Below are 46,377 nucleotides of genomic sequence, written 5' to 3' on the forward strand. Positions count from 1 at the left end.
ATACCTATGAGGACGGCGGCAGGCCGGAGGCCAGCGCCACCTCCACTGCGGGAAGCGTCGCTCTTCCGCCCGATCCGGCGCTGGAGGAAACCGTCACCGGCGAAGCCCTTGAAGAGTGGGCGAAGGCTGCGCTGCCCGAATCGCAAGGGCAGTCGTTCTACTCAAGCAGCGGCTACCTCAACCCCGGTGAATCCAAGTCCGAGCAGACGGTGCAATTGCCCGGCGGAACGTACGCGGTGACGCTGGCATGCCGCGGCACACGGCGCGTGACATTCGCCGTCACGTTGAATGACGTCGCACTTGTGGACCTGACCCTGGGCTGCGCCAATGCCCGGGTGAGCGTGGTTCAGCTGGAGAAGGATGCCATACTGTCCATCACCGTGGGGTCCAGGTCCGATGCCAACTTCGCCTATCGGGTGAGCAAGCTCTAAGGGCGCCTACGCGGCCTCGCAGCCGCCGGGGCACCGCAGTGTTTCCGGGCTCGAAGCACATTCCGCGCAGTAAAGGGTCAAAGTGCGGCAGCTGGGGTTGGAGCAGTTCTCGAACTTGTTGGTGGGAGCTGCGCAACGGACGCACTCACCGATGGTCTTGGCGTCGTCGCTGAACTCGACGTGCATGCGCTTGTCGAAGACATAGAGGGAACCCTCCCAGAGCCCCTGGTCCTTGAAGGTTTCCCCGTACCGGACAATCCCGCCGTCCAACTGGTATACCTCTTTGAAGCCCCTGTTGACCATCAGGCTGGACAGGACCTCACAGCGGATTCCACCGGTGCAGTAGGTGACCACCGGCTTGTCCTTCAGGTCGTCGTATTTTCCCGAATCGAGTTCCTTGATGAAGTCATGGGTGGTGTCCACGTCGGGAACAATCGCATCCTTGAACTTGCCGATCTGCGCCTCGAACGCATTCCGGCCATCGAAGAAGACGACGTCTTCGCCGTGGGACTTCTTGGCGTCCACCAACGCGTGGAGTTCCTCCGGCTGGAGGTGCTTGCCTCCGCCGACCACACCGTTGTCGTCGACCTTGAGTTCACCGGGCGCACCGAAGGACACAATCTCGTCGCGGACCTTGACGCTGAGGCGCGGGAAATCGGCGGCGCTTCCCTCCGACCACTTGAAATCGATCCCGTGGAAGCCCTTGTATTCACGGGTGGTCTTCACGTACTGCTTCATGTTGTTCAGCTCGCCGCCCACCGTGGCGTTGATGCCGTCCTTGGAAATGATGATCCGGCCGGTGAGCCCCAGTTTTTCGCAGAGGGCACGCTGCCACAGACGCACGGCGTCGGGGTCGGCGATCGGAGTAAAGCCATAGAAGAGCACGATTCTGTTTAAAGCCACTATTAAAGGGTACTTGGTGCAGTAAAATCGCCCGCCCGCAGCGACCGCGGAGGCACGTGCAGGAGGGCCGTCGGGCGTCCGTGCAGCGTCCGTGCCGGGTGTCCGTGCCGGGTGTCCGTGCAGGGTGTCCGTGCAGGTCAGGAAGTCACAATTGCATAAGCAACGATCCACGGGCGGACCTGACTCTGTTGCTTCATGGAGTGCTGGCATACTCTCTCTACATGAGTCCAGACGCCTTGGTTGAAGACATTGCGCACCTTTTGGAAGTCTGGGTGGCCGGCTGGTCCGGCTGCCGCGGCTACGAGTCACGCCAAGAGGGCCGCTTTCCCGCCGCGCTTCGCACCGACAAGACCGGTGACTGGGAGTACTTCGCCCACGATCCGTCGGACGAAGAGTTCACCGCACTGGCGGGCAAGACCGCAGAAGCCCCCACCCGGATCCTGACCGTCCTCACCAACGACGTCCAACGGTATAAATACCTCGCTGAACAGCACGGGCTGACCGTGACGTCCGCTTCCCAAACCATGATGATCGTGGACATGGAGACCCAGGATTCCGAGGATCCGTGGCTCCCTGACGACGACCTTGAACTCGCCACCTCGGAATCCAACGGCGTCCACCACGCGGTGGTCCATTCCGGCGAGCAGGTTGCTGCCAGCGGCCGGGTCTTCGTGGTGGACGGCACCGCCGTCTTCGACAAGATCGTTACCGAACCGGACTTCCAACGCCGTGGCTTGGGAAGCTTCATCATGAAGGCCCTCGCGGCACAAGCCTTCTCCCACCACGTTGAGAACGGGCTGCTCCTGGCATCGTTGGACGGCCAGAAGCTTTACTCGCACCTTGGATGGGACGTGGTGTGCCACGTCCTCATGATGTCCGTCAGCGGTGCCGAGGGATCGGACCTTTCCGGGGCCTAGCAGGGCCCGCCGGGTCCAAGCCCGAGAGCCGACTGGGCCGAGCCCGAGAGCCGACTGGGCCTGGCCCGACGGCGGCGCCCCGGGTGGTGCCGCCGTCGGCATGCCTGCACAGTGACAGAATGATTCGGTGGCTGCACCTCATTCATTGATCTCCCTGCTGGGCCGGACGGCGGACCCGGAGCAGCTGCGCCATGTCCATACCATTCCCGCAAGGAAGGCCGTCAACGAGCCTTGGCCGGAATGGGTCCACCCCGATGTCGTGTCCGCCTATGAAAACCTGGGGATCCAGGAACCGTACCGGCACCAGATCCAGGCCGCCGACCTCGCCCACTCCGGCCAGCACGTTGTCATCGCCACTGGAACTGCATCCGGAAAGTCGCTGGCCTACCAGTTGCCGGCCCTGGATGCGATACACCGTTCCGAGTTGCGGGTACTGTCCGATCCCGGAAAGATCCACGACGACGGTGCGGTCACCTTGTATCTGTCCCCCACCAAGGCTCTGGCGGCGGACCAGCTCGCGGCGATCCGCTCCCTGAAGCTGCCTACAGTGCGGGCGGAGACATACGATGGCGACACCGACGTTGCGTCGCGCCGTTGGATCCGGGATCACGCGAACTTCATCCTGGCCAACCCGGACATGCTGCACTTCGGAATCCTGCCCAATCACACCTGGTGGGCTAAGTTTTTCCGGCGGCTGCGCTACGTGATTGTGGACGAAGCCCACAGCTACCGTGGTGTGTTCGGCTCGCATGTAGCCAACCTGATGCGGCGGCTCCGGCGGATCTGCGCCTACTACGGTGCAGGAAACACCTTCCCCGAGCCGATTTTCATTGCTGCATCTGCCACGGCCTCTGATCCCGGGGTGTCCTTCGGACGACTCATCGGCGCGCCAGTGAGGGAAGTATCCGAGGACTGTTCTCCGCACGGCTCCACTACGGTTGCCTTTTGGGAGCCCGCACTCACGGACGTCAAGGGCGAGAATGGGGCCAAACAGCGGCGGACCGCGGTAGCCGAAACGGCCGACATCCTGGCCAACCTCGTCTCCTCGCGCGTGCGGACCATCGCGTTCATTAAGTCCCGGCGCGGTGCCGAGTCCATTGCTTCCATCACCAAGAGGCTCCTGGACGAGGTGGATCCCAGTCTGCCCGGGCGGGTTGCGGCCTACAGATCCGGGTATTTGCCCGAAGAACGGCGCGCGTTGGAACAAGCGTTGAGATCCGGTCAACTGCTGGGGGTTTCCAGTACGTCTGCTTTGGAACTGGGCATCGACATTTCGGGGCTCGATGCTGTGTTGGTGGCCGGATGGCCGGGCACCCGTGCTTCCCTGTTCCAACAAATTGGACGGGCCGGGCGGGCAGGGCAGGACGCCATTGCCGCTTTTGTGGCCAGCGACGACCCTTTGGACACGTATCTGGTGAACCATCCCGAGGCCATCTTTGACGTCTCGGTCGAGGCCACCGTCTTCGATCCCGGCAACCCCTACGTCCTTGGCCCCCACCTGTGTGCAGCGGCAGCGGAATTGCCGATCGGACCGGCCGAGCTCGACCTCTTTGGACCGACTGCCGAGGGGCTTCTGGACCGTTTGGTGGTTCAGGGGTACCTTCGCAAACGGCCCGCCGGATGGTTCTGGACCCACCCTGAGAGTGCCGCAGGCATGGTGAACCTCCGGGCCGACGGCGGCGGACCTGTCAGCATCGTTGACGCTGAAACCGGGTCCCTCCTGGGGACCATGGACTCGCCGCAAACCCATTACCAGGCACACACGGGTGCCATCTACGTCCATCAAGGCGAGAGCTACCTGGTGGAGGACCTCAACGAAGCCGACCACTGTGTGATGGTGCGCCGGGTAAACCCCGACTTCTACACCACGGCACGGGACGTAACCCAGATCGAAGTCCTTGAAACATCCCGTTCCGTCCAATGGGGCGACATCACGGTGCACTTCGGCGACGTCAAAGTGACCACCCAAGTTGTCTCCTTCCAACGCAAGGCCTTGATTTCCAACGAGATCCTCGGCGAGGAACCGTTGGAGTTGGGAGCCCGGGATCTCTTCACCAAGGCCGTCTGGTTTGTGGTGGATAACCGTTCGCTTCATGGCGCAGGGTTGGTCGAAGCGGAGTTCCCCGGGGCCCTACATGCGGCCGAACATGCTGCCATTGGGCTTCTTCCCTTGGTTGCCTCAAGTGACCGCTGGGATATCGGGGGTGTGTCCACTGCCCTCCACGCCGACACTGGTGTGCCCACGATCTTCGTGTACGACGGACACCCCGGCGGTGCCGGGTTCGCTGAGCGGGGCTTCGAAAAGGCCAAAATCTGGTTGACGGCAACCAAGGAAGCCATTCAAGCCTGCGAGTGCGAAGCCGGCTGCCCGTCCTGCGTCCAGTCCCCCAAATGCGGAAACAAGAACAATCCGTTGGACAAGGCAGCCGCCATCACGCTTCTGGGTGTGTTGTTGAAGGACGCGATCTAGGCAGTACACGGCCTACCCTCGTCACGCCCTTCGCCATCTGTGCTGGTCACCTGTGCTGGTCACTTATGCTGGCCACCTATGGCGGTGGCCCCGCCCGGGCCCGCCCCGTGGCGACTCCCCAGTCGAAGGGGTGCACCATTCCCGTAGCAACCTCCACCACCGCTCCTTCGGTCACTGTGCAGGAGGTGACCGTCGCCCCGTGATGCACTGCTACGTCGGAGGCCACGGTACAAGGGTCCCCTGATGTGAGTCCCCTGGCAGCATCTGCAGCAGCGAGCGCTGCCAGGTCAGCTGCAGACGCAGCCTGCGACGCCAGCACCGCCGCCTGCGCAAGGAGCAGCAAGCAAACAAGCAATGCCATCACCACTGCACTCAACGTCAACGCCAGGACGGTCCCTGCCCCGCGCTCGTGGTGGGAATGGCCCACAACGTGCATCACGGAACACCTGACCCGGCATGGGCCGATTCTGAACGAGCGGATGCCGATGCTGTCAGAGTCCAAGGGATGAGCGATCCCAGAGCTCCCCCAACTGGCGATGAGGCTGTCACGGTGAGCCATTCGCCGTCGTTGCTGAGGGACGAACTGGTGCCCTCCCCGGCAAGCCGCCTGACAGTCCCCTCCACAGCGCCGCCTGTCTCGCCTCGCGCCGCTGCCCTCGCTCCACCCCGGGCCGCTTCCTCCAAGCGCAGTTGGGTCATCCCTGCAGCGCCGCCTGCCAGCAGGAATGCCAGGAGCAGCACCACGGCCGGCAAAGCTACGGCGAACTCCGCAGTTACGGCACCCGTTTCCTTCAGCGCTCCCCGCTGTTCCGGGGTTGAACGCCCGCCGGCAGGAGGCACGTGCGTCATGGCAGGGACAGGGCCGTGCGGATCAGGTTGAGCAGGAAACCTCGGACTTCCTCGCTGCGAAGGATGACTACCAGCAGGCCGGCGAGACCCACAGCAGCAAGGGTGGCTATGGCGTACTCAGCCGTGGCCATGCCGACCTCCGAGCCGAGAAGGGCTCTCCGTGTCCGGAGTCGCTCAGGGCTCCTCCGCCGGCCCCGCCCCGGCCGCCGCACCTGCAAGGGCCGCTGCTTCCTGCCGGTCCGCGGCTCCTGCCTTGCCACCGCACTATGGGACGTGGCGATGTGCACATCCGCTCCAGTGCCCCGCAAGCCCAGCCCCGCCAGGCCCGAATCCCTGAACTCATCGAGCTCAAACTGTTCGATTCCCAGCGGCTTCATTCGAAGTTCCCCAGCGGCCGGGCGTCCCCACCACCCGCGAGCCGGGTTGGAGGCAGTACGAATGTCAGTGGTCGCTCGGCGAGCAGGACGGGTGCCAAGTAGTGTTTTCACGGAGGATTCCTTTCAAGTAAAGCCAGCGGGTGTGCCGACTGATTCGACTCTTCCGTGGCTTGAGGCGGCCCGTAAGACAGAGATTCCTCCAAGTGGAAAACCCCTCACGAACGGCCGCATGTGGAGGGAAAGTGAGCATGATGGTTTGCAGCTCACCCGGCGGGAAGCATGGCGATCAGGACTGGAACGATCCCCAGGCAAATGAACGCCGGCAGGGAGCAAAGGCCCAACGGGACCACGAGTTTCACGCCCAAGGCAGCAGCTCTCTTCTCCGCGGCCCGGAACTGTTCCCGTCGGTCCCTGGCCGCTTGGGCATAGAGGATCGAGGCCGACGGTGCACCGGTCAAGGCCGCGAATGCCAGGGCATCCTTGAGACGGAGCACTTCAGGGACATGCTTGGCCGGTGTCTTCCAAGCGGTCTCCCAATCGGCGCCGATGGCAAGAGCAGCAACAACGGGCCTCAGCGATTGCCGGATGGGAGGCGCGGCACACCCGGAAATGAGTTCCAGTGCCCGCCCAATTCCAGCTCCGGCATCGAGCATTGATCCCACCAGTTCCAGCATCATCGCGGTGTCGCGGAGCCCGTCAGCCGGACCGCTGGGATCGGCTGCGTCTTTGTGAGCCGGGACGCCGAAACGGCCCCGGCCGGGAGAACCCGCCGAGGTCTTGGCGTTGGGGTCCTTGACCAGCAAATGCGTCCTCGCCCGCGTTGGTCCGGCGAACCAGGCGGAGGCAGCCAACCCCATGGCGAGGATCATCAGCATTACCGAAGCACCCGGCATCATGCTGCTCCGGCCGCCGCCGCCACGAGTCGTGAGGACCAGACGCGGCCAGCCACCGTGAGGAGGAGGCCGGCCGCGAAGGTCGCAACGCCCAGAATGTTGTCCAGGAGAATTCCCAACGGGTCCACTCCCAAGGCCATCCCCAGCACCAGGCCGAAGACCGGGAGCCAGGACAACAGCTTGACGGTGGCCTTTGGCCCGGCGAGCGCCGTCTGCCGGGCGGCTTCTGCGTCTTCTTCGGCTTCCAGCTGGGCGGCAAAGCGGGTGAGGAGGTCAGCGAGCGGACAGCCGCTGGTTTCTGCCACCTCCAGGCAGGCCGCAAGTTCCATCCACACACGACGTTCGGGACTTCCGCGCCGTGGAAATGTCTTTGCAGCAGTGGCGCGAATTGCCTCGGCAGACGAATTTCCAAACGCGGACGCTGCCCGCGCCGCGGCCAAGACCACCAGTGATTCATCGGTGAGTGCAGCGGCACCCGGTTCCATGGTCGCCGGAGACGATTCGCCCTGCCTTGTGAGCCGCGCGCCATGGACTGTCCAGAGTTCTTCCCATAACCGGGATGTTCCCCGGCCACCACGAAGAAGCGCGGCGAGCTGTTGGACCAGCACCACCAACGACAACGGCTGTGGCCGCTGCCTCCGCCATGGGCGGCCGGACCACCAACCAGCGCGGGCTTGGAGAGCGGGCGTGCCGCGCACAGGAGCTGCAAGACTCTTCCGAACCCGCTGGCTGTCAACGCGGTGACCCCTGAAGTGCATCCAGGCCGCGAGCGCCGCCACGATGACGAACGGGGCGGTCATGTCCCGGGCCCCGGAAACCCACCTGATGGGGGCCAGTCGGCGCCTGCCGGCACGTCGGGGGAAAGCCGGGCCGCGAGGGATGGCCAAGCGGGCCCGGGTGTCATTCCCGTCGGATGCCAGCGGAGCGCGGAGACGACTTTCTGGCCTTCGGGACCATCCGACAGAGCACCGATGGAAGCGACTCTCCGCCCGGCCTGGGTCCGGTCCACATGAATGACGACGTCCAGGGCACTGGCGACCTGCAACCGCACAGCTTCAGCGTTCAGACCTGCGAGCGCACCGAGGGCCACCAGCCGTGCGGGCACCGCCTCTGCCGTGTTGGCGTGGATGGTCCCTCCGCCGCCTGTGTGTCCGGTGTTCAGTGCCGTCAGCAGTTCACGGACTTCAGCGCCGCGGCATTCCCCGACGATCAGTCGGTCCGGCCGCATCCGCAGAGCCTGGCGGACCAGTTCGCCAAGATCCAGTGCACCTCCGCCCTCAAGGTTTCCGTGCCGGGACTCCAGGGTGACCACGTGGGGGTGGACTGGGTTGAGCTCGGCTGCATCCTCGATCAAAACCAACCTCTCAGCCGGGTGGCTTAAACCGAGCATCGTGGAAAGCAAAGTGGTCTTTCCCGAGCCCGTGGCGCCGCTGATCAGGAAACTCAGCCTCCGGCTCATGATCGCCCGCAGGACCGCCTCGACGTGGCTGGAAAACATGCCACCTTCCCGCAACTCCGCCAGGGTGAACACATTCTCCCGCCGGATCCGGATGGACAGCAGAGTTCCTGTGGTGGATATCGGCGGGAGAACCGCATGCACCCGATAGCCCCCGGTGAGCCGCACGTCCACGCAGGGCGACCCATCATCCAATCGGCGGCCACCGGCAGAAACCAGCCTGGATGCCAGGGCCTTGATGTGTTGCTCCGTGTCGAAGTGAACCGATGACCGTTCCAACCCGTGCCCCCGGTCCAACCAAACAGAGTCCGGGCCGTTGACGAAGATGTCCGTGACGGCCGGATCCTGGGCCAAATGCTGCAGGGGTCCCAGCCCGTTCAGCTCTGCGTTGATGGACTCGGCGGCTTCCAGGGATCCTGCGGTGCCCAGTAGCCTGCCACTTGCCTGAACTGCTGCTGCGACCGTGGAGGGTGTGACTGGCCCATTGCCGGCGAGCACAGAATCCCGCACGGTCTCCAGGAGGAGGGAATCCACTTTCCGGCCCTGCCTTCGCCGCGTTCCCTCGAACGGGTTCACTGGACGGCGCCGTTCAGTTCCAGCACCGACATGGCAAAGCGGTTCACCGGCTTGCGCCGGCCGTAGTCAAGGACGCGTCCCATATCCGTACCGGCATCCACTCCCCTTACCTCAGGGAGGACGCCCAGCAGTGGCAGTCCCAGAGAGTCGGCAATCAGTCCAGCGTCCACCAAGGAGGCACTGCTGCCACGGACCACGAGCCCGGCGTCCATGGGCGGTAGTTCGCTGAGGATCCGCCCCGCTGCTACAGCCGATTTCAGGTGGGCCGTGACGAGCAGCACCATCCTGTCGCAGTCCCAGGCGAGATTCCGCACTCCCTCCCCGCTGCGCCCTATGTCCACCAGGATGAGTTCGAAGCTCCGGCGTGCGGCGTCCATGACAGCTGCCACTGCCCCTGCATCCGGACTGTGGATCGGTTCCCGTGTTCCCGGCCACGACAGGTAGGCAAAACCACCGGCAAAGGGTAAGGAATCCCGGAATTGCCCGGGGTCGAGGCTCCCCCTGGTTTCGGCAAAGTCGGGCCATTTGAGTCCGGGGATGTCCTCAGCCGTGACGGCCAGTTCAAGGCCGCCGCCCCATGGGTCGCCGTCGATGAGCATGGTGCTGACGCCATGATCGGCAGCAGCCTGGGCCAGCCAGATCGCGGTGGTCGTGGCACCGGCTCCGCCACAACCACCGATCACCCCCATCACCATGCCCCCGGGATCGGGGGAACCGGACATGCTGAGGTGTTCGGCCAGCCAGCCGGCAGCTTCAGGAAGGACGGCCACCCTTTCCGCGCCGAGGGCTGCGGCCAGCTTCCACAGCCCGTCGCCGTCTGAAGCCCTGCCCAGCAACACCGTCGGAGGCCGTCCCCGAGGCGGCAACTCACGGACGTCGCTGCCCACGAGGACAACGTCAGCACTGTCCCAACCGTGCACGGAATCGGTCACATCCACGGCCGTCGAAAGACTCCCGCCAGCAGCTGCGACAATCCGCTTGGCCTCTTCCTGGAGGTAGGGGTCCGCGGACACAAGGAGTATCCCGGCGGTGTCTTGAGGGACCCACGATCTGTCCATGTCCGTTTCCGTTGTCCTACTGGGCTGCCTGTGCCGGTGATCGCGCTTGCTCATGGAACCCACCATGGTGGACTCGGAGGACCACGATAAGGGGCTGATCACCCTATGTGGACAATCTGAGCTTCCTGGCCCTGTGGAGGAGCAGTGGCACCGGCACCGCAACCCCCACGCACAGGGCAGAATGGAGACCATGTATTTGCTGCTCGCCGCCCACCCGGAAGGCGCAGCCATACAAAGGATCTCCCCCACAGGAAAAGCCACCGCTGACCCGCGCGTCGTCACCCGCGGTGAGCTGCCCGGCGTCGTGCGTGAATTCGAAGCCCAGCGGCCGCGCTGGGTGTGGCATCGCGCCACGGACTGGTATCCGGAACTGCTGGCGCACGGCGTCGAGCTGGAGCGATGCCACGACCTGGCGCTGTGCGGGGCAATCCTGGCGCACTCGGAGTTCACGGCACACACGGACTACGCACGGCACGCGGTCAAGCTCACCCAGGATGATGACTCCGCCCCGCCACGCGCCCTCCAGCCCCCGCCGCCTCCTGCGGACCAAGGCGCACTGTTCGAGGACCTGTCGCCGTCCAACCCCAAAGCAGGGCTGGCCGAACTCAGGGAGGAATTTGCAGCCCAACAGCATGCGGTCGCCCAGGTCACCACGGACGAGCAGCGAAAGCAACGCCTCCAACTTCTGCTCGCCGCCGAATCGGCCTGCGCCATCATCGCTGTTGAGATGCAACACGCCGGTGTCCCGTGGCGGGAAGAGCTGCATCAACAGATCCTCGCCGATGTTCTGGGGCCCCGGCCGCCCATGGGACACCGGCCTCCTGCCCTTGAAGCGCTCTGCGCAGAGCTCCGGCACATCCTCAACTCCCCCACCCTGAATCCGGATTCGCCGCAGGACCTCATGCGCGCCCTGCACCGGAACGGGATCGAGGTGAAGAGCACGCGCCAATGGGAACTCCAGGAATCGAAGCACCCGGCCATCCAACCGCTGCTTGCCTACAAGAAACTGTCCCGCCTCCACACGGCCAACGGCTGGGCATGGCTGGATGCGTGGGTGCGGGATGGACGGTTCCACCCCGAATACGTCGTGGGCGGCGTGGTGTCCGGCCGCTGGGCCTCGCGGGGCGGCGGAGCCTTACAGATCCCACGCAATATCCGCGGCGCGGTCCACGCCAACCCCGGCCACAAACTCATCGTCGCCGATGCTTCGCAACTGGAACCCCGCGTCTTGGTTGCACTGGCCCAGGACACGAAAATGGCCGAAGCCGCCCGCGACAAGGACCTCTACGCCGGCATCGCCGCACAGGGTTTCGGCGGTGACCGGGCGAAGGCCAAGATCGCACTGCTGGGTGCTATCTACGGTGCCACCACCGGTGAATCGGGCAGGCTCATGCCCCAGCTGACACGCACCTATCCGCGTGCCGTTGGGTTCGTGGAGCAGGCTGCCCGTGAGGGCGAAGCCGGCAGAACGGTGACAACACGGCTCGGTCGAAGCAGTCCACCGCCGTCGGCAGGCTGGCTGCGAAGCCAGCAATCCACCACGGCCGAGGAACAGCGTCGCGCGGACAATCTGGCCCGCTCCCGGGGCCGCTTCACCCGCAACTTTGTGGTGCAGGGCTCAGCGGCTGAGTGGGCGGCATGCTGGCTCGCTGAATTACGACGGCGGTTGCGGGCCCTGCGTACCGAAGGCTCACCCTCCGGGGAACTCGTCTTCTTCCTGCACGACGAAGTGATGGTCCACGCACCCGATAACGCCGTGGAAGCCTGCATCAGGGCCATCGAGGAAGCCGCCGCCGCGGCCAAGGAACTCATGTTCGGACGCATTCCGGTCGAGTTCCCGGTGAGTGTCGCCGTCGTCGAATCCTATGACAAGGCAAAGTAGCCGCAGGGTAGCTTCAACCCCCTGGACTATCCAGTCATATCTCGCCAGATGAGCCGGAATGACAGGTACCGCCAAGTAACTTTCGTTCTCTTCCGGTTCTGGATACTTTCACTCTGTGGATGGTTTTACGGGTCCACGGTTGCGTGCAAGGAAGCATCACAAGGGGGAGCATCAATGGCTGGCAGGTTTGAAATTCTCAAGGACAGTGACGAAACGTATCGGTTCCGCCTGACCGCGGCCGACGGAACCGTCGTGGCTGTATCACCAACGTTCCAGCACCTCGAAGGTGTCATTGCCGGTATCAACGCCGTCCGGGAAAACGCCGCGACGGGACTCGTTGTGGACCGTTCGGCAACGGCCCGCAAGGCCGCCTGACACACCGCCGGCGTTACAGGAGATCGACGTCCTGCAGCTTGTCCGTGTCCCAGGGAACAGTCCAGCCCAGTTCGTCAAAGAGTCCGCTGAGGATCATTCCGGTAAAGCCCCAGACCAGCACTCCATTGACGGTGAAGCCAGGGCTTGTGTAGGTCCGGCCGAAACGGGTGATGGTGGCCGTGACGCGGTTGACGGGATCCAGCAGGTCACGCACCGGAACCCTGAATACTTGCGCGGATTCGGCGTAGTCCACTACCCGGACCGGCGACGGGGCATCCCACCAGCCCAGCACAGGGGTGACGCGGAAATTGCTGCGGATGAGTCCGAGCTCGGGGATGACCCCAAGTACCCGGACGCCGTCCGCGTCCAGACCGGTCTCCTCCACAGCCTCACGCAGCGCCGCAGCCACCACGGACTCGTCCTCCGGGTCCACCATGCCTCCCGGGAAGGCTACCTGTCCCGGATGGTCATCGAGTGTGTGTGCCCGCTCCAGCAACAGGACATCGAGGTCGGCGGGAGCAATGGGACGTCCTGATTCGGCCGGAACGTCATCCAGGACGCCGAACAGCATCAGCACGGCGGCTGGCCGGTTGGTTTCCGGGCTGACGGGAAGCCTCTCCCACAAGGCCGAGTGCTGCTGTTCGCCGGCCTCAAAGCGGGTTACCAGCGCTGACAACTCTTCGAGCGCGGTCACCCGGGCCTCCTCTGCGATTCCATTCGGATCTCTGCAGCACGGTGTGTTTCCGCCAAGAGCTTCTCCAGCAATGCTTCATTGCCCGGGGCCAGCTCATACTTCAGGAGCTTGGCTGCTTTGACCGGATCGGTCTCGCCCTCACCGTAGCTGGGACAAAGACTCGCCACCGGGCACGCCCCGCACGCTGGCTTCCTGGCATGGCATACCCGGCGGCCGTGGAACACCACCCGATGCGACAACATGGTCCAGTCCCGCGGTTCAAACAGCTCCGCGACGTCGAACTCGATCTTCACGGGGTCATCGGACGCAGTCCATCCGAAGCGTCGGGCCAGTCGTCCGAAGTGCGTGTCCACGGTGATCCCGGGGACTCCAAAAGCATTTCCGAGGACCACGTTGGCCGTCTTCCGACCGACCCCCGGCAAGGTCACCAGATCCTCCAGCCTGCCGGGGACCTCGCCGTCGAACTCATCGACCAGCCGGTTGCTGAGCGCCAGGACGTTACGCGCCTTGGCCCGGAAAAAGCCGGTGGGTTGGAGGATCGTTTCCAGTTCCATGGGATCCGCCTCAGCCAACGCCCGGGCGTCCGGATAGCGGGCAAACAGGATCTTGGTGACCTGGTTGACCAGCACGTCGGTGGTCTGCGCCGACAGGACCGTGGCCACCACCAGCTCAAACGGGTTGCGGAAATCGAGCTCCGCGTGGGCATACGGATACTTTTCCGCCAGGACCCTGTTGATCTTGCGGGCCCGGCGTTTGAGGGCGAGCAGCGAACCAGCTTCAGCGATGGCCACGGGATCCCTGCTTAGCCGCGTTCGATGTTGCTGAGCTCCCGAAGAACCCCGACCTTGCCGTCGGTGTCCTGTACCAGGAACTCGTGGCCACGGTCCTCCAACGCGAGTACCCAACCGCCGGGTTCGATGGTGAACGCAGGAACGCCCGAGTGCTCGTCGTACGCAGTCCGCGGTTGGGCGACGGCGAACCAGAACGCCTCATACTGCGGGGAATCGGAGTCGTCCGGGCGGCTGGCCGGATCCACCGTGGCACCGATCGAGTCGCTGACTTTCCGGGTGTCGCCGGAGACGATGGGGGTTGCCATGGTGGCAGCCCAAGGCTGCTGCTGCGAGGCAGGCTGCTGCGTGGCGTGCTGGCTTGCAGCAGCCTCAGCGGCTGCCGGGGATGTCTCGGTTTCGTTCTTTGCCTCAGCACCCTTCGGGGCCTCCTGCGCCGGTGAAGGCGCTGAAGAAGGGCTGCCTGCGCCGGCCGCCGGAGCGGTCACAGCTGCTGGCTTGCTGTCCGCTGAATGCACGACGGCGGACGCCTCCGTGGCCGGGGACGGTGCGGTTCCGTGCGTGGCTGGCGGAGCGAACGTGGTGGAACCCTGAGCCGCTGGCGCGGGAGCCTCGGAGGCCGTCGCCTTGTACCCGCCCGACGATCCCTGGAAGCCGGACGTCGGAACGGCCGAGGACGTCCCCGCAGCCGGCTTGGCAGCCTGTGGCTCCTTGGGTGCCTTTGGCGTGGCAGGCTTGCGGCTGGGCACGACGGCCTCGCGGGCAACGACGTGGGCCGGCGTCTCAGCACGGCCCTTGAAATCAGCGGAGAGCCACGGAAGGTGCGGGCCCAGGACGGTTGCGGCCAAGAGGCCGACAGAGCCGACCAAACCCAGCAGGACGCCGCCGTTGAAGGAATTGGCGATGGTCAGGAAGAAGAGCGGGAACGCGAAAGACGCCGTGACGGACGCGAACTGGTCAACGGACAGTGAACCTACCCGGACGATGGTTCCGGGCTGCAGCCTGCGGGCCACGAAGAGTGCCACGACCACCAGCGGCAGGATGATGCCCAGCAGGAGGAAGAACAGATTTCCAAGGTTCCAGAGGTTGTAACGCTCTCCGAACATCGGCAACAAGGAAGCGACGAACATCAACAGCGTTGAGCCAAAAACAGTCAGGTCCCGGATGGTGAACGGCCCGGCGACCGCCTCGTACTTCGTAGCGTCTTTCGTGGCCGCGCCGGGATTCCCCGCAGCGTTGCCACCTGGTGCGGTGGCCGTTCCAGCCGTGGTGTCCGGTCCCGTCGGTTGTGACTCGTGCGGGCCTGGGCTCAGCTGGTTCATCTATTTCTCCTTCGTACGGCGGTGTCCTGGGCAGTCCGGACAGGTGACCCCCGCAGATTTCCGCGGAAAACCGGCCACGCTCAAGATGCGTCCCAAGACTTCTTCAGCCTATGCCACCCCACTGACAGGGTTCTAGCTGAAAACGGCCATCCGGCTTCGCCCACAGCAAACTCCAAGGTCCCTTACAGACTGCGCCCGCTGCAGGAGCCCCCTGCAGCGGCGGGCGCGTGCCGCCGTCGTGCGTCATGTAAACGGTTCCCCACCTCCCGCCACGCCATTCGTCGCTAAATCGGCGCCGCTCGCTGGCACGTTTGTGACGACGCACACGTGGGACCTTCCAAAGCGATAGTGTTGATGGCGGACAGCACTCTGCGGACCTTTCGGGGAACGCGCCCGACGCCGATGACGGCCCGGGCGGGAACCCCGCGGCAGGTTCCGCGCAGCAAAGATCGATGAATGATGAGGTTCACCATGTCCCAGGACACCACCGGATCCACGGCCACCGCTGCAGCTTCAACGGCTCAGGATGGTCAGGCCCCCCACGTCGAGGCGCTTGAAAACCTCCTCCACGAGAACCGTAAGTTCGCGCCGTCGGCCGAGTTCGCCGCGAACGCCGTGACCAGCGCTGACTCCTATGCAGAGGCCGAAGCCGATCGCCCGGCGTTCTGGGCCAAGCAGGCCCGCGAGTTGCTGACGTGGGACAAGGACTTCACCGAGGCCCTGGATTGGTCCAACCCTCCGTTTGCCAAATGGTTCGTCGGCGGGGAGATCAACGCTGCCTACAACGCTTTGGACCGCCACGTGGAGAACGGCCTCGGCGACCGCGTTGCCATCTACTTCGAGGGCGAGCCCGGGGACACCCGCACCTACACGTACGCGCAGCTGACCGAAGAGGTCAAGAAGGCCGCGAACGCCTTCGAGTCCCTCGGCGTGGCCAAGGGCGACCGCGTGGCCGTGTACCTGCCCATGATCCCCGAGGCCGTCATCACGCTCCTTGCGTGCGCCAGGATCGGGGCCGTGCATTCGGTGGTGTTCGGCGGGTTCTCCGCGGACGCGCTCCGTTCCCGCATCGAGGACGCCGAAGCCAAGCTCGTGGTCACCGCCGACGGTACCTACCGCCGCGGCAAGCCCAGCGCCCTGAAGCCGGCAGTGGACGAAGCCCTGTCCAAAGAAGGTCATACAGTCCAGAACGTGGTGGTGGTCAAGCGCAACGGCGAGGACGTCAACTGGGTCGAAGGACGCGACCTCTGGTGGTCCGACACCGTAGATAAGGCCTCAACCGAGCACACCGCCGTAGGCCATGACTCCGAGCACCCGCTGTTCATCCTCTACACCTCCGGCACCACGGGCAAGCCGAAGGGCATCCTGCACACCACCGGCGGCTACCTCACCCAGGGCGCGTACACGCACAAAGCCGTGTTCGACCTACACCCGGAAACCGACGTGTACTGGTGCACCGCCGACGTCGGATGGGTCACCGGCCACTCCTACGTCACCTACGCTCCGCTCATCAACGGCGCCACCCAGGTCATGTACGAAGGCACCCCGGACTCCCCGCACCAGGGCCGCTGGTGGGAGATCGTGGAGAAGTACAAGGTCTCCATCCTCTACACCGCCCCGACCGCGATCCGGACGTTCATGAAGTGGGGCCGGGACATCCCGGACAAGTACGATCTCTCCTCCATCCGGGTCCTGGGCTCCGTCGGTGAATCCATCAACCCCGAGGCGTGGATGTGGTACCGGGACGTCATCGGCGCCAACGCCGGCAAGAACGGTGGGAAGAAGGACAACCCGGCCCCGATCGTGGACACCTGGTGGCAGACCGAAACCGGTGCACAGATGATCGCACCGCTGCCGGGCGTGACCGCCACGAAGCCCGGTTCGGCGCAGGTTCCGCTGCCCGGTATCGCGGTGGATGTGGTGGACGAAAACGGCCAGTCCGTGGCAAACGGCGAAGGCGGTTACTTGGTGGTCCGCGAACCGTGGCCCTCCATGCTGCGCGGCATCTGGGGCGACCCGGAACGTTTCAAGGACACCTACTGGTCCCGGTTCGAGGCCATGTACTTCGCCGGTGATGGTGCCAAGAAGGACGAGGACGGCGACGTCTGGCTACTGGGCCGCGTGGACGACGTCATGAACGTCTCCGGCCACCGCCTCTCCACCACGGAAATCGAATCCGCCCTGGTCTCGCACCCGTCCGTCGCTGAAGCCGCGGTGGTGGGTGCCGCTGACGAGACCACCGGACAGGCCGTCGTCGCGTTCGTCATCCTTCGCGGTGACGCCGTGAACAACGGCGACGAAACCGTCCTGGAACTGCGCAACCACGTGGGCAAGGAAATCGGCCCGATCGCCAAGCCCAAGCAGCTGCTGATCGTGCCGGAACTGCCCAAGACGCGCTCCGGCAAGATCGTCCGCCGCCTCCTGAAGGACATCGCAGAAGGCCGCGACACCGGCGACGCCACCACCCTTGCCGATCCCGGCATCATGACCCAGATCGCTGACTCGCTCCGCAAGTAGCGTCACCCGGCATCAGCGCACGACGGCGCCGCCCACCTCCCGGGGTGAGCGGCGCCGTCGTGCGTTAAGCGGTTGCGTGACGCAGTTGCCTGACGCCGCCGCGACGGGATAAGCGGCCACGGGGTGGGACCGCGTCCTAGACTGGAGCCAGACTCAGCCCCATGTTTGACGACGAGGTTCCCAGAAAGGCCCTGATGCTCCAGGCAGCACGCCACTCCGCCATCATCGACGCAGTACAGCGCGAGCGCGTCGTCCGGGTCTCGGACCTCGCGCAGTTGCTGGGGGTCTCCCCCATGACCGTCCGGCGGGACATCGAAGCACTTGAAGAAACGGGCCGCGTGGAGCGCATCCATGGCGGAGCCAAACTGCCCGGCGATGCCAGCACCCATGAGCCTGGCTTCGAGCTCAAGTCCACGCAGCTCACCGCGGAAAAGCACGCCATTGCTGTCGAAGCCGCCTCGATGGTCCAGGAAGGCATGGCGATCGGCCTCAGCGCCGGAACCACCACGTGGGCCCTCGCCCAGGAGCTCGTTCACGGACCCCGGATTACCGTCGTCACCAATTCAGTGCGCATCGCCGATCTCTTTCATCACGGGTCATCATCGGGTCCCGCCCGCTTCGGCTCCACAGTGATCCTGATCGGCGGCGAGCGCACACCGTCTGACGCACTGGTGGGTCCCATTGCCACGGCTTCGCTCAAGCAGCTCCACCTGGACGTCCTGTTCCTGGGCGTCCACGGCATGGATGCCCAAGCAGGCTTCACCACCCCGAACCTGCTTGAAGCTGAAACGGACCGGGCCTTCATGACGTCGGCACGGAGCACTGTTGTGCTGGCCGACCACAGCAAGTGGGGCGTGGTGGGCATCGCCTCGATCGCGCAGTTGGAAGAGGCCGACGAGCTGATTACCGATTCCCTCCTGGGCGACGACGCCCGCCGGGTGCTGGCCGAGAACGTAGCCAAGCTGCGGATTGCTGGGGCATAACCTCTCATACCCCGGGTGGAGGCGGCCCCGCAGAGTTCAGCCGCCGGACTGAGGCGGGAGGACTGGGCCCGCAGGGATGCTGGATATATGAACGCCATCCTCCACGCCCAGCAACTCACCAAGCACTATCCCGGCAGCATTGCCCTGGACCGCGTCGACTTCACCGCCAGCGCCGGCGAGTCCATCGCGATCATCGGTCCTTCCGGTTCCGGTAAGACCACGCTGCTGCACTGCCTCGCCGGGATTTTGAGGCCCGACGCCGGTTCGATCACCTTGAGCACTCCGGCGGCACCGCTGCGCCTGGAGACGCTAAGCGACGCAGCGCTGTCCCGGCTGCGACGCGAGGAATTCGGCTTCGTGTTCCAGCAAGGCATGCTCCTTCCTGAACTTACTGCGGTGGAGAACGTCGCCTTGGCGCTGATGCTCAACGGCACCGATCGGGCAACATCAGAGTCCCGGGCCGCCGAATGGCTTGGAGCTTTAGGCCTCGCGGGCATGGAGCAGCGCCGCTTGGGTGAGCTGTCCGGCGGGCAGGTCCAGCGCGTGGCAATCGCCCGCGCCCAGGTCACAGGTGCCCGGGTTGTCTTCGCGGATGAGCCCACCGGCGCCCTGGACTCTGCCACCTCCACTGAAGTCCTGGACGTGTTGCTTCGCTCCGTGGCAGCCAACGGACGGACCCTGCTGGTGGTCACGCACGATCCCAACGTGGCAGCCCGATGCCAGCGCGTGGTGGAACTCCGCGATGGGCGGATCGTGGCGGACAGTGGCGGTCTTTCCCAGCCAGGTAGCCCTTCCCAGCCGGGTAACGCTGTTTCAGCAGCACCTTCCACCAGCAACTTCAAAGGTGCCTTCAATGTCTAGTCTCTCCATGGCCCTGCGCCTCACCCCCTACCTTGCGCGGAGCAACGGCAGCAGCCTCCGCGAAACCGGTCTCCGCGACGCCGGCCTGCCGGTCCTCGCTTTCGGAACCGTCACGGCCCTTCTGCTCACTGTTGCCGGCGGTTCACAGGTTTTCTGGTCATGGTCGGACGACATCGCCGGCACTTACCAAGCGCTGGCCGTCGTCGCCATGGTCTTGCTCATCATCCCGCTCCTGACGCTCGGTGCCTCGGCCGCGCGGCTGGCCGCCCGCCGTCGTGATGACCGCTTGGCTTCCTTGCGCCTGCTGGGCGCCAACAGCGCCACCGTGGTGTGGATGACCGTCATCGAGTCGACAGTGCTCGCGGCAGTGGGAGCGCTGGCGGGCGCGGGACTGTACGCGTGCGTCGCACCGTTCCTCGGCCTGATCCAGTTCCGCGGCCAAGCCATAGGCGGCCACGCATGGCTGTCTGTGCCGTCCATCCTCGGCTGCATCCTGGCCGTCTGCGTGCTGGCCGCGGCGAGCGCCGCCCTTGGACTGCGGAAAGTCGTGGTCACCCCGTTGGGCGTCAGGACCAGGCAAACGGCCGACGGCGCGCATTGGGTTCGCGGACTCATCGCCGCTGTCGTGGTGGTGGTCGGAGTCATGGCGATGGGAATGCTCAGCAGCTTTGGTGCGTTCATCGTCATCATCGCGGTGATGGGCGGCTGCTTTGGCTTGGCCCTGCTCGCCTTGAATCTCATGGGTCCTTGGATCCTGCGGTTGCGCGCGTCCTCGCAGCTCAAGCGGGCCAAGCGACCCGAGCAGCTGCTGGCCGCCCGGACAGTTCTGGAGAGCCCCAAGGAATCGTGGCGACAAGTTGGGGGCGTCGCGATGACCAGTTTTGTAGGGGTATTCGTGGGCGTCGGCATGGCAGTGGCCGACACCATGGGCGGCAGCGCCACGGATGAGACGGCGTTGTTGGTGCGGGACATCAACACCGGCGTGATGATCACCCTGTTGGGTTCATTCCTGATGGTGGCCTGCTCAGCCGGCGTGAACCAGGCGGCAGCAGTTCTTGACCGGGCGTCCACCTTGGTGGCCCTGGACCGGGTGGGCATGCCGCGCAAACTCATGGTGGCGGCACGGGTCAAAGCCGTCATGTCCCCGCTGTTCCTGGTGGCTGGCATTTCTGCGGCTGCTGCGGCCGCGCTGGTCCTGCCGTTGACGGGCATGGTGTTGTTGACCCAGCCCGTGGTGTTCCTGACCATCGGCGGAGTGTTCGCGGCCGGGTTCCTGCTGGTCCGCCTTGCTGTCGCTGCCGGTACGGCACAGATCGGCCAGGTGCTGTCCCGCCCGGAGCGCTACGCGAGCATGGACTCCTAGCACCCTCCCAACCAACCCCCCCCCTCACCGATGGCCCCCCAACCAACCCCCTCTCACCGATGGCCCCCTCCCAACCAACCCCCTCTCACCGATGGCCCCCTCCCAACCAACCCCCTCTCAGTGGTCCGTGAAAGGTGAGCGGGCGTTCGGTCAAACAGGCCAAAAGGTGAGCGGGCGTTCGGCCAAACAGGCCCATCGGTGAGCGGGCGTCCGGCCAAACAGGCCAATCGGTGATGGAGGGTTCTAGCTGCAGCCGCAGGACTGCCGGATGATCAACTCCGTGGGGAGGATGTGGTGCTGTGGTTCCTCTGCGCGGTCCTTGCCCACCAAGGCCCGGACGGCGGCTTCGGCCATCAGCTGTACCGGCTGGGCCACCGTGGTCAGCGCGGGCCAACTGTATTCGGAGTCCAGGGACCCGTCGAAGGACACCAACGCCACGTCCTCGGGCACCCGGACTCCGGCCTCGTGAAGGGCCCGGAGAATGCCGATGGCCTGCATGTCGTTGCTGGCAAAGATCGCAGTGGGACGGGTGGCCATGGACAGGAACCGTTTGCCCACTTCGTAGCCGCCAGGCCGGGTGAAGGGGCTATGTAGCATGGGGCCGTCCGGCAGGCCAGCTTCACGCAGCGCGGCAAGCCAGCCCACTTCGCGTCCGTCCAGTTGGTTGCCGGTGTTGGTACCGATGGCCAAGCCGATGTTCTTGTGACCATGCCCTATCAGGTGTTCGACCGCGGCACGGCCACCAGCCTCCAGGTCCACGCCAACGCTGGCAAAACCGGGAGGGGATCCGGCGTTGTTTAACAGGACTGACGGGATTTCCGAGGCTTCCAACTCCGTGACGTCGGGGTCGAAGACGCAACTTGCCAGGAATACGCCGTCCACCTGTCGCGCGGCCAATGTACGGATATTCTTCCGCTCACGGGTCGGGCTGCCGTCCGAGTTGGTGAGCACCATCCCGTAGCCGAGCTCGGATGCCGCGTCTTCCACGGCATGGGCCAGATGCGTGAAGAACGGGTTGGTATTGTCCGGCACCACGACGCCAATGGTTTCGCTGGACCCCAGTTTCAGCGCTCGCGCCGCGGCATTGGGCCGGTACCCCAGGATACGGATAGCATCGCGGACCTTGGCTTCGGTGGCCGGGGCAACGTTTTTGGGCCCGCCGTTCACCACATAACTCACGACGGCGGTACTCACCCCGGCGTAACGGGCCACGTCTTTGCGTGTGACCGGGCCGCGCGGGGTTTGTACCGCTGAAGTTGTCATGGGGTAAATGCTAACTACTGGTCGGGAGCATCACCGAAGTCGCGAATGGGAAGCCGTTCCCCACCACGAAGGGCAGACTCGTGGGCGATGATCCCGGGGAGGGTGAAACGGGCCGCCACCCAGGCATTGACGGGTGGAAGTGTCCGGTTGTTCACGGCCGTCACAAAGTCGTCCACCAGGAACTGGTGGCTTCCCTCATGCCCGTTGGGTGCGCCCAGGAACTCTTCAGGCAGGCGGGACTGATCGTGAACCGGTGCCAGGCCGGAGATGAAGGCGTCGCGCAGTTCCGGTGCAACGTCTGCCAAGGACGGATCATCGGCGGACATGGTCGGTTTGGTTTCCACCTGATGGGAGACGTCCTGCACTGAAGACTTGTCCTGCCACACGGTGGTAGTGGCGAGTTGTTCGAAGCTTGCGTCCGTACCGAAGAAGCGGAAGCGTGATTCCCTGATGTGCGAGGGGTAGCCGACGCGGCGCATTTCATTGGTGCGCATCGCACCGCCGTCGTTCATTTCGAACAATGCCGTGGCATTGGAGAAGTCATTGGCGAACATGCTGACGTCCTTATCGAAGACGCCATCGCCGCGCTGGTCCTTCACGCCGATGCAGCTGACGCTGACAGCGTGGCCGGGAACAGCGCCCAGGACCCCGCCGATGGCGTGCGTCGGGTAGAGCATGGGCGGATAGCTGGCGGTTTCCTTCCAGCGCTCTCCTCCGCTGTATTGGTAGGCCTCGTAGAAGCCGAGATCCATGTCGTGGACGTAGTCGCCTTCGGTGTAGAAGATGCGGCCGAACTTGCCGGCTTTATGCTGCTGGCGGGCGAACACCGTGGCGGGGTTGTAATAGCTGGTCTCCCCCATCGCATAGACAAGCTTGGTCTCACGCACGGCCTCGATGATCCGGGCGATTTCTTCCTCGGAAACGGCCATCGGAACCGCTGAATAGACGTGCTTTCCGGCGCGCAGCGCACGCTCAACCAGCGGGCCGTGGGTCCACCGCTGCGTGAAGATGGCGACAGCATCGACGTCGGACTCCAACAGCTCCTCGAAGCTGCCCATCACGCCGTCCAGTCCCCAACGTTCCTGGGCCGCAGTGGCGCGCTCCGGGAGCTCATCCACGGCGTAGACCGCGCTGACACCCGGGTGCAGCTTGAACAAGTGGGCGAACTGGCTGCCGAACTGTCCGACACCCACAACACCGATCGAAAACGTCATTGTTTGCCTTCCGTGGGGCTCCCAAAGCAGCCCGCCGCTCTGTCCTTATGGATTTCCTGAAGAGTCTCGCACTCGTATCTACTCGAGTCAACAGTTGAAACATATTCGAACACTTACGGCCAACACAGCAAGCAAGCTCTTGCGCATGCATCATCTACTCGTATAGACATCTGGCATGGAATGCGACGTCCGTTCCCTCACCGGAGGAGCGGGAAAAGCTCAAGCGCTTCATCGGCATGCACAAAGAACACCGCGGCTTAGCCCACAGCAGACGAATGGTGCGCGCAGACCTGCGGAGGAGTCGCTGGTGCTGCACGGGCTTTGTCACGGATACTGACGGGCACGACGCCGGGACACCAGTTGGCGCCACGGCGGCCCTTTTCGCTCTGGTTAAGACCCGAACGAAGTTCACTGGGCAGCCCGCAAACCATTCCTCACTCCGGCGGACTCCCCTCTCACACGGCGGGTTTAGACAGCCTCAGCCAAGTAATCAATGGCCAGCTTGTAGCCGAGCACACCGGCGCCCACGATGATCGCACTGCACACGCCCGACAGGTACGAGTGGTGACGGAACTCTTCGCGCTGGTGGACGTTGGTGATGTGGACCTCGACGGCGGGAAGCTGCACAGCGGCGAGGGCGTCACGAAGTGCCACGGACGTGTGCGTGTAGGCTCCCGCGTTGATGACAATTCCCACTGCCGTTCCCCGGGCTGCATGGATGGCGTCGAGGAGATCGCCCTCATGGTTCGACTGAACGCAGTCAACAGTGAAGCCGTGGGCTGCCGCCGCCGACATGGCGAGTTGCTCGACGTCGGCCAGTGTTGACGTTCCGTACTTTTCCGGCTCACGGGTGCCCAGGAGGTTGAGGTTGGGTCCATTGATCACAAGGATGGTGCCGCGACCGGCTTCGGTGGCGGGAGTAGCTTCAGTCATGGCTCCCAATCTATAGCGACGCACGAACGCACGGGAATCGTGCCCAAGAGGTGAGAGAGTATCGGCCCAAAACACTCACGATGTGAGAGAGGATCGGGAAAAACGCGTCGTTTGGTGAGAGAGGATCCACTACTTACGTGTGCACTGTCCTGGCGAGACCGGGCTGCTGAGTCCTGGAGCTTGCGCAGCGACAGGTTCCAGGTCTTCCATGGTGAGGGCGAAGCCAAGGGCGGCATCAGTGGTGGTCTTGGCGAAAATCAACCCGGCCACCTCGCCTTGCATGGTCAGCAGCGGACCGCCTGAGTTGCCCGGCTGGACGTCGCCGGCCAGCTTGTAGACGAGCTCAGGCGATGGATTGTCTCCATAAATGTCGGGGACCAGGATGGTTGAGATCCCCTGCACGGTAGCCGGCTTCGATTGGAACGGACCGCCATGCGGGTACCCTGCGAAGGCCGCCGGGCTGCCCTGGGGCAAGTCGGCACTCATTGGCAGCGGACTGGACTGCAGTCCGTCCACCGCGAGGACTGCGATGTCACGCTGGGGGTCGAAGTAGACCACGCGGCCCGGCAGCGCACCGCCGTCGGGAACTTCAACAACAGGCTGCGACACGCCCGCCACAACGTGCGCGTTGGTCACGACTCGCCCGGGCGAGACGACGAATCCGGAACCGGTCTGGTTCTGGCCACATTCGAAGGCAGTGCCTGCGATTTTGAGGACCGACTCGGCGGCCTGGTTCAGCGCGGGGGTGTCCGTTGATGCGTTGGGAACGGGCACCGGAGTTACAGGGCCGATGCCCTCAATGAGCTTGGGAATGCCGTCGCCGATCACCGTGGACCGCAACTGGGCCATAGTGCTCTTGACCGGCGTCGGAGTCATCGTGTCGATGTAGCGGATAACGCGGGACCCGGCCAACTGCTGCGAAACGAAAGGCACACCCAGCGAACTGATGCTGAACGCCAGCATGGACATCACCAGCGCAGCAACCACCACGCTCACCACGCCACCGATCAACCGGTCTACGGCGTGCAGGGGCTTGATCCGCACGGCGTGACGGATTCTCCGCCCGATCATGGTTCCCAGCCCATGTCCCAAAGCGATAAGTACGACGGCGGCACCCACCGTGGCGGTCAGCCTCCAGCCGCTGTCGGTCACCCAACCGCTCACGAGCGGTACGGCCACGAACGCCGCAATGGCACCGACTACAAATCCCGCAATTCCACCCAGCGTGACCATGAAGCCGTTGCGAAGGCCATAGATCAGGTAGGACAGCAGCATCAGGATCAATGCCAAATCCAATATCGTCAAGCCAAACACCAATGCTCCTCATAGCCGGGTAGCGCCAATTGTAGTTGTGGACCCTGACAACCAACCGTTAGTCACATCACCCGGGCAACCCATAGAAACACGGTTCAGGGCCGCCTTTTGGGGCGTTCGGGGCCTGAAATCCGCGTAGTTTCAGCGTTTCACGTGCCAAGTACGTCACAGAAGCCTAAAAATTCTGAAACAATGGCCTGAGCGCCACGACCGAAACTTATATTCAGGAGATTTCATGGACATCGAGGTATTGCGCCGCGCACCCCTCTTCGCCACCCTTGACGACGACGCATTCCGCTTGCTGACGGACGAACTCACAGAGGTGGACCTTTCACGTGGAGCTTCAGTGTTCCGCGAAGGTGACCAGGGTGACCAGCTCTACTTCATCGTTTCCGGCAAGGTGAAGCTTGGCCGCACCTCCCCCGATGGTCGCGAGTCCCTGCTGGCAATCCTCGGCCCGGGTGAGCTCTTCGGCGAAATGGCATTGTTCGACCCCAGTCCGCGAACCGCGACGGCCACTGCCGTTTCGGAAACCCGCCTGGCCGGCCTCAAGAACGAGAGCCTCAACGCACTGCTCCGCACGCGCCCCGAGGTTTCCGCGCAGCTGCTGCAGGCCCTGGCCCGCCGCCTCCGCCGCACCAACGACTCCCTGTCGGACCTCGTCTTCTCGGACGTTCCCGGCCGCGTAGCCAAGGCCCTTTTGGACCTGGCTGACCGCTTCGGCCGCCCGGCCACCGACGGCGTCCTGGTTGCCCACGAGCTCACGCAGGAAGAACTGGCCCAGCTGGTGGGCGCTTCCCGCGAAACCGTCAACAAGGCGCTGGCCGAGTTCGTCCAGCGCGGTTGGCTCCGCCTGGAAGCCCGCGCCGTGGTGATCCTGGACATGCAGCGACTCCGCCAGCGCAGCCGCTAAGAAGCTACGAAAAGCCGCCCCGGTTCTGACCGGGGCGGCTTTTTTGTTTGCGGTGAGATGGGATCCGCCCCAACCCCGCGAAAGGTGAGAGAGGATCCGCCCCAACCCCGCGAAAGGTGAGAGGGCGTCGGGGTCAGCGTTCGCGCTGGGGCTCTCCGGCGATGGTCCGTGCGGCTTCAACCTCGAGCATCAGGATTCCGCCCTCGTCGACGAGCTTCGCCTGATACACGTGCGCCTTGCGCTTGTAGCTCAGGTAAGCGATGCATCCATTGGCAGCGGCCATTTTCTCGAGCATGATTTCGGAGCCTGGAACCAGGAGCTGGCCGAGTGTGAGGCCAACGGTGTTCGGCTGGCCTACTTCGTCACCGAGCGCCGGAGTTTCCCGGAGGGCGATCGCCTCGGCCGCGGTAACCCAGCGACCCCAAACTCCCTTGCTTTCCAGGATGCTGGGCTGCTGGTTCACGGGGACCGTAGCCGCGAAGTAACGCGTGTTGAAGCGGGTGTGGGCGAAGTCCGGACTGAGCCAGTTCACCAAGGGCTTGAGCAAGTCCGTCCGGAGGGAGAGCCCGCGCTTGGAGAGCATCTCCGTGAAGGACTTTTCCTGGGCCGCCACGGCTTCACGGGCCCGCATCCAATCGACAGTTGAGTTGGCCTCAACTGTGGAGGAAGCGTCCGGTCCGGCGAGCAGGACCCCGGTTTCTTCGAAAAGTTCGCGGATGGCACCCACCACGTGACGGCGGGCGAGTCCGACGTCGTCCGTTCCCATATGCTCAGCCCAGTACTGGGGCGAGGGGCCCAACCAACCAACGGGGTCGTCGTCGGACGGGTCCAAGGATCCACCCGGGAACGCGACAACGCCCAACGGCGAGGAACCGGGCCTGTAGCCAAGCCAGGTTTCCAAACCGGTGGGCGAGTCGCGCAAGAGCACAACGGACGATGCGTAGCGGGCGGCCCTGGGGGTCCGCTCGCCAAGCTCAAGCCAGTTTCGTGCTGCCCCTTCGAGTTCGGGAGGCAGTACAAACAGGCGGCGGGCAAGCTGCGGCAATTGGGTGAACCGGTTCCTTAGCTGAATTCAGCAATGAGCTCGACTTCAACAGGAGAGTCGAGCGGAAGGACAGAAACGCCGACGGCGGAGCGTGCGTGCTTGCCCGCGTCGCCAAGGACCTGGCCGAGGAGTTCGGACGCGCCGTTGATGACGCCGGGCTGGCCGGTGAACGTCGGTTCGGAAGAGACGAAGCCGACGACCTTCACGATGCGGGTGATGCGGTCGAGGTCGCCGATGACGCTCTTGACCGCTGCCAGGGCGTTGATGGCGCAGACGGCGGCGTAGCGCTTGGCGTCTTCGGGATCAACGGTGGGTTCGTCCGACGTGCCCAACTCGCCGAGGGAGACCTTGCCCGTAGCTTCGAGTTTGCCGTTAATAAAGGGCAGCTGTCCGGACGTGTAAACGTAGTTGCCGGAGACGATGGCCGGGACGTAGTCCGCGACCGGCGCTGCGACCTCGGGGAGGGTCAAACCGAGCTCGGCCAGGCGCTGCTCGACAGCCGACGTGGGTGCGCCGGATTCCGCGGGAGACGTGGTTTCTGCGGGGGTGGTCATGGTTACTGCTTCTCCCTCTTCAGGTATGCAACAAGGCCTTTGCCATCGGGGCCACCGACGACCTGGACAAGCTCCCAGCCGTCTTCGCCCCACTGGTCCAGGATCTGCTTCGTGGCGTGAATAATGAGCGGAATCGTGGCGTACTCCCATTTGGTCATGACAGAAAGCCTAGCCCTTGCCGGTAAAGTGGAAAACATGGTGACTCGCAAGAACCCACTATTCGACACTGCCACCACCCTCGGAAAGATTCTAGGCTTCCTTGGTGTGAGCGCGATTTGTGGCGTCCTCGTGGCGGGCCTTTTGGTCCCCGCGGCCGCCGTTTCGGGCAGTGCCGCCAGTGGTTCAATCCAGTTCTTTGACACTCTGCCGGCGGAACTCCAGGTGGATCCGCCCAGCCAGAACACCACGATCCTGGCGAAGGACGGTACGCCGATCGCCTCGATCTATGCGGAGAACCGGACCAAGGTTCCGCTGGACTCGATGAGCCCGTTCATCAAGGACGCTGTCATCGCGATCGAGGACAGCCGTTTCTATGAGCACGGCGGCATCGACACCACCGGCATCATGCGAGCCATCGTCAGCACCGCCCGCGGCAACAAGCAGGGTGCGTCCACCATCACGCAGCAGTACGTGAACAACGTCATCAACGAGTCTCTGGTGGCGTCCGACCGTGAAGAAGACGTCAAGCTCAACGGCGGCGACAAGGGCGTGGGCGACAAGCTCCGTGAAATGAAGCTCGCCATTGCCCTGGAGAAGAAGTTCTCCAAGGAACAGATCCTTGAGGGCTACCTCAACATCGTGTTCTTCAACCGTGACGCCTACGGAATCGAAGCTGCCTCCAAGTTCTTCTTCAGCACCACCGCCAAGGACCTGACACTTCCGCAGGCTGCCCTCCTGGCCGGCCTCGTGAACAGCCCCTCGGCCTTCGACCCCATCGCGAACCCGGACAACGCGAAAAAGCGCCGCGACCTTGTACTGGCAGCCATGGTGAACCAGCACAAGATCACGCAGGCCGAGTACGACGAGGCCGTGGCAACACCGGTCACCACCAAGGTCACTCCGGCCCGCCAGGGTTGCGCCTATGCCACCATGGCTCCGTACTTCTGTGACTACGTCCTGCACCTTCTGTTCAACAACCCGGCCTACGGCGACACCACGGACGAGCGCATCAAGCGCGTCCAGCGTGGCGGCCTCACTATCCAGACCACCCTCGATCCGACGGCCCAGACCGTTGCCCAGCAGCAGGTTGATGCCACGGCGGGCGCCAACCCGGATAAGTGGGGCGCGTCCATCACGTCCGTCCAGCCGGGCACGGGCCAGATCGTGAGCATGGCCCAGAACACCGTGTGGCTCCCTCAAGAGGGCAAGTTCGATCAGACCCAGAACTTCAACGTTGACGTCCTGGATGCCGACGGCAATGACCTCAACGGCATTGGTGGCTTCCAGCCGGGTTCAACCATGAAACCCTTTACGTTCGCCCAGTGGCTGAACGAGGGCAAGTCGATGAATACGACGATTAACGCGAGCGTGCGCCGCTACCCACAGAACTTCCCGTGGAGGAACACGTGTCCCGAACCTACGGTTGGCTGGTACGACGCCACCAACGGCACCTTCGACCTGCAGAACTCTGACGAGGGTTATTACCGGAACATGACCGTCTTGTACGGCCTCATGAACTCCATCAACACCGCGACGTTTGCCTCGGCTTCCCAAGTGGATCTCTGCGGCATTCAGGGAATCGTTGACGCTACGGGCATCCACGGCGGACTTCCCTCCCGCGACGACACGGGTAAGATCACTGACCCCAACCCCAAGGTCACCATGACCACGTTGGCCAATCTCATCGGCTCGACGCAGACTGCACCACTGACGATGGCTGCCGCTTTCGCCACCTTCGCCGCCGATGGGAAGTACTGCGAACCGATCGCCATCACCTCAGTGAAGGACCAGTCGGGCGCTGAACTGCCTGCCCAGTCTTCCAACTGCAAGGACGCTGTGAAACCGGAAGTTGCCCGTGGCGTCGCCTACGCCATGCAGGAAGTGCTGAACGCAGGCTCGGGTTCGCTGATCCGCCCGGCGCTTTCCACGAGGAACAACTTCCCGGTGGCTGCCAAGACCGGTACCAACGACACCAACGGTTCCACCTGGGTTGTCGGTTACACCACCGGTCTGGCTACGGCTTCCTGGTTCGGTGACCCGTTGGGCGATCAGAAGCGTCCCGGCCGCAACCTGACCATCAACGGCAAGTTCTACCCGTCCATTGACGGTTACATGATCGCCGGTCCGCAGTTCACCAACTACATGTTGTCGGTGGCCCCTGCTTATGGCACCAACCCGTTCCAGCAGCCGCCGTCCAACTTGCTCGGTACCGCGGCCCCGCAGCGGAACAACGCGCCGGCGCCTTCCAATCCGAACCCCGCTCCGCCGTCCAACAACGGAAACAGCGGCAACGGGAACAATGGCAATAACGGCAACGGCAACAACGATAAGGACTAAGCGTGTCCTTCCGTGATTCACTGGCAAACCGCGTCCGCACCGTCGGGCGCGGTTTCGCCGTCACTACAGCCATCGGCGCAACAGCAGGCGCGGCCGCAGCCGCCTACGGTTGGTGGGAGAAGGACCAGTTCGAGGTCCGCCAGGAAACCCTACCGGTCCTCCCCGTGGGTTCAGCGCCTTTCCGGGTCCTGCACCTGAGTGACATCCACTTTGTCCCGGGCCAGGACAAGAAAGCCCTGTGGCTCGAGTCCCTGGCTGAACTGAAGCCCGACCTCGTGGTCAATACGGGCGACAACCTGAGCCACGCGAAGGCCATCGATCCCCTGATCCAGGCCCTTAGTCCGCTGTTGGAGTTCCCCGGCGTTTTCGTTCCGGGCTCCAACGACTACTACGCCCCGCGGATCAAGAATCCGGCCGGCTACTTTCGCGGACCGTCGAGGCACAAAAAAGACCCCATTAAGCTCGATTGGCCAAAGCTTCGCTCTGCGTTCGGAATGGGTGGTTGGATCGACCTGACCAACCGTGCCCAGTCGGTGGTCCTGAATGGACTCCGCTTCGATTTCTCCGGAGTCGACGACCCGCACCTCAAAAGGGAACGCTACGCCGGCTGGCCCCGCGGCACCGTAAACCAGGATGCGCGGCCGCACCTGAAGGTCGGCGTCATCCACGCTCCGTACCAGCGCGTGCTTGACCACTTCACCGAGGCCGGAGCAGACCTGATCCTCGCCGGCCACACGCACGGCGGCCAGATCTGCATCCCCGGATACGGCGCCCTCGTCTCCAATTGCGATCTCCCGACCTGGCGCGCCAAGGGCCTGCACGATTGGGAAAGCAAGGAATTCACGACGCCGGTGAACGTCTCGGGCGGCATCGGCACCTCGCGCTTCGCACCGGTCCGCATCGCCTGCCGCCCGGAAGCTGTACTGCTCACCCTCACGGCACGCAGCTGAACGTCGGGAATCATTACGATCCCGAATAACTGGGTCAAACATTTCACCGACGTTGCGTAGTCCTGTGAAACGAATCACGCCATGACATAGGGTAGTTGCTACGGGAAACTACCTCCGCACCATCTGAAGATCCAGCTGTTGAGAAGCGGGCATGTCCAAGCAAACGTCATTTTTCACCTCCGTCGGCCGCCTGTACCCTCATGTGCGGCCCATCCTCCCCCGCCTGTTCATGGGCCTGATTTGTGCCCTGCTGGCAAGCATCGTGGCGCTGACGATTCCGCAGGTACTGCGGGTTCTCGTCAACAACTCCCTGCAGCCCGGTGGTTCCACGGACGCAGTCTGGATTGCCGCCGTCGTGATTCTTGCGCTGGGTATTGCTGAAGCCGGACTGGTGGCGTTGCGCCGTCAGTTTGTCATCAACCCCGCCACCACCGTTGAGACGCGGATGCGCGTGACCCTGTACGGCCACCTCCAAGAGCTCACCGTCGCCTTCCACGACCGTTGGGGTTCGGGCCAACTGCTTTCCCGAGCCATGACGGACCTGAGTTTCCTGCGTCGCTGGATGGCGTTCGGCGCCATCATGCTGGTGGTCACGACGCTGACGGTGATCATCGGCGTCGGCGTGATGTTCTCCATGAGCTGGCAGTTGGCGCTGATCTTCCTGGGCGCGGCCGTCCCGATCATGATCAACTCTTTCCGCTTCCGCCGCCGTTTCAGCCTGGTCACCCGCCTCAGCCAGGACCAGGCCGGCGACCTCGCCACCACCGTGGAGGAATCCGTCCACGGCATTCGCGTGCTGAAGGCTTTCGGCCGGAGCCGCGAAGCACTGGAGAATTTCAACGGCCAGGCCGAGGAACTCCGTCAGACCGAGATCGCGAAAGCCAAGCAGCAGGCCGGCTTCACACTGGTGGTCACGCTGCTGCCGGAACTTGCGTTGGGCGTCGGGCTGGTGGTGGGCATCATGCTCGCGGCCAGTGGCCAGCTGAGCATTGGCTCATTGGTCGCCTTCTTTGCCACAGCCGCGGTAGTGGCCACTCCCGTGGAATTCTCGGGCATGCTGCTGGCCATGGCTCTGACCGCCAAGACCGCACTGGACCGCCACTTCGAAGTCATGGACACCGAGAACACCATCACCTCGCCGGATCACGCGACGGTACCGGAGACAGTGAAGGGCGCCTTGCGCTTTGAGCACGCTGGTTTCGGGTTCGACGACGGCGGCTCGCTGCTGCACGACCTCACCCTGGATATCCGCCCCGGCGAGACCATGGCCCTGGTGGGCATCACCGGCAGCGGCAAGAGCGCCATGCTCCAACTGGTCCCCCGCCTGTACGACGTGACTTCGGGCGCTGTGACGATCGACGGCGTCGACGTGCGCGACTATGACGTCGACGAGCTTCGCCGGATCGTGGCCGTCGCCTTCGAGGACACCACCTTGTTCTCGAGTTCCGTGCGCGACAACGTCCTCCTGGGAGCTCCCGATCCCAGCGACGCCGCCTTAGATGAAGCCCTGGACGTAGCGCAGGCCCAGTTTGCATATTCACTGCCGGATGGCGTGGACACGTTGATCGGTGAAGAGGGGTTGAGCTTGTCCGGCGGCCAGCGCCAGCGCATTGCCCTGGCCCGGGCCATCGCGGCCAAGCCGAAGGTCCTGGTCCTTGACGATCCCCTATCCGCCCTGGACGTGAACACCGAAGAGCGTGTGGAAGCCCGCTTGCGGGAAGTCCTGCACGACACCACCACGTTGATCGTCGCGCACCGCCCTTCCACCGTGGCCTTGGCGGACCGGGTGGCGTTGCTCGAAAACGGAACCATCACCGCCGTCGGGACCCATACGGACCTGTTGGCCGGGAACGATCATTACCGCTACGTCATTGCCAGCCTGGATGCCGGCCCGAAGGACCTGGACACCGAATTGGACGAGCTCGAAGAAGCTGAGGAGGCCCGCCGGTGAGTGCCACAACCTTTGGAACCGCCAACGAGGACAACACGCTCCTCACCAAAGCAGACAGCAAAGCCGTACGACGCCGGTCGCTCACCTTGCTTGCCTCCCTCATCCGCCCGGTGCGGCTGCGTTTCTGGTTGACGATCGTGATGGTGGTGGTCTCGCAGCTCACCCGCGTTGCCGGGCCGGCGCTGATCGCCTTCGGCATCGACAATGCCTTGCCTGCCCTGCAGGCGGGTGACAACGGGCCGTTGGTACTGGCGGGTGCCCTGTACCTGGCGGCTGCGATCGCTACCGCCGGAATGACGGCACTGTATGTGACCTCAACTGCCCGGCTGAGCCAGGCCATGCTCCTGGACCTCCGGCTGCGCGTCTTCCGGCATACCCAGCGGCTGAGCCTTGAGTTCCACGAGAAGTACACCTCGGGTCGCATCATTGCCCGGCAGACCTCTGACTTGGAAGCGCTTCGCGAACTCCTCGATTCCGGTGTCAGCTCCCTGGCGTCCGGACTGCTGTTCATGGTGTTCACCGCTTTTACGATCTTTGCGCTCGACTGGCGCAGTGGACTGATCGTCCTCGCGGCCGGTGTGCCCATGTTCTTCCTGGCCCGCTGGTACCAGAAGCACTCGCAGATCGCGTTCCGGGAATCCCGGGTGGTTTCTGCCAGGCTGATCGTCCATTTTGTGGAGACCATGACCGGCATCCGCGCTGTGAAGGCCTTCCGCAAGGAGCCTGAAAACGCTGAGCGGTACGGCGAGTTGGCTGAGGATTACCGCAAGAACACCGTCCGCTCCATCAACCTGAACGGCATCTTCCAGCCGGGCCTGGTGCTGATCGGCAATGTTTGCGTGGCCGTGGTCCTGCTGTTCGGTGGATTCCGGGTGCTCAGCGGTGACCTCGCGGTCGGTGTGCTGTTGGCACTTATCCTGTCCACCAAGCGTTTCTTCCAGCCCGTGGACCAGATGGCCATGTTCTACAACTCCTTCCAGAGCGCACAGGCCGCACTGGAAAAGGTGTCCGGGCTCCTCGAAGAAGTTCCCACGGTCCGCCCGCCCAAGAACCCGGTGCCGTTGAAGAGTTCCCGGGGGGAGATCGATTTCAAGGGCGTGGAGTTCGGCTACAGTGACGGCAAGGTTGTCGTGCCCACCTTGGACCTTCACATCCCGGCCGGGCAGACCATCGCCTTGGTAGGCCAAACGGGCGCCGGCAAATCCACGCTGGCCAAACTCGTGGCACGCTTCTACGACGTGACGTCCGGGGCGATCACTTTGGACGGCGTCGATCTCAGGGACCTGTCCACCACGGACCTTCGGCGCGCCGTGGTGATGGTGACACAGGAAGCCTTCCTGTTCAGCGGATCCGTGGCAGACAACATTGCCTTGGGCCGTCCCGAAGCCTCCCGCTCCGAGATCGAGGCCGCCGCTGCAGCAGTGGGAGCCCACGAGTTCATCATGAGCCTCCCTGAGGGCTACGACACAGACGTCAACAAGCGCGGTGGCCGTGTGTCCTCGGGCCAGCGCCAGCTCATCGGTTTCGCCCGTGCCTTCCTGGCAGCACCGGCCGTGCTGATCCTCGACGAGGCGACGTCCTCCCTGGACATCCCCTCGGAGCGCATGGTCCAGCAGGGGCTGGCAAACCTGCTGGAGGGCGTGGCGGGTGGCAACTCTGCCCGCACGGCGATCATCATCGCCCACCGTCTCTCCACTGTGGAGACGGCAGACAGGGTCCTGGTGGTCCACGACGGTCGCATTGTGGAAGACGGAACACCCGCAGAGTTGATCAGCGGAGGCGGCCGCTTTGCCCAACTCCACGGAGCGTGGCGGGACTCCCTGGTGTAGCTTTCGTGCCACAGCGGCCGTGACGAGGGACACCTGGTTCCCGATTTCGCATCACGGGACGTTTCGGCTATTCTTGAACAGTTGCTTTCGCAGCGGATCGGGATGTAGCGCAGCTTGGTAGCGCGCTTCGTTCGGGACGAAGAGGTCGCAGGTTCAAATCCTGTCATCCCGACCAAACAAAGAGGGTCTTCCATTCGGAAGGCCCTTTTTTGTGTTCCCCGACTTCAGCGTGGGCTCGGCTGCGGGGCGCGAACCCTCGCCGGCCTAATGGGCAAAAGAAAACCCCGGAGCATCGCTCGTCACGCTCCGGGGTTTTCTTTTACTACACTTGATTTACATTGGGTCGGGCCAGTTACCGATGGACGACGTCGTGAAGGTCGTGTCTGCCGATTTGGTAGGCGCAGCGATGCGCATAGGATCAGGCCAGTTACCAATAGCGCTTATGGTGCTGGAGTCTGCTGCCGGAGCAGCAGAGACAACCCCGGGAGCCGCAACCGCGAACGTCAGTGCGCCCGCCACGGCCACTGAAGCAATGATTTTCTTGAACATGATGTTGTACCCCAATGCGAGTCGGATTCGTTACGGAAATTGCACGGTCCCTGTTGACATACATTGTAAAATGTTTTCCACAGAGACTGTCAAGGTTTTGGTCAAAAAGACACCTGTAGGAGGAACCCGTGGGAAACGGATTCGGCGAGAAGCTACGTGCCGAACGGCTCGAACGTGGGTTGACGCAGGCTGAGCTCGGCAAAAACCTGTATTCGCCCAGCTACATTTCGCTGCTCGAGACGGGCCGCCGTGAACCAACGGCTGAGGTCATCGAAGAACTGGCACGCCGGCTGGAACTGGCGCCCAAGGCACTTGAAGCGTGGAGCCAGCCCGTTTCCGTGAGCGACGCCGAGTACGTCCTGGCCGGACTGTACGCCCGGCAAGCCTGGGACCTGCGCGACTACCAACTCGCCGCCAGCCACGCCGCCACCGCCGCGCAGATTGCCCTCGAGGCCAAGAACAACAGCGCCTGGTGGAACATGACGTACATGCAGGCCGAGTGCGTGATGAAGCAAGGCCAGTTGAAGGAATGCCAGCAAATCGTTGAGCACCTCCTCGAACACCCCATGGCCACCGAATCCGCCGGGCTGGGTGTGCGCGCCTGGCAGATGCTTGCCGCAGTGTGTCACGGGCAAGGCCAACTGGCCACCGCCGTCGAGCATGCAAAACAGGCAGTGAAACTGTCCGAACAGCTGCCCAAAGGATCCACGCTCATCATCGGAGCCCACCGCGCGCTGATCGGTGCGCTTGCGGAGAGCGGCAAATTGGATGAAGCATGGACGTACTGCCTGGCCATGATCGAGCACATGGACGAGCACTCCATGTCGCAACTTGCGGGCGAGGTGGCCTGGGTGGTGGGCAACGTCGCCTTCATGCGCCACGACTACGTGGAGGGCATCAAGCACCACGAGCGCGCCGCCAAGCTCCTCTCCCCCGCCAACGACATCGAACTGTGGGCCCGGTTCAACAAGGCCTCCGCAGCGGTCCGGCTTTCCTCGGGCATCGTGGAACCGGAAACCCTCTCCGCCATTGAACGGGCGGAACTCGCGTTGTCGATTGTGGGCGGAAACAAAACCGACCAGTTGGAAGTGGCTTTCATCCGCGCCCGCTGGCTGTACCTGACCGGCGACATTCCGGCCGCCGTCGAAAAGCTCCGCGAAATCCATGCAGACCGCAAGGTCCTGGCCCGGCACACGGCCGGCGAAGTTTCGCTGCTGCTGGGCAAGTCGCTCAAAGCAGCCGGCGAAGCAGCTGAGGCACTTCAATTCCTCGAAGAGGCCCAGCACGATTTCAGCGCTGCGGGAGCCTCTGACAGGGTCCAGCAGGCCATGGACGCCGTCCTCGAGATCCGCCTCGCCGAGCGCCGTGCCGCCAAGGAACACTCGGGAGCATAACCAGCCCAACGCAAAACTGCCCCGGGCCAGACGGTCCGGGGCAGTTTTTTGAGTCTTAGGCGAAGGTACGCCCGGTGAGCTTCTCGTAAGCCTCGACGTAGCGGGCACGGGTGCGCTCCACGACCTCGGCCGGCAGCGCCGGCGGAGGAGTGTTGGAGGACTTGTCCCAGCCCGACTCGGCCGAGGTCAGCCAGTCGCGGACATATTGCTTGTCATACGACGGCTGCGACTTCCCCGGCGCGTACGTCGACGCGTCCCAGAACCGCGAAGAATCCGGTGTGAGGACCTCGTCACCCAGGGTGATCACGCCAGTGGCGGCATCGATGCCGAACTCCACCTTGGTGTCTGCCAGGATGATGCCACGTTCGCGGGCGATCTCCTCGGCGCGGGTGTAGATCTTCAACGTCAGCTCACTGAGGCGTGCAGCGATGTCGTCGCCCACCATGGCCACGACGTCGTCGTAGGTGATGTTGACGTCGTGCTCGCCCACCTCGGCCTTGGCCGACGGAGTGAACAGCGCCTTGTCCAGGCGGGAGCCGTCCACCAACCCCTCGGGCAGCGGGATGTCGCAGACCGTTCCGGATTCCTTGTACTCCACCAGTCCGGAGCCGGTGAGGTAGCCTCGGGCGATGCACTCCACCGGGAACATCTCCAGTTTCTTGCAGATCATCGCCCGGCCCTCGACGGCAGCGGGAACGCCACCCTCCACGGTGGACGCCAGGACGTGGTGCTCAACGTCCAGCTGATCGAACCACCACAAGCTCAGCTGTGTCAGGACCCGGCCCTTGTCAGGGATTTCGCTGCTCAGAACGTGGTCGTAGGCGCTGATGCGGTCGCTGGCCACAACCAGGACGCATTCCTGGCCGATCTTTTCCGTGATGGCTTCATCGGCCGGGATGTAAAGGTCGCGGACCTTGCCGGAGTAGACGTGCGTCCAGCCCGGAAGCTCCAGGGTCTCCGTTTCGAACCCGCCGGTGGGGAGTCCTTCAGTCATGCTTAGGCCTGCACTTTCGGGATCGTTCCGGTGGCCGTGTACGGTACCCGGATTTCGCCGCGAGCGGCCTTGCCTCCGATGTCCGTGCGGAACTGTGAGCCTTCAAGCTGAACCAGCTCCACGCCGTCGTACGCTTTTTCGCGCGCTTCCACCAGATCGGAACCGAGAGCGACAACAGCAAGGACGCGGCCGCCTGCGGAGACCACCTTGCCTTCGTCATCCAGCTTGGTGCCGGCGTGGACGACGTGCACGCCGTCCAGCTCATCAACCTTCTTCAGCCCGCGGATGCGGTCACCCGTCCGGGGTGCGTCCGGGTAGTTTTCGGCAGCAACGACGACGGCGACTGCTGTGTCCTTGGACCAGCGCAGCTCCTCGGCGGTGTCCAGTTCGCCCTTGGCTGCTGCCAGCAGCAGCGCGCCGAGCGGAGTCTTGAGACGGGCCAGGACGGCCTGCGTCTCGGGATCGCCGAAGCGGACGTTGAACTCGATGACACGGGTGCCACGCGAGGTCAGGGCCAATCCGCAGTAGAGGACGCCGATGAAGGGGGTGCCGCGGCGGGCCATCTCGTCCACGGTGGGCTGGGCCACGCGGTCGATGACTTCCTGAACCAAGCCTTCGGGAGCCCACTCCAGCGGGGTGTAAGCACCCATGCCGCCGGTGTTGGGGCCTTCGTCGTTGTCGAAGATGCGCTTGAAGTCCTGCGCCGGGGACAGCGGGACGGTGGTGCGGCCGTCGCAGAGGACGAACAGGGAAACCTCGGGTCCGTCCAGGAATTCCTCGATGACGACGGATCCACCGGCATCGAAGCAGGCCTGGGCATGCGCGAGGGCTTCAGCGCGGTCCTTGGTGACCACCACGCCCTTGCCGGCAGCCAAGCCGTCGTCCTTGACGACGTGCGGGGCACCGAAAGTATCCAGTGCGTCGGCAGCTTCCTCGGCGTTGGTGGCAACGCGGGCCATGGCTGTCGGAACATTGGCTTCAGCCATGATCTGTTTGGCGAATGCCTTGGAAGCCTCGAGCTGGGCTGCTTCCTTACTGGGACCGAACACCGGAATGCCGGCTTCACGGACGGCGTCGGACACACCTGCAGCCAGCGGCGCCTCGGGTCCTACGACCACCAGGTCCACGCCCAGCTTGGTGGCGAGGGCAGACACGGCTTCCGGGTTGTTCCCGTCAATCGCGTGGGTGGGAACGAGTTTGCTGATGCCCGCGTTGCCCGGGGCCGCGTGGACCTCGGAAACGTTGGGATCTTCAAGCAGAGAGCGGACAATGGCGTGTTCGCGGCCGCCTGGGCCAATGACGAGTACCTTCACAGTCTTCAAGGGTACTTTGTGAAGGGCGCGCGGCCTAAGCTGTGTCACTCCCCGGACCCTGCCGCGCCCTAGACTTGCTTCATGCCCATGAGTTCGCATGAAACGTTCAACGTTGAGTCTGCGGTGGAACTGGCAGTGATCGAACGAAGTGGCTTTATTGAGTCCCGGCACATCGGCGCGGCCGTTGTTCTTGCCGGCGACGGTTCGGTGGTCACCCGGCTCGGTGACATCGATGCCCCCGTCCTCGCCCGCTCCACCCTTAAGCCGTTCCAGGCCCTGGCTTCGATGCAATCCGGTGTGCCGCTGCGCGGAGCACAGGTTGCTGTCGCCTGTGGCAGCCACACGGGGTCCCTGGATCACATGGACGTTGTGGAGGGGATGCTCAAAGCGGCGGGCGTGAAGGAAGAAGACCTCCAGTGCCCTACGGCCTGGCCGCAGGACGAGACAGCCCGCAACTGGCTTGTCCGCTCCGAACGCGGGCAGTCCAAACTGGCCTTCAACTGCTCCGGCAAGCACGCCGCCTTCTTGTGGGCCTGTACCGAGAACGGCTGGGACCTCCGCAGCTACCTCGAGCCGAACCACCCACTCCAGCAGCGGGTACGCTCCGTGATCGAGGAATACAGCGGCGAAACCATCTCCCACCTCGGGATCGACGGCTGTGGGGCGCCCGTTGCGGCCATCTCGCTGACCGGGCTGGCACGCGCGTACTCCCGTTTGGCCAAGTCGCCCGGTGATTCGTCTTCCAACGCCCGGGCCGCGACCATCGCCACCTCCATGCTGGACTACCCCTGGGCTGTCCAAGGCAAAGGCGAGTCCAACACGATCGTCATGGAAGAACTTGAGGTCCTGGCCAAGATCGGGGCCGAGGGTGTCCTGGTGCTCGCTACGCCCACCGGCGCGACGGTGGCCGTCAAGATGCTGGACGGGAACCTTCGCGCCACGTCCCTGGTGGGGCTCACCCTGCTGGCTGTGAGCGGCGCCGTGGACATCCCTGCCGTGTCCAACGTCCTGGAACGAGTGGTTGAGCCCATCCTCGGAGGCGGACGCACTGTGGGCAAAATCCGGCTGGGCCACGCAGTCTCAGCCCTGCTCGACTAGTACTTCTGAGGAGATCACCCATGGCCGTTGCACGACGCCGCGTCAATATCGAGGAAGGCCGCGCCGCGCTGGCAGCCTGGCAGGCCGCCGTCGAGCCTTCCGGTACCGCCGGTTCGCCGGGCGCCGCCGCTGGTACGCCGCCGTCGCGCTCTTTGATTGCGACGGCGGTCCGCTACTCCCTGGAGGAAGTCACCGCCCGCGCACCCGGCAACTCCGTGGAGGTCCGGGTGCCGCCGTTCGGCGTCACGCAGTGCGTCGAAGGTCCCCGGCACACGCGCGGAACTCCGCCGAACGTAATCGAGTGCGACGCCGAAACGTGGCTTTCGTTGGTGACCGGACGGATTTCCTGGGGCGAGGCCGTCGCCGCCGGCCGGGTGGCGGCGTCCGGTTTGCGGGCCAACCTCTCCGAGCTGCTTCCCCTGTAAGGGGTTCTTGTACAACTGATGCCCCCAAGACGACGTCTTAGGGGCATCAGCTGTACTCAAAATATCCGGTCAGTCCGGGCAGATCGGTGTTGCTGCCTGGCCCGGCTTGCTCATCTCGAATTGCGGGATGTCATCGGATGCGGGTCCGCCGCGGAACTTCGGTGAGGGGTTCTGGCCGCTGCTGATGCGCTCCAGTTCCTGCTGGGCGTAGACGTCCTCCTTGCCGAGCATGATGGCCGTGTCCTCGTTGGTGATTTCACCATTGAAGGCGCGGACCATGACGCTCCGGTCGAACTGGCCCTCCCACTTGGCGACGACGAACGTTGCCACGCAGTTGCCCAGCAGGTTCACGACGACGCGCATGGAGTCCATGAGGCGGTCGGCTCCGAGGAGGAGTGCGACGCCGGCCACCGGGAAGATCCCGAGCGCCGCCGCCGTTGCGGAGAGCGCCAGGAAGGATGAACCTGGGACGCCTGCCATGCCTTTGGAGGTCAGGAGCAGCACGCCGAGGGCCGCCAGTTGCTGGCCGAGATCCAGGTTGTGGCCAAAGGCCTGAGCCAGGAACAGCAGTGAGATCGACAGGTAGATGGCAGCGCCGTCCAGGTTGAAGGAGTATCCGGTGGGAACCACCAGGCCCGTGGTTGCACGGGAGCAGCCGGCGTTGGTCAGCTTGGTCATGATCCGAGGCATCACTGCTTCGGTGGAGGCTGTACCGAGTGCCAGCAGGAACTCTTCCCGGGTGTACTTCAGGAACTGCCACAGCGGAACCCGGGCAAAGCCCCAGGCCACCAGGAACAGCAGGCCGATGAAGACGATGGCCGCCCCGTAGCAGGACGCGATCAACAAGGCGTAGGTCCCGAGCGTACCCACCCCGTACTGGCCGATGATGAACGCCATGGCGCCGAACGCACCTATGGGAGCCAGCTTCATGATCCAGGACATGATCTTGAAGATCAGCTCAAGGATGGTCTCCATGAGGCTGATGACCGGAAGGCAACGATCGCGGCCGATAACGACGATTGCGGCGCCGAAGAAGACAGAGAAGAACAACACCTGGAGAAGGCTGTTGCTGGCGAAGGCGCCCACCACGCTGGCGGGGATGATGTCCAGGATGAAGGCGGCCGCGTCCTTGGGGACAGCGTGGCCGGTCTTGGCGTCGAGCGCCTCCTGCGAAAGCGACGCGGGATCAATGTTCAGTCCGGCACCGGGCTGGACGATGTTGCCCACGATGAGTCCGAAGACCAGGGCAAAGAGTGTGGCGCCGGTGAAGTACAGGAGTGCTTTGACCCCGACCCTTCCGACCGCCTTGACGTCGCCCACTGCCGAGATGCCTGTGACGATCACGAGGAAAATCAGCGGGGCAATGATCATTTTGATGAGTTGAATGAATCCATCACCCAGTGGCCGGAGGGCGGACCCAATGGTCGGCCAGAAATGACCGATGAGCACACCTGCGACGACGGCGATCAGGATTTGAAAAAAGAGCGACTGGTACAGCCGCTTTTTCTTCTGCGGGGCCGAACTCGCCTTCAGCGCCGCGGAGTCTGGGATCTTCATTGATCTGAACCAATCAGTTTGGGAACAGCCCCACATTTGGGGGGATTTTTCAAATGTAATCCTGCTCACATCATTCCGCAAGGGGGAAATGAGTTTCCATATTGTGGAAGTCATATTTGGTGTGGACCCAGGATCGGCGGGCCGCTACCACCCCTTTTGAACGCCGGAATGCCCGCGGCACAGCCCAAATCAGGCGTGTCGCGGGCATTGAGAAATGAAAGTGGGTGGTGGCCGTACGCGATCCCCTGGAGCGGTAGGGAGAGGCGGGGCGAGGTGGGGTGGGCGGGTCAGCCGCGGCCTACGAACGGCATACCGGCAGCCGTCACCACCAGGGAGCCGACGTTGGCCGATGCCGGCATGGTCGCCATCATCACCACCGCCCGGGCGGCATCGTCCACAGGGAACATCGGCTCCACCTTGCGGCTGCCGTCGGCCTGCAGGGCACCGGAACCCACCCCGATCGTGTCCATGATTTCCGTGCGGGTATTACCGATATCGATCTGCCCGCACGTGATCCCGAACTCCCGGCCGTCGAGCTCTATGCTCTTGGTCAACCCCGTCATCGCATGCTTGGTCACCGTATACGCCACAGATCTGGGCCTGGGCGAATGTGCCGAAATGGAGCCGTTGTTAATGATGCGCCCGCCCTGCGGCTCTTGGGCCTTCATGGTTCGCACCGCCTCGGCAGCACACAGCATGGACCCGGTGACGTTAACCCGCAGCGTCGCTTCCCACTCGTCCACACTGATCTCGCCCACGTCACCGGCAGGACCAAAGATGCCCGCGTTATTAAACAGCACGTCCACCCGACCCCAGCGTTGGCGCACCTCCGCGAAAAGGCGCGCGACGTCGTCGGGCGCTGTCACGTCGCACGGAACCGCAAGCGCGTCCGGATGATCGCCGGCGGTCTCCAGCAATTGCGCCTCACGGCGCCCGGCCAGCGCCACACGGTAGCCTTCGGCGAGCATCAGCCGGGCCACGGCCCGTCCAATACCCGACCCTGCCCCGGTCACGACGGCGACCCTGGGGTGTGCGGGCAGGCTGGAGTCAGTCATGTGGTTGCCTTTCGGGTGGTGCGTTCAGCGCGCTGCGTCAGCGGGCTGGGCTGCGGTTATCGGCCAGCCTATGACAGTCTTGGGCCGCGGCGTGGCATAGGTCCTGACCTTGGACGTGGACAAGCCCAGCCGGACCAGGGACTCGGCAATCGTGACAGCCGCGGCCACCCCGTCCACCACAGGGACGCCGGTGCGCTGGCGGATCTGCTCATCCAGCCCCGCCATCCCGCCGCAGCCAAGGACGATGACTTCGGCTTTGTCGCTGTTCACGGCTTCTTCGGCTTGGCCCACGATCGCTTCAACGGCACGCTCAGGGAATTCCTCGAGCTCAAGGACGGCCATGCCGCTGGCCCGGACAGAGGCGCAGCGGGCGTCCAGGCCGGCCAGCTTGAGTCGGTCCTCGATGAGGGGCACCGCGCGGTCAAGCGTGGTGACCACCGAATACTTGTGGCCCAGGAACATGGCGGTGCTGGCGGCGGCCTCGGTGATATCCACGACCGGGACGTCCAGGAGTTCCTGAAGTCCCTCGCGGCCGTGCTCGCCGTAGCCGGCCTGGATGACGGCGTCGAACGGCTCGGGGTAGTTGACCACGGCATCCATGACGGCGATCGCAGCGAGGTAGCTCTCGAAGTTCCCCTCGCAGGAGTCGGCGCCGAAGCGGGGCGTAATGCCAATGATCTCCGTGCCGGGGGCCGCCGCTGCGCGGGCCTGCGCGGCGATGGAGTCCGTCATGGATTGGGTGGTGTTCACGTTTGCGACAAGGATGCGCATGGGGTTCCTCTCAACGGCAATGCCCGTCCCCTGCCGAATACCCCGCATCACATGGTGGGGTCTGTAGGGCTGGAGGACGGGCGACGCCTGGATCTTGGTGTGTCAGTGGGTGCTGGCGACGGCGATCGGCTCGCCGGAAACGTCCTCGTGGGGCTGCTTCTTATCAGCCACCGCAAAGAACGTGAGCGCAGCAACGCCTGCTCCGATAAACCAGGCGAACGGTGCTGCGGCCGCCAAGGCCGGAATAAAGGCGATGGCGATGGCGATCGCTGCCGCCGGGATCATTGCGATGATCGCCCGTGGGTTTACGCCCCGCTTGTAGAAGTACGCACCCTGGGGATCTTCGGTGTAGAGCTCCGGCACGTTGACCTTGCCCCGACGGACCAGCCAGTAGTCCGCCATGATGACGCCGAACAGCGGCCCAAGCAACGCGCCGAGCCCGCCCAGGAAGTACACGATCACGATCGGGTTGTTGTAGAGGTTCCACGGCAGGATCACCAAGCCAATGGTGCCGCTGACCCAGGCTGCCTTGCGGAAGTTCAGGTGTCGCGGGAAGAGGTTGGTCAGTGCATAGACCGGAGCGACGAAGTTGGCCATCAGGTTCACGGCCACTGTCAGGATCAGCAGGGCAAGGCACGCCAGAACCAGCAGCAGGGTGTTCGGGATGCTCTGCACGATGTCCGAGGGACTCTCGATGACAGTGCCGTTGATCTTGTACTGGCCGCCGGCCATGACGACGACGATGGCGCCAAAGACCAGCATGTTGATGGGGATGCCCCAGAAATTGCCCTTGACGATCGAGTTCTTGGACGTGGAGGACCGCGTGAAGTCACAGAAGTTCAGCACGAAGGTTCCGTAGATGGACACCCACAGGGCGCCACCGGCAAAGATGGTGAGCCACATTTCCCCACCCTCGAGGCCCTTGATGCCGGACCACTGGATGGCGCCGCCGGCCTCAATGAACACCCATACCGCGATGGCGGCCATGGTCACCAGAATCACGGGGCCTGCGAAAGCCTCGTACTTGCGGATCATCTCCATGCCGAAGCTGACGATGACCAACTGCACGATCCAGAGGGCCACGAAGGAGAACCAGCCCAGGGTGGAAAGTCCAAGGATGGAGTTGCTGTCGAGGTCCTTCAGGCCGGGTGCCATGGCGACCAGCATGACGCGGAGGACCACTGAGGCCAGGTAGGTCTGGATGCCGAACCAGGCCACGGCAACGGCACCGCGGACGAGGCTGGCGATCTGCGCGCCCCGGATACCAAAGCTGATGCGGCTCATGACGGGGAACGGAACCCCCGTCTTCTGACCCATGAACCCAGAGAAGTTCAGGAGTCCGAAGAGCAGGATGGCGCCGATTCCGAGGGCCACCAGAATCTGCCAACCACCGAGGCCGAGGGAAAACAGGCCGATGGCAAAGGCGTAGTTACCCAGGCTGTGGACGTCGTTGGCCCAGAGGGTAAAGATGCTGTAGCTGGTCCACTTCCGGCCCTTGGCCTTGGTGGGAGCGAGGTCGATGTTGTAAAGACTGGGGCTGATGGTACGGCCTGATGCTTCGGAAGCAATAGCGCAAAGGTCCGTGTTGCCTACGACCGGGTGGTTGGGGCCACCTGCTGTTGCGTCTCCCGGAGTCTCAGTGACGCCGACTGATGAAGTCGTCTGCATCGTGGATCTCCACTTCGTACTGATTCCACATTGCGGAATCAAGTTATTGAATAGTGAAAGAACTCTATGACTCACGTCACGTAACGTCAAGGGTTCACGGTGTATGCAGGGTCACATTCGGTTGCTTGGCCGCACGTTTCCCAGTTGACTGTTTCGGTTACGCATTCCGTGTTGACGCTGCCCATCAGCAGACGTAATCTCGAATTGCAGAATTTTATTCTCACAATACGAAATTCCTTGAGCGCCCCCACAGAGCAAGCGCCCAGACATTCAATGAAGAGAGGTTGGACGTGGCTGCAGGAGAAGAGACCTCACACATCCTCAGCGGGTTGACTGCCCAGCTGCCTGATCGTGATCCGGAAGAGACCGCGGAGTG

The 46,377-nt window shown here is 63.9% G+C and carries 42 protein-coding genes and 1 tRNA gene (1 of these 43 running past the window's edge); 18 read left to right on the plus strand and 25 right to left on the minus strand.

The features are described 5' to 3' along the window. On the plus strand, positions 1-431 hold the 3' portion of the coding sequence (locus QF015_RS08665; protein WP_310206923.1) for a hypothetical protein. 100 nt of this gene lie to the left of the window's left edge; the window shows 431 of its 531 coding nt (coding positions 101-531); its start codon lies beyond the left edge, outside the window; its stop codon occupies positions 429-431. A 6-nt stretch (positions 432-437) separates the two neighbouring features. On the opposite strand, the gene QF015_RS08670 is transcribed toward QF015_RS08665, so the two are convergent. Then, positions 438-1,334: a rhodanese-related sulfurtransferase gene (locus tag QF015_RS08670; protein ID WP_429388412.1), complete on the minus strand. Its 897-nt coding sequence runs from the start codon at positions 1,332-1,334 to the stop codon at positions 438-440. 221 nt (positions 1,335-1,555) lie between these two features. On the opposite strand from QF015_RS08670, the gene QF015_RS08675 reads away from it, so the two are divergent. Both QF015_RS08675 and QF015_RS08680 read left to right on the plus strand, forming a co-directional pair. Then, positions 1,556-2,251, plus strand: a complete 696-nt coding sequence (locus QF015_RS08675) for a GNAT family N-acetyltransferase (protein ID WP_310206929.1) — start codon at positions 1,556-1,558, stop codon at positions 2,249-2,251. 127 nt (positions 2,252-2,378) lie between these two features. Continuing rightward, the gene (locus tag QF015_RS08680) at positions 2,379-4,721 is read left to right on the plus strand and encodes a DEAD/DEAH box helicase (protein WP_429388414.1); all 2,343 of its coding nucleotides are present in this window, start codon (positions 2,379-2,381) and stop codon (positions 4,719-4,721) included. A gap of 76 nt (positions 4,722-4,797) precedes the next feature. Here the strand turns inward: QF015_RS08680 and QF015_RS08685 are convergent, their stop codons facing one another. From QF015_RS08685 to ssd, 7 genes are all read right to left on the minus strand, one after another. Further along, positions 4,798-5,157, minus strand: a complete 360-nt coding sequence (locus QF015_RS08685) for an Rv3654c family TadE-like protein (RefSeq protein ID WP_429388482.1) — start codon at positions 5,155-5,157, stop codon at positions 4,798-4,800. Continuing rightward, positions 5,157-5,570, minus strand: a complete 414-nt coding sequence (locus QF015_RS08690; protein WP_429388416.1) for a TadE family type IV pilus minor pilin — start codon at positions 5,568-5,570, stop codon at positions 5,157-5,159. Before QF015_RS08690 ends, QF015_RS08685 begins: the two co-directional genes overlap by 1 nt. Further along, positions 5,567-5,947, minus strand: coding sequence for a DUF4244 domain-containing protein (locus QF015_RS08695; RefSeq protein WP_429388418.1), 381 nt, complete (start codon positions 5,945-5,947; stop codon positions 5,567-5,569). The genes QF015_RS08690 and QF015_RS08695 overlap by 4 nt, the downstream gene beginning before the upstream one ends. Before the next feature lie 263 nt (positions 5,948-6,210). Next, positions 6,211-6,843 (minus strand): type II secretion system F family protein, encoded by a 633-nt coding sequence (locus tag QF015_RS08700; protein WP_429388420.1) that lies wholly within the window; start codon positions 6,841-6,843, stop codon positions 6,211-6,213. Further along, positions 6,840-7,640, minus strand: a complete 801-nt coding sequence (locus QF015_RS08705; RefSeq protein ID WP_429388422.1) for a type II secretion system F family protein — start codon at positions 7,638-7,640, stop codon at positions 6,840-6,842. The genes QF015_RS08700 and QF015_RS08705 overlap by 4 nt, the downstream gene beginning before the upstream one ends. After that, positions 7,637-8,872, minus strand: a complete 1,236-nt coding sequence (locus QF015_RS08710) for a TadA family conjugal transfer-associated ATPase (protein ID WP_429388424.1) — start codon at positions 8,870-8,872, stop codon at positions 7,637-7,639. The genes QF015_RS08705 and QF015_RS08710 overlap by 4 nt, the downstream gene beginning before the upstream one ends. Continuing rightward, the gene (ssd, locus tag QF015_RS08715; RefSeq protein WP_429388427.1) at positions 8,869-9,930 is read right to left on the minus strand and encodes a septum site-determining protein Ssd; all 1,062 of its coding nucleotides are present in this window, start codon (positions 9,928-9,930) and stop codon (positions 8,869-8,871) included. Before ssd ends, QF015_RS08710 begins: the two co-directional genes overlap by 4 nt. A 190-nt stretch (positions 9,931-10,120) precedes the next feature. On the opposite strand from ssd, the gene QF015_RS08720 reads away from it, so the two are divergent. Together QF015_RS08720 and QF015_RS08725 are read left to right on the plus strand one after the other, a co-directional pair. After that, a complete protein-coding gene (locus QF015_RS08720; RefSeq protein ID WP_310206951.1) occupies positions 10,121-11,812 on the plus strand; it encodes a bifunctional 3'-5' exonuclease/DNA polymerase in 1,692 nt (563 codons plus the stop codon). Positions 11,813-11,986: 174 nt separating this feature from the next. Then, complete coding sequence (locus QF015_RS08725; RefSeq protein WP_310206952.1) at positions 11,987-12,187, plus strand: YegP family protein; 201 nt, start codon at positions 11,987-11,989, stop codon at positions 12,185-12,187. Between the two features lie 13 nt (positions 12,188-12,200). On the opposite strand, the gene QF015_RS08730 is transcribed toward QF015_RS08725, so the two are convergent. The 3 genes from QF015_RS08730 to QF015_RS08740 are packed head-to-tail and all read right to left on the minus strand — an operon-like array spanning position 12,201 to position 14,991. Continuing rightward, positions 12,201-12,881 (minus strand): NUDIX hydrolase, encoded by a 681-nt coding sequence (locus QF015_RS08730; RefSeq protein ID WP_310206954.1) that lies wholly within the window; start codon positions 12,879-12,881, stop codon positions 12,201-12,203. Further along, on the minus strand, positions 12,878-13,672 hold the full coding sequence (gene nth / locus QF015_RS08735; RefSeq protein WP_310206957.1) for an endonuclease III: 795 nt from the start codon (positions 13,670-13,672) through the stop codon (positions 12,878-12,880). Before nth ends, QF015_RS08730 begins: the two co-directional genes overlap by 4 nt. An 11-nt stretch (positions 13,673-13,683) precedes the next feature. Continuing rightward, positions 13,684-14,991 carry a hypothetical protein gene (locus tag QF015_RS08740; RefSeq protein ID WP_429388429.1) on the minus strand — a complete coding sequence of 436 codons (1,308 nt, stop codon included), beginning with the start codon at positions 14,989-14,991 and terminating at the stop codon, positions 13,684-13,686. A 471-nt stretch (positions 14,992-15,462) separates the two neighbouring features. Between QF015_RS08740 and acs the strand changes: the two genes are divergently transcribed. The 4 genes from acs (at position 15,463) to QF015_RS08760 (ending at position 20,715) form a co-directional block, all read left to right on the plus strand. Then, positions 15,463-17,508: an acetate--CoA ligase gene (acs, locus tag QF015_RS08745; protein ID WP_429388484.1), complete on the plus strand. Its 2,046-nt coding sequence runs from the start codon at positions 15,463-15,465 to the stop codon at positions 17,506-17,508. 194 nt (positions 17,509-17,702) lie between these two features. Then, entirely contained in the window at positions 17,703-18,491 is a 789-nt protein-coding gene (locus QF015_RS08750; protein ID WP_310207096.1) for a DeoR/GlpR family DNA-binding transcription regulator, read from the plus strand. Positions 18,492-18,578: 87 nt separating this feature from the next. Next, positions 18,579-19,352: an ABC transporter ATP-binding protein gene (locus QF015_RS08755; RefSeq protein ID WP_429388431.1), complete on the plus strand. Its 774-nt coding sequence runs from the start codon at positions 18,579-18,581 to the stop codon at positions 19,350-19,352. Continuing rightward, positions 19,345-20,715: an FtsX-like permease family protein gene (locus QF015_RS08760; RefSeq protein WP_310206968.1), complete on the plus strand. Its 1,371-nt coding sequence runs from the start codon at positions 19,345-19,347 to the stop codon at positions 20,713-20,715. The genes QF015_RS08755 and QF015_RS08760 overlap by 8 nt, the downstream gene beginning before the upstream one ends. A 243-nt stretch (positions 20,716-20,958) precedes the next feature. Here the strand turns inward: QF015_RS08760 and QF015_RS08765 are convergent, their stop codons facing one another. The 4 genes from QF015_RS08765 to QF015_RS08780 form a co-directional block, all read right to left on the minus strand. Beyond that, positions 20,959-21,978 carry a LacI family DNA-binding transcriptional regulator gene (locus QF015_RS08765; protein ID WP_429388433.1) on the minus strand — a complete coding sequence of 340 codons (1,020 nt, stop codon included), beginning with the start codon at positions 21,976-21,978 and terminating at the stop codon, positions 20,959-20,961. A 14-nt stretch (positions 21,979-21,992) separates the two neighbouring features. After that, a complete protein-coding gene (locus QF015_RS08770) occupies positions 21,993-23,192 on the minus strand; it encodes a Gfo/Idh/MocA family protein (RefSeq protein ID WP_429388435.1) in 1,200 nt (399 codons plus the stop codon). A 468-nt stretch (positions 23,193-23,660) separates the two neighbouring features. Continuing rightward, on the minus strand, positions 23,661-24,125 hold the full coding sequence (gene aroQ / locus QF015_RS08775; RefSeq protein ID WP_429388438.1) for a type II 3-dehydroquinate dehydratase: 465 nt from the start codon (positions 24,123-24,125) through the stop codon (positions 23,661-23,663). 129 nt (positions 24,126-24,254) lie between these two features. After that, the gene (locus QF015_RS08780) at positions 24,255-25,439 is read right to left on the minus strand and encodes a MarP family serine protease (protein WP_310206980.1); all 1,185 of its coding nucleotides are present in this window, start codon (positions 25,437-25,439) and stop codon (positions 24,255-24,257) included. Positions 25,440-25,674: 235 nt separating this feature from the next. Here QF015_RS08780 and QF015_RS08785 point away from each other — a divergent pair, with 235 nt between their 5' ends. Next, complete coding sequence (locus QF015_RS08785; RefSeq protein WP_011775987.1) at positions 25,675-26,352, plus strand: Crp/Fnr family transcriptional regulator; 678 nt, start codon at positions 25,675-25,677, stop codon at positions 26,350-26,352. A gap of 133 nt (positions 26,353-26,485) precedes the next feature. Here QF015_RS08785 and QF015_RS08790 read toward each other — a convergent pair whose 3' ends face one another. The 3 genes from QF015_RS08790 to QF015_RS08800 are packed head-to-tail and all read right to left on the minus strand — an operon-like array spanning position 26,486 to position 28,109. Further along, positions 26,486-27,397, minus strand: coding sequence for an NUDIX hydrolase (locus QF015_RS08790; protein ID WP_310206983.1), 912 nt, complete (start codon positions 27,395-27,397; stop codon positions 26,486-26,488). Positions 27,398-27,414: 17 nt separating this feature from the next. Beyond that, positions 27,415-27,951 (minus strand): RidA family protein, encoded by a 537-nt coding sequence (locus QF015_RS08795; RefSeq protein WP_207594591.1) that lies wholly within the window; start codon positions 27,949-27,951, stop codon positions 27,415-27,417. A 2-nt stretch (positions 27,952-27,953) separates the two neighbouring features. Then, complete coding sequence (locus tag QF015_RS08800; protein ID WP_011775990.1) at positions 27,954-28,109, minus strand: DUF4177 domain-containing protein; 156 nt, start codon at positions 28,107-28,109, stop codon at positions 27,954-27,956. On the opposite strand from QF015_RS08800, the gene QF015_RS08805 reads away from it, so the two are divergent. From QF015_RS08805 to QF015_RS08825, 5 genes are all read left to right on the plus strand, one after another. Further along, positions 28,108-30,447 (plus strand): transglycosylase domain-containing protein, encoded by a 2,340-nt coding sequence (locus tag QF015_RS08805; RefSeq protein WP_429388443.1) that lies wholly within the window; start codon positions 28,108-28,110, stop codon positions 30,445-30,447. The genes QF015_RS08800 and QF015_RS08805 overlap by 2 nt on opposite strands. A 2-nt stretch (positions 30,448-30,449) precedes the next feature. Then, positions 30,450-31,397: a metallophosphoesterase gene (locus QF015_RS08810; protein ID WP_429388446.1), complete on the plus strand. Its 948-nt coding sequence runs from the start codon at positions 30,450-30,452 to the stop codon at positions 31,395-31,397. Positions 31,398-31,548: 151 nt separating this feature from the next. Then, on the plus strand, positions 31,549-33,348 hold the full coding sequence (locus QF015_RS08815; RefSeq protein WP_429388448.1) for an ABC transporter ATP-binding protein: 1,800 nt from the start codon (positions 31,549-31,551) through the stop codon (positions 33,346-33,348). Continuing rightward, the gene (locus tag QF015_RS08820) at positions 33,345-35,177 is read left to right on the plus strand and encodes an ABC transporter ATP-binding protein (protein ID WP_429388450.1); all 1,833 of its coding nucleotides are present in this window, start codon (positions 33,345-33,347) and stop codon (positions 35,175-35,177) included. Before QF015_RS08815 ends, QF015_RS08820 begins: the two co-directional genes overlap by 4 nt. A 98-nt stretch (positions 35,178-35,275) precedes the next feature. Continuing rightward, a tRNA-Pro gene (locus QF015_RS08825) sits at positions 35,276-35,352 on the plus strand. Between the two features lie 158 nt (positions 35,353-35,510). Here QF015_RS08825 and QF015_RS08830 read toward each other — a convergent pair. Continuing rightward, complete coding sequence (locus tag QF015_RS08830) at positions 35,511-35,726, minus strand: hypothetical protein (protein WP_310207000.1); 216 nt, start codon at positions 35,724-35,726, stop codon at positions 35,511-35,513. 128 nt (positions 35,727-35,854) lie between these two features. On the opposite strand from QF015_RS08830, the gene QF015_RS08835 reads away from it, so the two are divergent. After that, complete coding sequence (locus tag QF015_RS08835) at positions 35,855-37,120, plus strand: helix-turn-helix transcriptional regulator (protein WP_310207003.1); 1,266 nt, start codon at positions 35,855-35,857, stop codon at positions 37,118-37,120. Positions 37,121-37,175: 55 nt separating this feature from the next. On the opposite strand, the gene QF015_RS08840 is transcribed toward QF015_RS08835, so the two are convergent. Together QF015_RS08840 and purD are read right to left on the minus strand one after the other, a co-directional pair. After that, positions 37,176-38,114: a phosphoribosylaminoimidazolesuccinocarboxamide synthase gene (locus QF015_RS08840; protein WP_310207008.1), complete on the minus strand. Its 939-nt coding sequence runs from the start codon at positions 38,112-38,114 to the stop codon at positions 37,176-37,178. Between the two features lie 2 nt (positions 38,115-38,116). Continuing rightward, positions 38,117-39,427: a phosphoribosylamine--glycine ligase gene (gene purD, locus QF015_RS08845; protein WP_310207099.1), complete on the minus strand. Its 1,311-nt coding sequence runs from the start codon at positions 39,425-39,427 to the stop codon at positions 38,117-38,119. Between the two features lie 81 nt (positions 39,428-39,508). Here purD and QF015_RS08850 point away from each other — a divergent pair, with 81 nt between their 5' ends. Together QF015_RS08850 and QF015_RS08855 are read left to right on the plus strand one after the other, a co-directional pair. Next, positions 39,509-40,525 carry an asparaginase gene (locus QF015_RS08850; protein ID WP_310207012.1) on the plus strand — a complete coding sequence of 339 codons (1,017 nt, stop codon included), beginning with the start codon at positions 39,509-39,511 and terminating at the stop codon, positions 40,523-40,525. Positions 40,526-40,545: 20 nt separating this feature from the next. Beyond that, a complete protein-coding gene (locus QF015_RS08855; RefSeq protein ID WP_429388452.1) occupies positions 40,546-40,950 on the plus strand; it encodes a sterol carrier family protein in 405 nt (134 codons plus the stop codon). A 69-nt stretch (positions 40,951-41,019) separates the two neighbouring features. Here QF015_RS08855 and QF015_RS08860 read toward each other — a convergent pair whose 3' ends face one another. The 4 genes from QF015_RS08860 to QF015_RS08875 form a co-directional block, all read right to left on the minus strand. Continuing rightward, positions 41,020-42,507, minus strand: coding sequence for a cation:dicarboxylate symporter family transporter (locus tag QF015_RS08860; protein WP_310207018.1), 1,488 nt, complete (start codon positions 42,505-42,507; stop codon positions 41,020-41,022). 287 nt (positions 42,508-42,794) lie between these two features. Further along, entirely contained in the window at positions 42,795-43,562 is a 768-nt protein-coding gene (locus QF015_RS08865; protein WP_310207023.1) for an SDR family oxidoreductase, read from the minus strand. 24 nt (positions 43,563-43,586) lie between these two features. Then, positions 43,587-44,333 carry an aspartate/glutamate racemase family protein gene (locus tag QF015_RS08870; RefSeq protein ID WP_429388455.1) on the minus strand — a complete coding sequence of 249 codons (747 nt, stop codon included), beginning with the start codon at positions 44,331-44,333 and terminating at the stop codon, positions 43,587-43,589. Between the two features lie 102 nt (positions 44,334-44,435). Then, positions 44,436-46,001 (minus strand): NCS1 family nucleobase:cation symporter-1, encoded by a 1,566-nt coding sequence (locus QF015_RS08875; protein ID WP_429388457.1) that lies wholly within the window; start codon positions 45,999-46,001, stop codon positions 44,436-44,438. Positions 46,002-46,377: the final 376 nt, after the last annotated feature.

Origin of the sequence: Paenarthrobacter sp. TE4293, assembly GCF_050435325.1 — a bacterium.
In the GTDB taxonomy this organism is placed as follows: domain Bacteria; phylum Actinomycetota; class Actinomycetes; order Actinomycetales; family Micrococcaceae; genus Arthrobacter; species Arthrobacter nitroguajacolicus_C.

Excerpts from the sequence above, each read along its gene's own strand:
- QF015_RS08690 (WP_429388416.1), bottom strand. The coding sequence starts at position 5,570 with ATGACGCACGTGCCTCCTGCCGGCGGGCGTTCAACCCCGGAACAGCGG.
- QF015_RS08855 (WP_429388452.1), top strand. The coding sequence starts at position 40,546 with ATGGCCGTTGCACGACGCCGCGTCAATATCGAGGAAGGCCGCGCCGCG.
- QF015_RS08830 (WP_310207000.1), bottom strand. The coding sequence starts at position 35,726 with ATGTTCAAGAAAATCATTGCTTCAGTGGCCGTGGCGGGCGCACTGACG.
- QF015_RS08795 (WP_207594591.1), bottom strand. The coding sequence starts at position 27,951 with ATGACCACCCCCGCAGAAACCACGTCTCCCGCGGAATCCGGCGCACCC.
- QF015_RS08675 (WP_310206929.1), top strand. The coding sequence starts at position 1,556 with ATGAGTCCAGACGCCTTGGTTGAAGACATTGCGCACCTTTTGGAAGTC.
- QF015_RS08805 (WP_429388443.1), top strand. The coding sequence starts at position 28,108 with ATGACAGAAAGCCTAGCCCTTGCCGGTAAAGTGGAAAACATGGTGACT.
- QF015_RS08700 (WP_429388420.1), bottom strand. The coding sequence starts at position 6,843 with ATGATGCCGGGTGCTTCGGTAATGCTGATGATCCTCGCCATGGGGTTG.
- QF015_RS08800 (WP_011775990.1), bottom strand. The coding sequence starts at position 28,109 with ATGACCAAATGGGAGTACGCCACGATTCCGCTCATTATTCACGCCACG.
- QF015_RS08860 (WP_310207018.1), bottom strand. The coding sequence starts at position 42,507 with ATGAAGATCCCAGACTCCGCGGCGCTGAAGGCGAGTTCGGCCCCGCAG.
- QF015_RS08770 (WP_429388435.1), bottom strand. The coding sequence starts at position 23,192 with ATGACGTTTTCGATCGGTGTTGTGGGTGTCGGACAGTTCGGCAGCCAG.
- QF015_RS08765 (WP_429388433.1), bottom strand. The coding sequence starts at position 21,978 with ATGACAACTTCAGCGGTACAAACCCCGCGCGGCCCGGTCACACGCAAA.
- QF015_RS08870 (WP_429388455.1), bottom strand. The coding sequence starts at position 44,333 with ATGCGCATCCTTGTCGCAAACGTGAACACCACCCAATCCATGACGGAC.
- ssd (WP_429388427.1), bottom strand. The coding sequence starts at position 9,930 with ATGGACAGATCGTGGGTCCCTCAAGACACCGCCGGGATACTCCTTGTG.
- QF015_RS08840 (WP_310207008.1), bottom strand. The coding sequence starts at position 38,114 with ATGACTGAAGGACTCCCCACCGGCGGGTTCGAAACGGAGACCCTGGAG.
- QF015_RS08740 (WP_429388429.1), bottom strand. The coding sequence starts at position 14,991 with ATGAACCAGCTGAGCCCAGGCCCGCACGAGTCACAACCGACGGGACCG.
- QF015_RS08785 (WP_011775987.1), top strand. The coding sequence starts at position 25,675 with ATGGACATCGAGGTATTGCGCCGCGCACCCCTCTTCGCCACCCTTGAC.
- QF015_RS08750 (WP_310207096.1), top strand. The coding sequence starts at position 17,703 with ATGCTCCAGGCAGCACGCCACTCCGCCATCATCGACGCAGTACAGCGC.
- QF015_RS08755 (WP_429388431.1), top strand. The coding sequence starts at position 18,579 with ATGAACGCCATCCTCCACGCCCAGCAACTCACCAAGCACTATCCCGGC.
- QF015_RS08720 (WP_310206951.1), top strand. The coding sequence starts at position 10,121 with ATGTATTTGCTGCTCGCCGCCCACCCGGAAGGCGCAGCCATACAAAGG.
- QF015_RS08705 (WP_429388422.1), bottom strand. The coding sequence starts at position 7,640 with ATGACCGCCCCGTTCGTCATCGTGGCGGCGCTCGCGGCCTGGATGCAC.
- acs (WP_429388484.1), top strand. The coding sequence starts at position 15,463 with ATGTCCCAGGACACCACCGGATCCACGGCCACCGCTGCAGCTTCAACG.
- QF015_RS08685 (WP_429388482.1), bottom strand. The coding sequence starts at position 5,157 with ATGCACGTTGTGGGCCATTCCCACCACGAGCGCGGGGCAGGGACCGTC.
- QF015_RS08725 (WP_310206952.1), top strand. The coding sequence starts at position 11,987 with ATGGCTGGCAGGTTTGAAATTCTCAAGGACAGTGACGAAACGTATCGG.
- QF015_RS08875 (WP_429388457.1), bottom strand. The coding sequence starts at position 46,001 with ATGCAGACGACTTCATCAGTCGGCGTCACTGAGACTCCGGGAGACGCA.
- QF015_RS08850 (WP_310207012.1), top strand. The coding sequence starts at position 39,509 with ATGCCCATGAGTTCGCATGAAACGTTCAACGTTGAGTCTGCGGTGGAA.
- QF015_RS08760 (WP_310206968.1), top strand. The coding sequence starts at position 19,345 with ATGTCTAGTCTCTCCATGGCCCTGCGCCTCACCCCCTACCTTGCGCGG.
- QF015_RS08865 (WP_310207023.1), bottom strand. The coding sequence starts at position 43,562 with ATGACTGACTCCAGCCTGCCCGCACACCCCAGGGTCGCCGTCGTGACC.
- aroQ (WP_429388438.1), bottom strand. The coding sequence starts at position 24,125 with ATGACTGAAGCTACTCCCGCCACCGAAGCCGGTCGCGGCACCATCCTT.
- QF015_RS08695 (WP_429388418.1), bottom strand. The coding sequence starts at position 5,947 with ATGAAGCCGCTGGGAATCGAACAGTTTGAGCTCGATGAGTTCAGGGAT.
- QF015_RS08815 (WP_429388448.1), top strand. The coding sequence starts at position 31,549 with ATGTCCAAGCAAACGTCATTTTTCACCTCCGTCGGCCGCCTGTACCCT.